The 57,671-nt window shown below is 51.4% G+C and carries 45 protein-coding genes (1 of these 45 only partly in view); 25 read left to right on the top strand and 20 right to left on the bottom strand.

Annotation, left to right across the window (positions count from 1 at the left end):
* Positions 1 to 290: 290 nt before the first annotated feature.
* The 3 genes from cpaB (at position 291) to SH451x_RS06990 (ending at position 4,487) form a co-directional block, all read left to right on the top strand.
* Positions 291 to 1,349: a Flp pilus assembly protein CpaB gene (gene cpaB, locus SH451x_RS07000; protein WP_479361729.1), complete on the top strand. Its 1,059-nt coding sequence runs from the start codon at positions 291 to 293 to the stop codon at positions 1,347 to 1,349.
* Between the two features lie 198 nt (positions 1,350 to 1,547).
* A complete protein-coding gene (locus tag SH451x_RS06995; RefSeq protein WP_479361728.1) occupies positions 1,548 to 3,155 on the top strand; it encodes a type II and III secretion system protein family protein in 1,608 nt (535 codons plus the stop codon).
* A gap of 93 nt (positions 3,156 to 3,248) precedes the next feature.
* Positions 3,249 to 4,487 carry a CpaE/TadZ family protein gene (locus SH451x_RS06990; protein WP_479361727.1) on the top strand — a complete coding sequence of 413 codons (1,239 nt, stop codon included), beginning with the start codon at positions 3,249 to 3,251 and terminating at the stop codon, positions 4,485 to 4,487.
* 79 nt (positions 4,488 to 4,566) lie between these two features.
* On the opposite strand, the gene SH451x_RS06985 is transcribed toward SH451x_RS06990, so the two are convergent.
* Entirely contained in the window at positions 4,567 to 6,021 is a 1,455-nt protein-coding gene (locus SH451x_RS06985) for a hypothetical protein (protein WP_479361726.1), read from the bottom strand.
* A gap of 238 nt (positions 6,022 to 6,259) precedes the next feature.
* Between SH451x_RS06985 and polA the strand changes: the two genes are divergently transcribed.
* Complete coding sequence (gene polA / locus SH451x_RS06980) at positions 6,260 to 9,199, top strand: DNA polymerase I (protein WP_479361725.1); 2,940 nt, start codon at positions 6,260 to 6,262, stop codon at positions 9,197 to 9,199.
* Here polA and SH451x_RS06975 read toward each other — a convergent pair whose 3' ends face one another.
* Positions 9,200 to 10,273, bottom strand: a complete 1,074-nt coding sequence (locus SH451x_RS06975; protein WP_479361724.1) for an acyltransferase — start codon at positions 10,271 to 10,273, stop codon at positions 9,200 to 9,202. It lies immediately after the preceding gene.
* A 214-nt stretch (positions 10,274 to 10,487) separates the two neighbouring features.
* Here SH451x_RS06975 and aroH point away from each other — a divergent pair, with 214 nt between their 5' ends.
* The 4 genes from aroH to SH451x_RS06955 all read left to right on the top strand — a co-directional run bounded on the left by aroH (position 10,488) and on the right by SH451x_RS06955 (position 15,165).
* Positions 10,488 to 10,916 (top strand): chorismate mutase, encoded by a 429-nt coding sequence (gene aroH, locus SH451x_RS06970; protein WP_479361723.1) that lies wholly within the window; start codon positions 10,488 to 10,490, stop codon positions 10,914 to 10,916.
* 463 nt (positions 10,917 to 11,379) lie between these two features.
* Positions 11,380 to 12,114 (top strand): RNA polymerase sigma factor, encoded by a 735-nt coding sequence (locus SH451x_RS06965; RefSeq protein ID WP_479361722.1) that lies wholly within the window; start codon positions 11,380 to 11,382, stop codon positions 12,112 to 12,114.
* A gap of 34 nt (positions 12,115 to 12,148) precedes the next feature.
* Positions 12,149 to 13,477: an anti-sigma factor family protein gene (locus SH451x_RS06960; protein WP_479361721.1), complete on the top strand. Its 1,329-nt coding sequence runs from the start codon at positions 12,149 to 12,151 to the stop codon at positions 13,475 to 13,477.
* Between the two features lie 386 nt (positions 13,478 to 13,863).
* Complete coding sequence (locus tag SH451x_RS06955) at positions 13,864 to 15,165, top strand: glucose-1-phosphate adenylyltransferase (RefSeq protein WP_479361720.1); 1,302 nt, start codon at positions 13,864 to 13,866, stop codon at positions 15,163 to 15,165.
* Positions 15,166 to 15,177: 12 nt separating this feature from the next.
* Here the strand turns inward: SH451x_RS06955 and SH451x_RS06950 are convergent, their stop codons facing one another.
* The 5 genes from SH451x_RS06950 to SH451x_RS06930 form a co-directional block, all read right to left on the bottom strand.
* Positions 15,178 to 16,557: a serine hydrolase domain-containing protein gene (locus SH451x_RS06950; protein ID WP_479361719.1), complete on the bottom strand. Its 1,380-nt coding sequence runs from the start codon at positions 16,555 to 16,557 to the stop codon at positions 15,178 to 15,180.
* 165 nt (positions 16,558 to 16,722) lie between these two features.
* Positions 16,723 to 16,983, bottom strand: coding sequence for an acyl carrier protein (locus SH451x_RS06945; RefSeq protein ID WP_479361718.1), 261 nt, complete (start codon positions 16,981 to 16,983; stop codon positions 16,723 to 16,725).
* A 44-nt stretch (positions 16,984 to 17,027) separates the two neighbouring features.
* Positions 17,028 to 18,287: a beta-ketoacyl-[acyl-carrier-protein] synthase family protein gene (locus SH451x_RS06940; RefSeq protein ID WP_479361717.1), complete on the bottom strand. Its 1,260-nt coding sequence runs from the start codon at positions 18,285 to 18,287 to the stop codon at positions 17,028 to 17,030.
* Between the two features lie 546 nt (positions 18,288 to 18,833).
* Complete coding sequence (locus SH451x_RS06935; protein WP_479361716.1) at positions 18,834 to 19,277, bottom strand: RbsD/FucU family protein; 444 nt, start codon at positions 19,275 to 19,277, stop codon at positions 18,834 to 18,836.
* A gap of 17 nt (positions 19,278 to 19,294) precedes the next feature.
* The gene (locus tag SH451x_RS06930) at positions 19,295 to 20,110 is read right to left on the bottom strand and encodes a TIM barrel protein (RefSeq protein WP_479361715.1); all 816 of its coding nucleotides are present in this window, start codon (positions 20,108 to 20,110) and stop codon (positions 19,295 to 19,297) included.
* Positions 20,111 to 20,644: 534 nt separating this feature from the next.
* Between SH451x_RS06930 and SH451x_RS06925 the strand changes: the two genes are divergently transcribed.
* Positions 20,645 to 20,941, top strand: a complete 297-nt coding sequence (locus SH451x_RS06925; protein ID WP_479361714.1) for a spore germination YkwD domain-containing protein — start codon at positions 20,645 to 20,647, stop codon at positions 20,939 to 20,941.
* 104 nt (positions 20,942 to 21,045) lie between these two features.
* Here SH451x_RS06925 and SH451x_RS06920 read toward each other — a convergent pair whose 3' ends face one another.
* The 5 genes from SH451x_RS06920 to SH451x_RS06900 all read right to left on the bottom strand — a co-directional run bounded on the left by SH451x_RS06920 (position 21,046) and on the right by SH451x_RS06900 (position 29,127).
* Positions 21,046 to 24,129, bottom strand: coding sequence for a valine--tRNA ligase (locus SH451x_RS06920; protein ID WP_479361713.1), 3,084 nt, complete (start codon positions 24,127 to 24,129; stop codon positions 21,046 to 21,048).
* A 2-nt stretch (positions 24,130 to 24,131) separates the two neighbouring features.
* On the bottom strand, positions 24,132 to 25,709 hold the full coding sequence (gene cimA, locus SH451x_RS06915) for a citramalate synthase (RefSeq protein WP_479362894.1): 1,578 nt from the start codon (positions 25,707 to 25,709) through the stop codon (positions 24,132 to 24,134).
* 391 nt (positions 25,710 to 26,100) lie between these two features.
* Complete coding sequence (locus tag SH451x_RS06910) at positions 26,101 to 26,628, bottom strand: adenine phosphoribosyltransferase (protein WP_479361712.1); 528 nt, start codon at positions 26,626 to 26,628, stop codon at positions 26,101 to 26,103.
* On the bottom strand, positions 26,625 to 27,353 hold the full coding sequence (locus tag SH451x_RS06905) for a hypothetical protein (RefSeq protein WP_479361711.1): 729 nt from the start codon (positions 27,351 to 27,353) through the stop codon (positions 26,625 to 26,627). The genes SH451x_RS06910 and SH451x_RS06905 overlap by 4 nt, the downstream gene beginning before the upstream one ends.
* Positions 27,354 to 27,771: 418 nt before the next feature.
* Positions 27,772 to 29,127: a Gfo/Idh/MocA family protein gene (locus SH451x_RS06900; RefSeq protein WP_479361710.1), complete on the bottom strand. Its 1,356-nt coding sequence runs from the start codon at positions 29,125 to 29,127 to the stop codon at positions 27,772 to 27,774.
* 334 nt (positions 29,128 to 29,461) lie between these two features.
* Here SH451x_RS06900 and SH451x_RS06895 point away from each other — a divergent pair, with 334 nt between their 5' ends.
* From SH451x_RS06895 to SH451x_RS06850, 10 genes are all read left to right on the top strand, one after another.
* Complete coding sequence (locus SH451x_RS06895; protein ID WP_479361709.1) at positions 29,462 to 30,136, top strand: helix-turn-helix transcriptional regulator; 675 nt, start codon at positions 29,462 to 29,464, stop codon at positions 30,134 to 30,136.
* A 95-nt stretch (positions 30,137 to 30,231) separates the two neighbouring features.
* On the top strand, positions 30,232 to 31,053 hold the full coding sequence (gene sufC, locus SH451x_RS06890; RefSeq protein ID WP_479361708.1) for a Fe-S cluster assembly ATPase SufC: 822 nt from the start codon (positions 30,232 to 30,234) through the stop codon (positions 31,051 to 31,053).
* A gap of 102 nt (positions 31,054 to 31,155) precedes the next feature.
* Positions 31,156 to 32,562 (top strand): Fe-S cluster assembly protein SufB, encoded by a 1,407-nt coding sequence (sufB, locus tag SH451x_RS06885; protein ID WP_479361707.1) that lies wholly within the window; start codon positions 31,156 to 31,158, stop codon positions 32,560 to 32,562.
* A 102-nt stretch (positions 32,563 to 32,664) separates the two neighbouring features.
* On the top strand, positions 32,665 to 33,975 hold the full coding sequence (sufD, locus tag SH451x_RS06880; RefSeq protein ID WP_479361706.1) for a Fe-S cluster assembly protein SufD: 1,311 nt from the start codon (positions 32,665 to 32,667) through the stop codon (positions 33,973 to 33,975).
* Positions 33,976 to 33,987: 12 nt separating this feature from the next.
* Positions 33,988 to 34,452, top strand: coding sequence for a metal-sulfur cluster assembly factor (locus SH451x_RS06875; RefSeq protein WP_479361705.1), 465 nt, complete (start codon positions 33,988 to 33,990; stop codon positions 34,450 to 34,452).
* A gap of 96 nt (positions 34,453 to 34,548) precedes the next feature.
* Positions 34,549 to 34,932, top strand: coding sequence for a Fe-S cluster assembly sulfur transfer protein SufU (gene sufU / locus SH451x_RS06870; RefSeq protein ID WP_479361704.1), 384 nt, complete (start codon positions 34,549 to 34,551; stop codon positions 34,930 to 34,932).
* A 71-nt stretch (positions 34,933 to 35,003) separates the two neighbouring features.
* Entirely contained in the window at positions 35,004 to 36,248 is a 1,245-nt protein-coding gene (locus SH451x_RS06865; RefSeq protein WP_479361703.1) for an aminotransferase class V-fold PLP-dependent enzyme, read from the top strand.
* Between the two features lie 195 nt (positions 36,249 to 36,443).
* Positions 36,444 to 38,225 carry a C2 family cysteine protease gene (locus tag SH451x_RS06860; RefSeq protein ID WP_479361702.1) on the top strand — a complete coding sequence of 594 codons (1,782 nt, stop codon included), beginning with the start codon at positions 36,444 to 36,446 and terminating at the stop codon, positions 38,223 to 38,225.
* Positions 38,226 to 38,321: 96 nt separating this feature from the next.
* Positions 38,322 to 38,822, top strand: a complete 501-nt coding sequence (locus SH451x_RS06855) for a TrmH family RNA methyltransferase (RefSeq protein WP_479361701.1) — start codon at positions 38,322 to 38,324, stop codon at positions 38,820 to 38,822.
* A gap of 5 nt (positions 38,823 to 38,827) precedes the next feature.
* Positions 38,828 to 40,225 carry a sensor histidine kinase gene (locus SH451x_RS06850; protein ID WP_479361700.1) on the top strand — a complete coding sequence of 466 codons (1,398 nt, stop codon included), beginning with the start codon at positions 38,828 to 38,830 and terminating at the stop codon, positions 40,223 to 40,225.
* A gap of 43 nt (positions 40,226 to 40,268) precedes the next feature.
* On the opposite strand, the gene SH451x_RS06845 is transcribed toward SH451x_RS06850, so the two are convergent.
* Positions 40,269 to 41,078 carry an SDR family NAD(P)-dependent oxidoreductase gene (locus SH451x_RS06845; protein ID WP_479362893.1) on the bottom strand — a complete coding sequence of 270 codons (810 nt, stop codon included), beginning with the start codon at positions 41,076 to 41,078 and terminating at the stop codon, positions 40,269 to 40,271.
* 14 nt (positions 41,079 to 41,092) lie between these two features.
* On the bottom strand, positions 41,093 to 41,584 hold the full coding sequence (gene rpiB, locus SH451x_RS06840; RefSeq protein ID WP_479361699.1) for a ribose 5-phosphate isomerase B: 492 nt from the start codon (positions 41,582 to 41,584) through the stop codon (positions 41,093 to 41,095).
* A 486-nt stretch (positions 41,585 to 42,070) separates the two neighbouring features.
* Between rpiB and SH451x_RS06835 the strand changes: the two genes are divergently transcribed.
* The gene (locus SH451x_RS06835; protein ID WP_479361698.1) at positions 42,071 to 43,870 is read left to right on the top strand and encodes a 30S ribosomal protein S1; all 1,800 of its coding nucleotides are present in this window, start codon (positions 42,071 to 42,073) and stop codon (positions 43,868 to 43,870) included.
* Positions 43,871 to 43,951: 81 nt separating this feature from the next.
* On the opposite strand, the gene SH451x_RS06830 is transcribed toward SH451x_RS06835, so the two are convergent.
* Complete coding sequence (locus tag SH451x_RS06830) at positions 43,952 to 44,302, bottom strand: DUF2200 domain-containing protein (protein ID WP_479361697.1); 351 nt, start codon at positions 44,300 to 44,302, stop codon at positions 43,952 to 43,954.
* A 168-nt stretch (positions 44,303 to 44,470) separates the two neighbouring features.
* On the opposite strand from SH451x_RS06830, the gene SH451x_RS06825 reads away from it, so the two are divergent.
* The 4 genes from SH451x_RS06825 (at position 44,471) to SH451x_RS06810 (ending at position 49,090) form a co-directional block, all read left to right on the top strand.
* On the top strand, positions 44,471 to 45,001 hold the full coding sequence (locus tag SH451x_RS06825; protein WP_479361696.1) for a SixA phosphatase family protein: 531 nt from the start codon (positions 44,471 to 44,473) through the stop codon (positions 44,999 to 45,001).
* A 238-nt stretch (positions 45,002 to 45,239) separates the two neighbouring features.
* Positions 45,240 to 46,283 carry an aldose epimerase family protein gene (locus SH451x_RS06820; RefSeq protein ID WP_479361695.1) on the top strand — a complete coding sequence of 348 codons (1,044 nt, stop codon included), beginning with the start codon at positions 45,240 to 45,242 and terminating at the stop codon, positions 46,281 to 46,283.
* A 93-nt stretch (positions 46,284 to 46,376) separates the two neighbouring features.
* Positions 46,377 to 47,639 carry a putative DNA modification/repair radical SAM protein gene (locus tag SH451x_RS06815; protein ID WP_479361694.1) on the top strand — a complete coding sequence of 421 codons (1,263 nt, stop codon included), beginning with the start codon at positions 46,377 to 46,379 and terminating at the stop codon, positions 47,637 to 47,639.
* Positions 47,640 to 47,656: 17 nt separating this feature from the next.
* Positions 47,657 to 49,090, top strand: coding sequence for a UdgX family uracil-DNA binding protein (locus SH451x_RS06810; protein ID WP_479361693.1), 1,434 nt, complete (start codon positions 47,657 to 47,659; stop codon positions 49,088 to 49,090).
* Between the two features lie 6 nt (positions 49,091 to 49,096).
* On the opposite strand, the gene SH451x_RS06805 is transcribed toward SH451x_RS06810, so the two are convergent.
* The 5 genes from SH451x_RS06805 to SH451x_RS06785 all read right to left on the bottom strand — a co-directional run bounded on the left by SH451x_RS06805 (position 49,097) and on the right by SH451x_RS06785 (position 56,274).
* Entirely contained in the window at positions 49,097 to 50,479 is a 1,383-nt protein-coding gene (locus tag SH451x_RS06805; RefSeq protein ID WP_479361692.1) for an NAD(P)/FAD-dependent oxidoreductase, read from the bottom strand.
* 39 nt (positions 50,480 to 50,518) lie between these two features.
* Positions 50,519 to 52,774: a hypothetical protein gene (locus tag SH451x_RS06800; RefSeq protein WP_479361691.1), complete on the bottom strand. Its 2,256-nt coding sequence runs from the start codon at positions 52,772 to 52,774 to the stop codon at positions 50,519 to 50,521.
* Positions 52,771 to 53,319: an RNA polymerase sigma factor gene (locus SH451x_RS06795; RefSeq protein ID WP_479361690.1), complete on the bottom strand. Its 549-nt coding sequence runs from the start codon at positions 53,317 to 53,319 to the stop codon at positions 52,771 to 52,773. Before SH451x_RS06795 ends, SH451x_RS06800 begins: the two co-directional genes overlap by 4 nt.
* Before the next feature lie 31 nt (positions 53,320 to 53,350).
* A complete protein-coding gene (locus SH451x_RS06790) occupies positions 53,351 to 54,622 on the bottom strand; it encodes a DUF1501 domain-containing protein (protein ID WP_479361689.1) in 1,272 nt (423 codons plus the stop codon).
* A gap of 71 nt (positions 54,623 to 54,693) precedes the next feature.
* Positions 54,694 to 56,274: a DUF1549 domain-containing protein gene (locus tag SH451x_RS06785; RefSeq protein ID WP_479362892.1), complete on the bottom strand. Its 1,581-nt coding sequence runs from the start codon at positions 56,272 to 56,274 to the stop codon at positions 54,694 to 54,696.
* Between the two features lie 504 nt (positions 56,275 to 56,778).
* Here SH451x_RS06785 and SH451x_RS06780 point away from each other — a divergent pair.
* Positions 56,779 to 57,671 carry the 5' portion of a hypothetical protein gene (locus tag SH451x_RS06780; RefSeq protein WP_479361688.1) on the top strand. Its footprint extends 70 nt past the window's final position, so only the first 893 of its 963 coding nucleotides appear in the window; it begins with the start codon at positions 56,779 to 56,781; the stop codon falls past the right edge of the window.

The following is a 57,671-nucleotide window of genomic DNA, read 5'->3' as shown; positions in this document are numbered from 1 at the left end:
CAATTTTGTTTTGCAAGCATTTCACCTCAGTCTGCCGATGAACAACAAGCGACTAGATGTGTTTTTCAATTCTCATAGCTTGGAATTTGCAGTCGGCCCACGGCCCCACTCAGCAATTCGAGCTATGGTTGAACTACTCGCCAACGGCATCAATGTATGCGGTCGGTTCTAGATTGCGTCAGGATTAGAGTTCGCAAGGATGCCAACTGTAGCCGCTTTGTTCGTGAACTTGAACGAGGCGTCATCGCAGTTGTTCAGTTCGTTTCGGAAACGTTTTAGGACACCCTTGCATGAATACTAAAGTAATCTTTCTGCTGATGGTCGCCATCGGCTGTGGAACGGTGGCCGCCGTCGCTGGCAGCCAAATGATCAAGAACCAAAAAGTCGTGATGCCGCAACGCGCAACCACCAAAATCGTGGTCGCTGCGGTCGACGTAGCCGTTTCGGCGCAAATAAATGCCGAGAAATTCAAATTTGAGGAATGGCCTGTTGATCGAGTACCTCAAGGCTGCGTCACTTCTTTGAAGGATGTTGAAGGCAAGTACACCAATCAACGCATGTACGCCGGCGAACCTCTGCTCGAAAAGAAGATCATCAATAGTAAAGACAGCATTGCGAACACCATTCCCGACGGCTACAAAGTTTTCGACATGCCGATCGGCGATAGCGGTTACATCAAACCGGGCGATCGCGTCGATGTGTTCGGTTACTTCGAAAAGAGCAGCAAAATCACTCAGACTCGTTCGATTCGCGTTCTTGAAAACGTGACTGTCCTCATGGTTGACGGGATCGCAGTTCGGGATGTTGAAGAAACCGGAAAACGATCGGCCAAGACGGCTCAGTTGCTGATTCGCGACAGCCAGTATGAAGCGTTAACGACAGCTGCCAACCTTGGCAAACTGCGCCTTGCGTTGTGCGGGTTGACTACTGGCGAAGACGATGCTGCGACCGACAACGGCGAAGAATTTTTGGCTTGGGTGGCTGACAGCGTCAAGGGAGACAGCGGCCCTACTTCAGGAGCGCCTCAGATCCCGGATCCAATGTTGTTTGCAATGACGACTGCCCCTGTGGAAGAAGAAGTCGAAAAGGAAGAAGAATTCTCGATGGTCGTCTATTCCGGCGGACAGGCACAAGAGTTTCGCTGGACAAAAAGTCAGTTCCCCCAGCCAGTGGGAGTATCGAAACAGCCTGCGAAGGAAGAAACACCGAATCGTGCGGCATACTCTACCCCACCCGGAAAGTTTACCGGGGAGAACATGCAATGGGATGCTGTAAACGAAGATTGGACTCAAACCGAGCTCAAGAGCGACCCAGCGCAAGCCGATGCTAAAGATGAGACTGCATGGTAATTAGGCGAGCACTTTAGATGGCTAACAGAAAATCCTTTCCTCTGTTAGACGACTAAGTTTACCAAGCTATGCGGATCGATTGAGTTGGCCATGGAAGGCCAGCAATTGCTATTCGCTGACAGGCCTTTGTCAGCAATTAAGATCGACTGGACAGTGCCATCTCACTGAATGGTCGTGTTTCACAGGGACGTGAAGCTTATGAAAATGACTGCATTCCAGTTTTTGGCTTTCCGCATGCGAAGTGTAAACGTCGCAGTCGTTATAGCGCTGGCATCTACGTCCGGTGTATTCGCTCAAACGAGCGTAAGCAAGAAGGACCTCTCGCAGCCCAATGGCGGAGTGGTCCAGATCCAGGACAAACAATCGCGTCTTGAGTTGATCATCAATTCGAGTCAAGTGCTCAGCTTGGGCAAGGACATTGCTCGTGCGAACGTCCAGAATGACGCCATGCTGGAAGTGCGACCGATGTCCCGCGACCAAATGTTAATAGCGGCCAAGAGCACCGGCTTCACTCAAGTAGATTTCTACGGTACCGATGATACGGTCTACAACGTGCAAGTCACAGTACTAGCAGATGCACGCGAGTTAGAGTCGGTCCTTCACTCGGAGTTCCCATCATCGAACATCCAAGTCCGCCCGATCCAGAACGCTGTGATCTTGAGCGGCCAAGTCACTTCCGACTTGCACGTCGCGCAGGCAGTTAGCATCGCGCAGCAATACTATCCAACTGTCATTAATCGTATCGAAGTGCTGGGCGTCCACACAGTGATGCTCCATGTCCAGATCATGGAAGTCTCGCGAACGAAGCTGCGTGAAGCTGGATTTGATTGGGCTGTCGGCTTCGGCGACGATTTCATCTCGCAATCGGTCAGTGGTCTAATTCAGCCAGGTGGCACGACATCAGCGATCGCCTCGACCGGCAATGACACCATGCGGCTCGGTGTTGTCGACGGCGGGAATCAGTTCTTCGGCTTCCTGCGATTGCTCAAGCAGAACAATTTGGTCAAAGTACTTGCAGACCCAACGTTGGTGGCCATCGACGGACGTCCTGCATCGTTCAATAGCGGCGGTGAGTTTCCTGTTCTGGTTCCCGCTGGCTTGGGGCAAGTCGGCGTCGAGTTCCGCGAGTTCGGTACTCGTCTGGACTTTGTAGCGAAAGTTCGTGGCGACGGTCGCATCTTGTTGGAAGTGCGGCCGATGATTAGCGAAGTGGACGATTCGAGGGCCGTATCGATCAACGGAATTTCGGTTCCAGGTTTAAGGTCTCGCTATGTTGAAACGGCGGTTGAGTTGAATGCTGGCCAGACACTTGCTCTCGCAGGGCTGTTGCAAGTACGGACCGAGGCTAGAACTAGTGGTTTGCCCGGAGTCTCAGATCTTCCTTACGTAGGAGCACTTTTCCGCAACGTCCGTGAAGTTCAGAATGAAGTGGAATTGCTTATCACGGTGACTCCAGATTTTGCTGCGGGACTCGATCCAAGCGAAGTGCCTCCTGGCGGTCCTGGCTACAACACCAACTCGCCATCTGACAAAGAGCTCTATTGGCGTGGGTATATCGAAGTGCCAAACGTCTGTAACGATGGCTGCGTTGAAGGCCCCAATGGCCTCCCCATACAAATCAATGAAGCAGATTCAGGCCAACCGTTGGAGTTCTATCAAAATGGTCCAGGACAGCCAGTCTATATGGGCAACGATCACATAAGCAAGAACTCGTCCTCCAATCTGTATGCAGAGGCGACGCTGCCAACTGGCCAGAAAACCATACCAGCGCAAAGTGCCGGCTACCAACGCATATCGTCACAATAATTTGACTGAGTCTTTGATGAGAGATGACCTCTGATCAGACTCGAGCAATACCTTCCCGAAAACTGTTTTTGTAACAGGTCGAGTGAAAGATTTATGAGTAACGTTTTACGTTTAGCAATTGTCGATCCCAAGGACGACTCACGCGAAAAACTAAAATCGATTCTATTGGGTTTGGATATCGTTTGGCTCGAAGCTGAATGCTCGCGATATGAATTTTTTGCCGATGTCGTCGCAGAAGCAACGCCGGATATTGGAATCGTCAACATTGATTCCGACAGTGACAAAGCATTGCGATTGATCGAAAACCTGCGCGATCGCACGCCAGATTGCGATTTGATTGTGCTTTCGCGGAACATGGAAGGCCCCGTCATCCTTCGCGCCATGCGCTCGGGAGCCAAAGAATTCCTGACTCTCCCAATCAATCTGGAAGAACTAGTTGCCGCGCTTCGACGAATTCAAGATCAAAAATTCGGCGGTTCCCATGGCAAGTCTCGAAACTGTAAAATGATCGCAGTCGCGGGCGCAACCGGTGGCGTTGGCTGTACTTCCGTCGCTATCAACATTGGTTGCAATCTGGCGTCTCATGCGACAAACTCGGTGGTACTCGTCGACTTGGATCTGGCTTTGGGCGACGCCGACGTTTTCCTCGACTCGATTCCCGACTTTAGCCTTCTCGATGTTACGGAAAACGTCAGTCGATTAGACTTTCAGCTTCTACGCAAAAGTCTTACCAAGCATTCATCGGGTCTACATCTGCTGCCAAGACCAGTACAGCTGCAAGACTGTGCAGAGATTACTCCAGAGAGCATCAAACGCGTCTTCGGGCTGCTGCGAGCATCGTTTTCGCACGTCGTACTCGACCTCTCGAAATCGTATACCAGCGTCGACTTGACAGCCCTTGAGCTGGCTGACGAAGTGCTCTTGATGGTGCAGCTCGATCTGCCCTGTTTGCGTAATATGGTTCGCCTGTTAATGAGCTTTCAGGAAATGGAACAGATTCGCGACAAGCTGAAAGTAATCGTAAACCGCATGGGCCTCGATAGCGGTCAGATCAGCTTGAAGAAAGCGCGTGAAACCTTAGGACGCGATGTCTTCCATCAGATCCCCAACGACTATCGAACGATGATCGAAATGCGTAACAACGGCGTGCCGTTGATTACTCAAGCTCCCAAAGCGCCGATTACGCAGTCGGTGCTGGAGTTAACGCGATTGCTGACCGAAGAACCGTTGGAGCTGAACTCCGAAGATCCTGCGGCCCAGAACAAGTCTGTCGCTGGATCGGCTAGCTGGATGTCATTCTTCCAAGGCGGTAAGGCCAAAGCGAAGAAGTAGAAAGCTTGTCCCGTTAAACGAAAACAGGCTACTTGTTAGTATCCTGTTGATCTGTATCGTTGCGTGGTACACGCCCCAATTAAGGAGCTGTTCGGGAGTTCTCAGGTCGAATGTTGTAAAGGTCAGAGACTTTCCCAGCAGATATCGGCATTCGCTCTTGCTCACGCACATCAACCGCTCGGGCTGCACTTCCAAAAGGTATAGTGCGATCATCCGATCGCGATCGAATCCAGTTGATTACCTTGTCTATATTGATCTGGCTCACGCCCAACCCACGTGCACGCTTTTGCATGTCAGCGTATTTGGCACCAAAACCTTCTCGTGCATCATCAGCTCGGTAGGCCTCACCGACCACCAACCAACGCGTATCAATGGTCATTTCACCCATCTTGCGGCCATCCGGCAGAAGCTCTTCGGTAATTTCGCCACCGCTTTGTCGGATCAAATCCTTCAGCAGTTCGCGATCATCAGATCCATCGTTGTTGATGTCCATTTTTCCGAGCAGCGCGAATTGCACTTTGCGACCTGGTTGCCAGGCTGGTGAATAGATCAAGTCACCAGGAACGATTGGGTCGCCGTTCAAGTCTTCTAGCACTCGTGCTCGCGAAGATGTTTGGCTAACTTCAACGACTTCAATCTGTGCTTTCGTGACTGCTTCGGACATTCGCGTCTGATTTGGGTCAATTACGCTAAACCGCACGCCCGGCGCCAAACCGTCCGTCTTTCCTAGGTTGACATAGACAGTGCGATTGCCGAGAGCGACAACCGAAATTTTACCCTGTGGGCTTTGGAACTCTTCACCTTCCAGCTCAGTACGTTTGTCCGCAAGTTCTGCATTTCGGTTTCGCAACTCTTCCGCTTCTTTATCCAGGGAAGCGATTTGGCTAGTAAGCTTTTGTTTCTCTTGAGCATGGGCTGCATTGCTCTGAGTCAAACGTTGGCTAGTCTCGTCGATCGTCTTTTGGCTCGCCTCAAGCTTCGCAGTGAAGTCTTGACGTTCTGCAGCAAGCTGCTTTTCGAGCGAATCGGCTCGTTCACGCTCCTGACGCGCGGCTGCAGTTTCACGATCAAGTACCGCACGGTTTTCAGCTACTAACTCGTCCTGACGCTTGGAAGCATTATCAACTTGCAAGTTTCGCGCTCGCAACTCCTGCATCAGGTAGGTCACGAGACTCTTATAGTTTCGATCTTGCTGCGGCACGTTCGGACCGAACAGCCCCATATCTTTCTGCCACTGTGTTTGCATTTCGGCGACATCAGCGTTTCCTGAAGTCGATTCGAGTAATGCACCAACTTCCACGTCGCTAAGTTGTTTGACGCCCAGCATGCCTTGTACAAGCTGGAGTTCGTTGCTCAAACGACGGAAGTTCCCTTCCGAAGTATCCGCTCGCGTTCGCAGCTCTTCCATTTGCTTGGTTTTAGTCGAGCTAGTGACGCCTGACCAAATCCAACCGACTAGGAAAATCGCACACAGAAACGAGACCAACGCAACGTAGATCCGCATAAGTTGGAGATTCTGATCACGTGCCGCCATGGGCGATCCTCAATTTTTCGTTAAAACAGGGAGATGAGATCCGCAGGACTAATGTGCCACTTGCCACAATAACGAGTCAAATCCAGCAGTTTCCGTAGCTGAAACCGAACGCTTTGACCACTTATTGCTCTTAACCGAGCCACAACGGCGCAAAATAGCACTTATGAATACTAAATAGCCCGCGGCCACTCGTCAATTTTCAAGTTGCAATTTCGCCTACTTCATCGATTTCTTAAGTATGACTCGCAAAAAGTCTTCGCGGCAACAAATGTCACTGGCAGGCTTTGATGAGGAGGTCACTGGTAGTGATACGAACGGTCATAACGGTCGTTCAGATGAAACTGCTGGTCAAATTGTCGATTTCCCTCAAGTTAACCGCAACGAATCTACTGAACAAACCGGCATTGTCGTTAAAGAACGGGCAACCGTAGGACCTGGGGACCTGGTTGTCCTGGTCGACTCGCATTCGTTGATCTACCAAGTTTTTCACGCGATGCCGACGATGACGGCTCCGGACGGCACTGAAGTTGGAGCGATCCACGGATTTTTTCGCGACTTGGCAGAACTCCGCGATCGCTACGACCCGGAATTCTTGATTTGCACGTTCGATGTCAGCGACGTGACTTTCCGCAATGACTTTTTCCCGGCATACAAAGCCAACCGCGAATCGATGCCGGTAGCGCTCGTGGACCAGATCCCCCGTATCCGCGAAGGCCTCGCAGTGCTCGGAATTCCCTGCCTCTTCTTGTCCGGATACGAAGCGGACGACTTGTTGGCGACGCTGAGCGTATCTGCCTACGACGCTGGAGCCGAGGTGCTGCTGGTGACTAGCGACAAAGATTGCCGCCAGTTGCTTAACGACAAAGTCCAAATGCTGAACATTCGCAAAGGGGAAAAGTTCGGCCCCGAGCAGTTACGCGAGACTTGGGGGATCCGTCCCGACCAAGTTGTCGATTTTCAAGCGATGGTTGGGGACAGCGTCGACAACGTTCCAGGAGTTCCGAAGATCGGCCCCAAAGCAGCTAAGGACTTGTTAGACGAATATGACAATTTGGACGGCGTCTATGCAAATTTGGCGAACATCAAAGCTGCCGCACGCCAGAAAACTCTGGCAGAGCACCGCGACCAAGCATACCAAAGCCGAACACTCGTCGAGCTGAAACGGGACGTTCCCATCGAGATTACTTGGGAAGCGTGGCGACGGCCATCGGCTGATCGGCTTGGCATTGAGAAACTTTTTCAGTCGCTGGGCTTTCGACGTTTGGCCGAACGCTTCCTGAACTCAGCATCCGTCGCCGAATCAAAACCTCAGTACGATGAGCCTGTCATCGACCGCTCAAAATATCGCTGCATCGACTCCCCAGAGCGACTCGACAGCCTCGTGATTGAGCTGACGATGGCGTTTTCAAAACTCAAGGGCGACCAAAGGTTGCTTTCCATCGACACGGAAACGACGAGCACTTCACCGACCGCAGCAGAGCTCGTCGGAATCGCCCTGGCGTGGCCTGATGCAGACCCGGTTTACATCCCCGTGCGAGCCCCCGCTTATGAACGCAACCGTGCGATCCCGCTATCCACTGTTCAAGAATCGCTGAATCCACTTTTGAACGATCCGTCGATCGCTAAAGTCGGCCAGAATTTGAAATACGATTTGATTGTTTTTCAACAGCACGGATTCCGGATAGCCAACGTTGCGTTTGACACAATGATGGCCGACTACTTGTGCGCGCCAGGTGACCGTAACCACTCGTTAGACGAACTGTCTAAACGCTACATTGGCCACGAGATGATTCCAATCTCTCAACTGATCGGCAGCGGTAAAGACCAAATCACAATTGACCATGTGCCGCTTGAACAAGTGACCGAATACGCCGCAGAGGACGCCGACGTGGCATTGCGATTGGTTCCAGTGATGCGACAGCGCCTAGCAACGATGCAAATCGAATCGGTCTTTCATGACTTGGAAATGCCGCTGATCGAAGTGCTGACTGAAATGGAACGCAATGGAATTGCCGTCGATCTTCCGCGGATGGAATCGCTGCGATTTGAGTTTGAAGAGCGGATTGTCGGCTTGCGAAGCCAGATCTTTGAAGTTGCGCAAGAACAGTTCAATCCCGACAGCCCTAAACAACTGGCGGCCCTTCTTTTCGACCGCTTGCAGTTACGGGTCGTGAAAAGAACCAAGAGCGGCCCAAGCACGGACGTAGAGGTTTTACAAGAGCTCGCACTCGAGCACCCACTGCCAGCGTTGATCATCGAGTATCGTCAGGCGACGAAGCTCAAATCGACATACATCGACGCGCTACCGCGGCTTGTTAATCCAAAGACGGGGCGCGTGCACACCTCCTTCCGCCAAGACGTTGCGGCAACAGGTCGGCTCAGCAGCAGCGATCCAAACCTTCAGAATATACCGATTCGCACCGAAGATGGTCGTCGCATTCGGTCTGCCTTCCGCGCTGGTCCCAGCGATTGGTTGCTTCTGGCGGCCGACTATTCACAGATCGAACTGCGGATGATGGCACATTTTTGCGGTGACAAGACGCTTACGGATGCTTTTCTGAACAAAGAGGACATTCACGCTGCCGTGGCCGCCGAAGTCTACGGCGTCTCGCTAGAGGATGTTTCCTCTGCACAGCGTCGCAGCGCCAAAGCGATCAATTTCGGAATTTTGTATGGCCAGAGCCCGTTTGGGTTAGCAAAAAGCCTCGGGATCGATAAAGGCCAAGCCGCCGAATTCATCGATGCATATTTCGAACGCTTTTCAGGAGTTCGCGAATTTATGTCGACAACACTTCAGAAGGCTCGAAGCGATGGCTTTGTGTCGACGATGTCTGGTCGCCGTCGATATTTGAACGGCATTCGCGACTTTAGCAAGCTGAATTCCAATCAACAGAAGACATTGCTTGAGCCTGAGCGAATGGCCGTCAACACCGTCATTCAAGGCTCAGCGGCCGACTTGATCAAGATCGCAATGCTGCGCGTGCACAAGAGGTTGGCAAAAAGCGGACTCGCAGCCAAACTTCTGTTACAAATTCATGACGAACTGCTGTTTGAGGTCAGTCCGGCAGATGCCGTTGCCCTCGAGAACTTGGTCACCGAAGAAATGACACAAGCCGCGAGCCTTTCCGTCCCACTCGATGTCGACGTAAAAACTGGAACCAACTGGGCCGATTGCTAGTTATACCCCTACCAGTATCCGCGCGTTGCGCCCTGCCCAACTTCGTATTACCATCAATGCGATCAGCGTGAAAGCGAGTGATAGTACACAGGTTATGAGGATTCTGCCGGGAACTTCAAACGCCTGCTGCATCCTGAAGAATTTATGGATGTAGACAACGAAGAAAATATGGACCAGGTAAATGCCGTACGACGATTCGCTAAGAAACCTTATAGCCCGCGATTGAACTTTGTAACGCAGCGCGATGTAAAGCACCGGAATCATGAGCGCATAGATGTGAACTTGAACTAACAACTCACGGATGCGAATCGAGTAATCAACGAACTGCATTAACTCGCACGCCAGCACATCAACGGCGAAAATCATAATCACAGTTGACGGACGGAAGCTCAGCAATCGACTCCGAAGCGACTGGTAGTTATTCGAAACGACCCAACCCGTTAGGAATGGGAACATATAAATAAATGGAGAACGGATCGCCGCACGCCACGATCCATCGGGCAATATTAGCAGCGGCCATGCTGCGTAAAAAGCGACGAGCAAAAGTCCGCTCAAAATCCAAAGGCCTACTACTGTTTTCGGCGAGCAGCGTCGCAAAAGGGTGCCAGCGAAGTAGAGATAGGTGATAATAAACACGAAGTAGTATGTACCGTTGGCTTCGGCGTAGAACAGCATTTTCAGAATTGTTTCCCACGTCAGGGACTGTCCTTCGTACATTGCTAGACCGATCCATACACTGGAGCAAATCCAGTAGGGTGGAAGGATCCTTGCGGCGGCTTTGCGAAGGACGTCGGAGCTTGGTCGTGTTGCGTCTTTCGTAAAAAGAAAACCGGCAGCGAAGACAAACCAAGGCACTGCGAATCTAGTGAGGTCAGTCAGGACCATAATCGTCGCGGAACGCGGGCCGGTTGGAAAATCTCTCAGGCTGTGAATCAGCACCACTGCTATGATAGCGATTGCTTTGAGCAAATCGATTTCCGAGAAGCGTTCGCGCGCCGTGCGTTGTGTCATACCGGCGGAGGTCGCAGCTTGCGAACCCGTCGACGTTTGGACATCTAAAGTCAGACTCGTCATCCCCAGATCGTATCCTTACAGATCCTGTGCCTCGAATCCTGTTGAGCTAGCCACTTTCGTCTAGCTCGTGACAGGACTTAACTGTCTAGTGCTTACAACGTAAACTTATCGGTCCTAGGCGCGGCAGACTGTAGCGTTTATACCGTTTTTTCAACCACAGTAGTTTCCACAAAGCGATGCGATCGCATCATTTCCACGTCAAAAGTCGAAGATTATGAACTTGGTATGCCGAGGCGTACGCGGAGCGACCACGGTCGCGGAAGACAATCGCGAAGAGATTCTGAACGCCACCCGCCAGCTTTTGGCGCTGATGATTCGCCGAAACGAGATCGATGCGAGCGATATTGCCAGTGCAACTTTTACCGTCACGCGCGACCTAAACGCTGAGTTTCCGGCCCTGGCCGCTCGGCAAATGGGGTGGCTGGATGTACCGATGCTGTGCGGTTACGAAATTTCCGTGCCGGGCTCACTTCCACGTTGCATCCGAATATTGTTGCACTGGAACACGGAACGGACACAAAAAGAGATTGAGCACATTTATATCCGCGAGGCAGTCAAGCTCCGTCCAGACCGCTCCAGTCTACCACCTGTCGATTGGGATGAACTCGAAGCGTGGATTCAAAGCCAGCTACAGGCCCAGTAGCTCGCAAGCTAGAAATTTGAGTTTCACACGGTGGATTCATCACTGCTTAAGACAGTTGCCGCTACGCTACGCTGGCCTATTTTGCAAGCGTTGCGTTCTGTTCAGCTTTCGAGTTTTAATCAGCCTCATATTTATGCCTGAAAGCAGAAACGTGCGTATGAGCCGCGCGAAAATCGAGCGAATTTTGAAAAACGGCCTGATTTCGAAACATTATGTGGAACGGCGTGTTTTTAGCAGTTAAGCGAAGTTGCGCGCGGGGGAATTTTCCGGGGTGGATCGGTAATTTACTGCAAGATAAGCGACTTCGCGGAAATCTAGCGAAACAGAAGGAATGCTTCCGCGAAAGCAAAATTTGGCGGTAGAAAGCGGGCTGAGCTATTCGCAGACTTAGTTCGTATGGTTGGATGTGGTGCGTTCCCACCTAAGTTTTGCGAGCGTTTTTCGTCATCGAAAGTGGATAGTCTTGTCGGAAACGAATTCATCAGCCGATTTTACCACCGACCCGGATGTGGTACTGATGCTACGCGTGCGCGACGATGACGCGAACGCTTTTGAACAACTGATTAAGCGACATCAGGCTTCGATCACGCGACTGATGGTTGGTTGGGTATCGAATCAGCAAGCTGCCGAAGATCTGGCTCAGGACGTTTTTCTACGGGTTTATCGCGCTCGCAAATCGTACGAACCGACCGCTAAATTCACGACTTGGCTCTACAGAATCGCCAACAACGTAGCCAGCAATGCGGTCCGGGACCGTAATCGCCGAAAAGAAGTAAATTTAAATCCCCGGACGGCGAACAATTCGACTGCAGTTGGGTTAGAACAATTGGTGATGGCGGCCAGCGAATCTATGCCAACACGTTCTCTTGATAAAGCGGAACGTGCTACCATGGTACAGCAAGCCGTCATGGCATTGGGTGAGCGGCAACGAATCGCCCTGATGCTTAGCCGCTTCGAAGGAATGTCCTACCAAGAAATTGCCGACACGATGAACTTGAGCGTTAAAGCGATCAAGTCATTGCTCAGTCGAGCTCGAGTGAACTTAAAGGTATTATTGGAGCCTTATTTAGAGGAAGGCACACCACCTCCGCTGGACGGTCAATATGATAGTATCTCTGACAGTCACATTTCATCGAGTTCAATTTTGAGCCAGTCTAGGTCGGCAAAACAAGGTGCGAATTCGAAACGAAGCGAGTAACTAATTGTTAAGCCCTCGCCTTGCGAGCTGAAAAATGTCGAACCGAATGAATGTAGACACCGATACCGAATTGCTCACTGCGTATCTCGACAACGAGTTGACGACTCAGGAACGTTTGGATTTGGAACGACGTTTGGTTGACGACCGTCAACTGCGTGAACAACTTAGGCAGTTGCGACGAGCCTGGGATCTTCTTGAAGAACTTCCCGACACGAATGTAAGTCGCGATTTCACGACCACCACCTTAAAGCTAGTCGCCAAGTCGATTGAGCAAGAGGTGTTACCGCCCAAGCGGTCGTACTTTTCAAAAGTAACTTTCAGCTCTATCACAGGCGCATTGCTCGACCTTCGAGTGCTAGTGCCGTGCGCACTGATCGCCGTAGCCTTTGGCATTTTCTCTGGACTGAGCTCGAGAGCCAGTAGCAAAGATGAACAAATGCGAGTCATAGCAGCAGCGACAATCTTGCCTGCGATGAAGGATTTTGATGACTGGAGTCTCGCAGAACGATTGATGGACTTTCCGCTTCTTAACGAACTCGCTCAAACCGATATCGCTCGCAACACTCTGCCAATACCACCGCAACCTTTGGATGAACTGCCAGAGTGGCTAGAAGGCTTGGATCCACGTGATAAAGAAATTTTGCGCAATCGCGAAGATGATATGTGGCGAATGGATCCGGAAACACGACAAGTTTACCTCGATCGTTACGATGAACTGAGCCGCCGGGATGATGCATTACCGCTGCAGCGTTCGGCTACTGTTTTCGCTTCGTTGCTCGATTCTATCGAAACCAACAAGCGAGCCGGAATTCTGAACGCTCCGGCAGAGGAGCAAGTGAAACGAATTCGTGAAGAAGCTTGTTTCCGCGTTGCGATGTGGTATGCCGATCACTTTACAACGAATGATCATGCTGTAGTGAAGAACTGGACATTGAACGAGCTGCGCCCGAGCATTCCGGGGGCTTCCCCTGGTCGAAGCGGCGCTATTGAACAGATCCGAGACTGGCGTTGGCGCCGCGGAATGAACGACAGTTTCGCACTTTTGAACGAAGTCGAACTCTTTGACTCGCTCACTGCAGAGCTGTCGCCGAAAGCGCAGGACATGCTCTACGGCGTAGCGCCAAAACTGCAAATCGATGTTCTTTCCACGTGGGCGCTCTACTCACTCGATGCCCCTTGGGCCGTTCACCCTACCGATGAAGAGCTCGTCGCACAGTACAAGTTGCTTTCGGACGAGCAGAAAGAAAAAATCGATTTCACTGATGCCAATCGCGCTCAGTGGCAACTGCGGTCGGAACTGAGCAGTCGTTCCCGCGGCCCAGGAAGTGGTAGTCCGCGGAAACGAGGCTCGAATGATCGCTAGCGTGGGTGGCAGATAGATTTTCTAAATTCTCTTGCAGCATTCTTAGGTTGCACGAAACCTCCTGCGGTGACTTATTTGTCGAGCAATCAAGCGATCGATCGGATAAACGAGTGAATTCGATTTATTGCTATATATCGTGTTGATCCTGCGTTCTTCGTCGCAGTTAAAGGGAACCAAGGCGTAGGGTACTTTCCAAGGCGCGGTCGTTCAGTAAGCTACAGAGGATGGATGTCAACTGTTGAAGCAACGGTTGACGTGTCTTTTGAAAGACATCGTATCGCAATGGAAAAAAGTAGCTGCCTGTTCTTTGAAGCTGCGGTACAAACTGCAACAATGTACAGGATTGCTTAGAAAAACGAGACGATAGACCAACCGGGAATGCTCCAATGAACTATGACATGCGGAATGTAATTTCGTTAATTTTGGGTGGCGGACGAGGTACGCGGCTATTCCCGCTTACCAAAATTCGTGCCAAACCAGCCGTGCCATTGGGGGGCAAGTATCGACTGATCGATATTCCGATTTCGAACTGCCTTAACAGTGGCATCAACCGCATCTTCGTGCTCACACAGTTCCTTAGCGTTTCGCTGCATCAGCACATCCGGCAAACGTATCGCTTCGATAGTTTCAGTGGCGGATTCGTCGAACTGCTCGCTGCTCAGCAGACCATGGACTCAACAACGGAGTGGTATCAGGGCACTGCGGACGCCGTTCGCAAAAACCTGACATACTTGGACAGCAAAGATCTGAAGTATGTCTTGATCCTCTCAGGCGACCAGTTGTATCGGATGGACTATGCCAAGATGTTGCAGACGCACATCGACAATCAGGCTGATGTAACCATCGCCGCAATTCCCGTCACCAGATCCGCGGCAACTTCATTGGGCGTAATGCGTTGTGATGAATCTGGGCGTGTGACCGGCTTTTTGGAAAAACCAAAAACGGACGACGAAATCGACATGGTGCGAATGGACCCAGCATGGATCGATGCTCGCGGGATTGCTTCGCAGGGCCGTGACTGCCTCGCGAGCATGGGCTTGTATATTTTCAATCGCGAATTGCTGTTCGACGTTTTATCAAAAACTGACTATGAAGACTTTGGCAAGGAAGTCTTTCCGGCAGCGATTCGTACCCGTAAAGTTCAAGTGCATTTGTTCGATGATTACTGGGAGGATATTGGTACGATTCGAGCATTTTACGAAGCGAACTTGGCACTTGCCAAGCCGAATCCTCCGTTCGACCTTGTTCAGCCTGACAATCCGATTTACTCGCGAGCTCGATTCTTGCCGCCAACAATCATGGAAGGTGCAACCATTAAGAACTCGCTAATTGCCGACGGCTGTCGCATTGGCAAAGGCGCAGTTATCGAAAACAGTGTGATCGGACTTCGCTGTGTAATCAATGACGGCGTAACCATAAAAGACAGCTACGTGATGGGTGCCGATTTTACCGAAACAGCGGACGAACTAAAATCCGACTCGCAAACGGGTGATGTGCCGCTAGGGATCGGTACGGGGTCCTTAATCGAGGGTGCAATTCTTGACAAGAACGTTCGCATCGGTCGCCATGTCAAGATAGTGAATCGGAGCGGCCAAGACGAATCGGATTCGCACGCTCCATGTTATATTCGTGACGGAATTCCGATCGTTGTGAAAGACGCTACGCTGCCCGATGGATGGACACTGTAAGCAAAAGCTTAGCTACTTATTGATACGCGGCGCGGGCATGACTCGGCCGTTTTGATGCAGCGTGACCTTGGTTGCCGCGTCTTTCCCCTCAAGCTCAAATCGCAGTTGAGCTTGGACGTCTCGATAGTTCCAAACCGATTCGCTTTCAGGATAAATTCGCAGAGCTTGCTGGCCGGTTAATTGAGCGAGCACACGTCCGTCGGTACCAGTGATGGTGAGAATCAAACCCGGAGCCAACTGATACTCGCCTTTCAACCGCTCAATAGTTGCGGCGTCGACGTCAAATTCTTTAGCAAAGACGCGTGGTGCGACTTTCATCCCAACAACGGTTTGGAAAATCCCTTCGGCTAGAGCATCCATCTCCTGCGTCGCCGTGTTGCTTAACAAGACGACTGCGGCGTTCAAATCGCGACTGACTAAGAGCATTGAATGGTAGCCGCCTGTTTGACCGTTATGCCAACGTGTAGAACCGTCGCCAGCAATTAACCAGCCAAGCCCCATGGCGGGTTGCTCCTTACTCGCAGGCGATGAAATCTCCCAAGCCAGATTGATCGCGTTTTTAACGTCTGATTGCGGCGGATCAAGTTGAGCATTGGCGAACTTGAGCATATCCGCAATGTTGCTGCGAATCGCACCCGCTCCCGCCAGCGCAGCGAAATCCCAACGATGGTCGGGGAGCAACACCGAATTAAACGGTGGAGCTAGCTTGGCAACCTCTTCTTCGGCAAGCGTCATTCCGGAAGAGTGCATATCGAGCGGCTCAAATATGCGACTCTTAAGCAACTCTTCGTACTCCATATCGGACTTCGTGGCGATCAAATCCCCTAGGAAGCCGACGGCCAAATTCGAATACTCGTGCTTGGATCCAGGCTCGTTTGCTAGTGTCACAGTGCCCAGGAATTCGAGCAAAAGCTTTCGGTCGTAATCGGCAAACGGGTTGTTAGGATCCGACGGCATTATATTGCCAGGCATGCGAGGCAGTCCCGACACATGCTGGGAAAGCTGCTGCAGAGTCACACGATCTGCGAACTTTGGATTCGATTTGCTTAACTCCGGAAAACACTCACCAACATTCTGCTCAAGCTTTAACAAGTTCTTGTTTGCTACAGCATCGGCAAGCAGAATACCGGTAAAGACCTTAGTGATGGATCCAATTTCGTACAAAGTCGCGTCGTTGGGAGCCTCGTTGAGCTCCTCGGAAAGCGTTCCGTAGTGGCGTATCCAGGTTTGCTCGCCCACGATTATGCCGACCGACGCAGCTTGAAAAATGTGGTTCTCTTGGAACGGTTTAACCAGAACGGCAACTTGATCTTCGTATTTGAAGTCGTCTTCTGCAAGAATTGCGGGGCAGGGAAATAAGAACAAACAGATCACTCCGAGTCTATTGAGCATATCGATACCTTGTCATCGAGTCGAAAGATCCAGCTGAAACCGAAAATCGGCGAACAGTTGGGACACTGCGAACTGCAGAGGCCCCAAACAATTATGCTAGTAAATTGTCCGTCTCAGCGTGAGTACCGGACTCAAGAATTTTAAAATGTCGACGTAGCGTAGTTGCTAAGCGCGGACGATGTCTTTCATTTTCGGTTCTAGGTACGTTACGGTCGAATGCATACTTGCCAAGTTGCCGTAATCTTCTTCAGGAATCTGGATCCGATGGCGTTTTCTCAATTCCATCACGATGTCAAGAAAGTCCATGCTGTCCAATTCCATTTGGTCGCGAAAACTTTTTTCATCTTCTAGATTGGAAAGATCCTCATCCGGAGCAATATCGCCCAAGATATCGATAATCTCTTCACGGATCTCAGCAGGACTCATCAAACTCTTCCTATTCGAAATTTAAACGTAACAACAATGACAAACTAAAATCGTCGGACGATCAAGACCGAATTAATTCCCAACATACCGAACGAATTGTTCAGGATATAATCTACGCGATTTAACTCGCGTGGCTGATTAACAACTAACCCTTCCAAGGCACAATCAGGATCCAAGTTATCCACGTTGATTGTCGCATGGCAAATACTATCTTTAAAGGCTGGCAAGTTCCCAGCCAACTCCAAGGCTCCGGCAGCTCCCATAGTGTGCCCGATGAAGCTCTTGGTATTGTTAAAGTGCGTTCGCGTTCCTGGCTGGAAAACGGACCTCAAGGCAATCGATTCTTGTGAGTCACCGCTACTAGTTCCCGTCGCATGCGTGCTGACGATATCGATCTGCTCGTGGCTCAATCCCCCGCGAGCCAAAGCTAACTGCACACATTGTGCCTGTCGCTCGGGATTTGGTAAGACGAAATCGGTCGCGTCGGTATTGATCGCATACGAAACAATCTCCGCAATGATCTCAGCGTTTCTCGCCTTCGCATCCGATAGACGCTCAAGCACGTACATGCAAGCTCCTTCAGAGACGACAATACCGTTCCGATCCACGTCGAACGGTCGGGATGCTTTCGTTGCATCTTCGTGTGTTGCCAACGCCCCTTGGCTCTTGAATGACGCAAAAATACCGAATGTGTGTATGCTTTCCGAGACACCACCCGCGATCGCCAAATCGCATTCGTTCAGTCGCAACATTTGGACCCCCTGAACAATCCCGGCATTTCCAGCGGCACAAGCGGCCCCAATGGTGTAATGCGGGCCAGTGATCCCTAAATTCAGGGCGATTTCGCCTGCTGGATTATTTGCAACAGTCCTAGGGTTATGGTGGTGAGACCAAAACTGAGTGTCATAGTCGTATTGCTTGATATTGTAGATTTCGTTCTCGGTCTCAACGTTCCCGTGCTCAGTCACGCCAACGTAAATACCGACTCTCGATTTATCGACATTTGCCCAGTCGATTCCGCTTGCAGCGATCGCTTCTGCGCTTGCGTAGATGCCGACCGATCCGGCTCGAGTTCCACGCCGGATGTCCTTTTTCGACTGATATTTAGTCGTTTCGAACTCGCAGACACCCGCAAGCGTCTTCCCGACATAGCGGATTTCATAATCGCGAACGCCGCTGACTCCATTGAGCAGATTTTCGCGGTAAGTCTGCAGGTTTGGCCCGTTCGGCGAAGTCAATCCGACTGCGGTGATTACAACGCGCTGTTCGTCCGGAAGGCTTTGCGTTCGATCAGCGACAGTCATTTTGCAGGCGGCGGTTCGGTAGAGAGGAATCGGATTTCGGAACGCTTGAAACTACCCGTAACCCGCCGTTTTGACAAGGCGAAGCCAGCCGTCGAGGCGATTGCGCCCTCTTCCGTAGCTGCGCTGGACCGAGAACGCGGCCGCAGTTTGGTGAGTTTCTTGAAAAAGCGTGCCGATTAGGGAAGAGCGTGCAGCTTCGGAAAAGGGTGTAGCTTCGAAAAAGCGACCGATCCGTGAAAAGGGTGTAGCATCGGAAAAAGGTGTAGCTTCGGAAAGCCATCCGATCCCTGAAAAGGGTGCCACTGCTGGCTTGTCCAGCAGTGCTCGTGGCGTAACGGCAAAGCTCTCCAAAACATCCCCGACTTCTGGCGAAGCCAGCTATGATGCGTTTGGTTGCGCTTGCCTCCGCCTGAAGGCGGTACTACGAACCGATCCCTGAAAAGGGTGCCACTGCTAGCTTGTCCGGCAGTGCTCGTAGCGTAACAGGAAATCTCTCCAACACTTCCCCGGCTTCTAGGCGAAGCGAGCTACGATGCGCTTGCTAAGCTACATGCGGACCCCGATCGTCAGCAAAATATTTGCGTACCGTTGCTGGTCGGCCGTTTGAATCGTCAGTACGTGATCGGGCGTGATGACCTTTTTATAAAAGTCCCACTTTTCCAGCGGCAGGATCGAGAGTTCGCTTTTTGCTTCGGCGAGAGTCTTGCGATAATCATCCCAGACCGGAGGATCACCGCCCAAAGCATATGGACCGGAGGTCTCAGTCGCCATCGTGTGGATTGCCTCGATCGGAACCGCCGACAAGACCGCTCTCAACGCTTGGTCGCACGAAATCAAACCTGGCATCAGATTCATGCTGACCAAACGTGAATTCGGACCTTTTTTCGAAGCGGCTGGGTAATTCCCGTCGGCGATCAAGATCGTCGAATGATGCCCCGCGGCAGCCAGCGTAGCTAAAATCTCGGGGTGTATCAGTTTGTATAAAAGCATAGTCGACAATTTGCTTGTTACGAGTTTGTCAGGGTACGGAAAGATGCAATCGTCTGTTGGCAAGCCGATTTGCTATCGGGCAGAGGTAGCACTTCCGCAGAGAGATAGCCATCGTAGCTGATATTACGCAAGGCAGCGATGATGGGTGCATACTCAATGTGCCCAAACCCAACAGCTCGGCGGTTCGAATCGACGAAGTGAATATGCCCGACTGCATTTGCAGCGAGGCGAAGCGCGTCGTCGATTCGCTCTTCCTCGATGTTCATGTGGAAGATATCGCACAGGAGTTTTAGATTGTCGGAACTACTTTGTTCGATCAGCTCCAAACCGTCGGCAACTGTGTTCACAAGATTGGTTTCATACCGATTCAAAGGCTCAATCAAAAGCGTGCTTCCGTTTGATTTGGCATAGCCAGCCAATTCGCGCAACGATTCAGCTAGGTTTTTACGATGAGCAGGAATTGCGTCCTTAGAGTCAGCTCGTCCTTGCATCGAACCAACAATGACGTGTGACCGCCATGGCGCGACTGCGTCAATAATCGATTTTACAAAGTCGATCGCCTTTTGCCGCTGCTGCGGCACTGGATCGCTCAGCGTCAACTTGGATCGCACCCAACCTGCGCCCGTTCCTGCAGCGGCCAACTCAAGCTGCTGATCGTCCAGGATCGATGGCAACGATTCGTTTTTGAAAACGCTCGCGTCCCCTGCAAAAATCTCGACCGCGTCAAAGCCATACTGTATGGCCATCTTGCATGACTCTACCAGCCCATCCCACAGGACAAACGGTCCACCACGCGCTTCTTCGACCAGACTGATCGTAACGGCAGATTTCATAATTTTGAAACATTCGATAGGAGGTTACGTAAAATGTTCAATCACGTGAGGCCGCCAGGATAATTGATGAGCTGTTGAAGGGAAATGGGCCGCTTACAAAGCGAACGATCTGAGTGCCACTGCGAGTTTTTCCTACAGTGCTCAAGCCCTTTTCCCGTAGCTGCGTTCGCCAAGCACGCGGGTGAATCTGGGAGCGATTTCTTTTGCTTGCCGCTTCCTGAAAAGGGTGCCACTGCTGGCTTGTCCAGCAGTGCTCGTGGCCAAACGGCAAAACTTCAAAACACGTCCCCGGCTTCTTGGCGAAGCCAGCTACGATGCGCTTGCAACTCACAAAAAACAGACCTTCTAAAAATTTTCCAGACACCGAAAATCACTGAAAAAACATAGGCATTTGCGATCTCAAGAATTGCTGTCTAAGCACAAAGTGCTTGACGACGTTTTCGAATTCGAAACACTGTTGCGTACGTTTTAAACGCATGGATGGCGGTTTTGTGGTGAATGGATTTGCATTTAGTTCCTTAACGGAGTGATTTGATGCGAGTTTCTGCATTATTGTTCGGACTGTTTGTTGCAAGCAGTGGTTGGGTTTCCTCAAGTTCCGCTTGTGACAATTGCATCGCAAAGCAAAAGGCTCAAATGCAAGCCAGTCGTGGACAACTGCAACATGTGGGCGGTTCGTTTGGCAGTGGACGCTATGAAGGAGTCGGATTTTCGACTCGATCTGCCGACGAAGCCATTCGTAGCGCGTGCTACTGGGGCCAGAGAACACCAGTTGGAATTGGTGTAGCTCGTGGCAATAATGGCTACTATGCAACCGTGCTTTACAAGTAACGTAAACTCATCTCCAACAATTGGGTAGGCGGCACGTCGGTTGAAACTGGAGTTTCATCCGACGTGTTTTTTCTTCCGCTTTATCAGAACAGCGTCCAAAAAATCTAAGGCTGCAATTGCTTTAACTGCACCAGCGATGACTCAGTCACTTTTCGTTGCCCGATCAAGTCCATCAGCGACGCTCGCTCCTTCTCGACGACATCCGCTGGTGCGCGACCTACAAAGGATTCATTGTTCAGCTTCGATTCCTTGCTCGCGATCTGCTTGATGAGATTTTCCAACAGTTTCTGATTCCGTTCGATCTCAGCCTTCACATCAATTAACGCAGCCAGATCAACGTAAACCGTCATTCCATCCAAAGTCACGGCAGCGTTCACGGCTGGTGGTACAAGCTTCGCCGCCATCTCAGTGACCTCGGCTGAAGCCATCGATTGTACAAACGGTAGCATCGGAGCCAGAATCTGCGCAACGTCTGCATCGGCTTCGATCACACAGGTCACTTTGTCCTTTGGCGGCACATTTTGCCTAGCGCGAATCTCGCGTATGCCACCTACGAGTTTGGTAAAGTACGAAAATTGTTGTTCAATCAACTTGTCCTGGTCAGCTTTGTCCGCCTCAGGCCAATCTGCTTGCATCAAGAAACGCGTCGCCGGAACTTGGTTGGACAAGTCGCGTACCGGAGCGAATTTTGACAATTGCTGCCAGATCTCTTCCGTCACGAACGGCATGATCGGATGCAACAATCGCAGTAAACGATCCAACGTATGAGCGAGTACGCGTTGCACAATTGGCCGCGATTTCGGCTCATGCATTCGCGGTTTGGCAATTTCCAAGTAGTTGCTGCAGAAATCATCCCACGCAAAATCGTAAATCGTTCTAGCCGCATCAGCATAGCGATATTGTTTGATCGCAAGAGTCATCTCTTCAGTTGCCGTCGAAAGCCGAGACAACAACCAGCGATCCTCAAGTGCAAGATCTTGCTTGTCTACTAGTCCCGCTGTAAAGCCTTCCATGTTCATCATGGCAAAGCGTGCAGCGTTCCAAAGCTTGTTGGTAAAATTCCTCGCGGTTTCAAACCGTTCGCTAACTACCGGCGCTCGCAACAATTCCTTGTCCGATTCGGTTTCGGCCCACTGCGTCGCAAAGACCTTGCCACACTTTTCGCAAGTCACGCGCGGTTGCTGGCGATTTTGCTTCGTTTGATTGATCAGTGAATTGCAATGCGGGCACTCGAACTGCACGGGCATGCGAACGTCTTGCGTCTCAGTGCATAACCAAGTCAAGCCGAAACGCAGGGCATCTGGGCCGAACTTCTCGATAACATCCAGCGGATCAACGCCGTTGCCCTTGCTCTTGGACATCGTTTCGCCATAGCCATCCAAAATTTTCGGATGAATAAAGACCTCGCTGAAAGGGATCTTGCCGAGATTGTTCAAACCCATCAGAACCATCCGAGCAACCCAAAGCGTGATGATATCACGTGAAGTGATCAACGTGCTGGTTGGATAAAAATACTCGAGCTCAGCAGTCTGTTCGGGCCAACCTAACGTAGAGTGAGGCCAGAGAGCTGACGAAAACCACGTGTCTAGCACGTCTTCTTGACGAACAAAGCCCAGCGATTCAACCTTGGTTTGCAGTGTTTCGTTTTCTCCGCGAAGCGAAACATGCAAAATCAGGTCGTCTTCGACGCTGGCGGAAATTTCATTCGCATACTCTGCTTCCAAGCCCTTGATCAGCTTGACTGCTGATTCGACTTCTTTTTTCGTATCGAAAGTCTGCGACCAAATCGGGATCTGATGCCCCCACCAAAGTTGGCGACCGACTGGCCAATCCCGTTTTTCGCTTAGCCAATCGACATAGCCCTTTGCGTATCGCGATGGAAATATTTTGACGCGACCATCTTCGACTGCGTCGATAGCTGATTGCGCTAGAGAGTCCATACGAACGAACCATTGGTCGGCCAAGAAAGGTTCAATCGCTGTTTTGCTGCGGTCGGAATGCGCAAGATCAATCTCGCGATCCTCGACCAGCTCTAATAGCTCGAGACTCTCGAGATCGGCGACAACTTTCGTTCGAGCCGCTTGAGTTGAGAAACCTGCATACGCACCGGCGGCATCGTTCAACTTGCCATCAGGCAAAAGAATATTGATCATCGGAAGGTTTTGCCGCAGACCAACTTCATAGTCGTTTGCATCGTGTGCAGGCGTGATCTTCACGCAGCCGGAACCTAACTCCGGTTTTGCCCAAACGTCGGCGACCAATGGAATTGTTCGGCCTGTTAGTGGCAGTTCAAGCTCTCGTCCTGCCGCAGCCATCTTGGCCAAGACTTCCAATTGCGGCAACAGCGTTGTTCGACGATCCTGAATCTGCTCGATCTGCTTTTCAATCGCAGGAGCTTCTTTCTCCGCTGCCGCCGCCAATTTTTCCCGCAGCTGAGCCTCAACACGGTCCAACTCGCCCGCAGGATCAGGATGCACTGCGACAGCCGTATCGCCGAGCAATGTTTCTGGACGTGTCGTGGCGATCGTGACAAACTCAGGTTCACCTGCTTGTGGTTTTACAACAGGATAGCGAATATGCCAGAAATGCCCTTTAACGGTTTCATGAAAAACCTCATCGTCGCTAACCGCAGTTTGCAAGTAAGTGTCCCAGTTTACGAGCCGCTTGCCACGGTAGATCAAGTTCTGCCGGAACAGATCAAAGAATGTCGCTTGGACAGCTCGAGCACAAGTCGCATCAAGCGTAAATCGGGTCCGCCGCCAATCGCATGAAGAACCGATACGTTGCAACTGTCCTAAAATTCGACGCTCGTATTGATCCTTCCAATCCCAGATCCGCTTGACCAAGGCCTCGCGTCCAAGCTCGTGCCGTGAAAGATTCTCTTGCTCTTTTAGTCGCCTTTCGACAACCGCTTGAGTCGCGATACCCGCATGATCGGTCCCAGGCATCCATAGCGCCTCGAATCCCATCATGCGATGCATCCGAACCTGAATGTCCTGCAAGGTATTGTTCAAAGCATGCCCCAAATGCAACGCGCCGGTCACATTAGGAGGCGGAATCACGATCGTGAATGGCTTCTTGTCCTTATTCACTTCTGCATTGAAACAGCCCGCGTCCTTCCAGGTGTTATATATGCGATCGCATTCGGTAGCAAAATCAAAACGATTCGGAATTTCTTCAGCAGCCATACCTATAATTTCCCATGATCCTTATGCAACTTGTATTCAACAGCATCAACCAGAGCCAGCCAGCTAGCTTCAATTATGTTTTCGCTTACACCGATCGTTCGCCACGTGCCGCTCGCATCCGTCGACTCGATATTGACTCGGATCCTAGCCGCGGTACCAGCATCGCTATTCACAACACGAACTTTGTAGTCCAGCAAACTCATCGATTCCAGGCTCGGATAGAATCCGCTTAACGCCTTCCGCAGTGCAGCATCCAGAGCATTGACCGGCCCAGCGCCCATCGCAGCCTCAAAACGACTCTCGCCGTTGACGGTCACTTGCAAGATCGCTTCCGCGTAAGACCCATGCGCTGAAACATTCGCGTCTCCTGCGTCGATCCGATATTTGATCACTTCAAAGTGCGGCGTGAACTGCTTCGAACAACGTTGCACCAACAATTCAAACGAAGCCTCCGCCGCTTCATATTGGTAACCAGCGTTTTCCTGTTGAACTACCGCCTTCAAAATCTCTTCTTGCAGTGCGCGATCCTGGCTGATGTTCTGTTTTGTCAACGCCACGATATTCGAACGGCCCGAAAGCTCACTCACCAAGATGCGGCGTTCGTTACCAATCAACTCCGGATTCATATGTTCATAGGTCGACGCCGCTTTGTTGATCGCGTGCACATGCATTCCACCCTTGTGCGCAAAAGCACTCTGCCCAACAAAAGGTTGTCCATTTCGCAACTGCAGGTTCGCTGTTTCGTAAACGTATCGAGAAAGCTCAGTAAGGTGCTGAAACGAATCGCGGCACGCTAACTGATAGCCCTTTTTCTTGAACGCAAGGTTTGACATTACGGCGATCAAATCAGCATTGCCGCAGCGTTCGCCAATCCCGTTGATCGTACCTTGAACTTGGTCGCAACCTGCATCGATGGCAGCGAGCGAATTCGCCGTCGCCAAGTCACCATCGTTATGGCAGTGAATACCGAGTTGAGCCTGAGTACCGCCAAGCTTCTCGCGTGCGGCTTGCACAATTTCAGCAACTTCTTCTGGCAAGGTTCCACCATTGGTATCGCACAGCACAACCCACTTTGCACCTGAGCTGGCCGCATTGAAGATTGTCTCGAGAGCATATGCGGGATTCGCTTTATAGCCGTCAAAAAAGTGCTCGGCATCGTAAACAACTTCCGCATGATTGGCTAGAAAACCAACGCTTTCGGCGATCATGGCGATGTTCTCGTCCAGCGAAACATTTAGCACGTCGGTGGCATGGAAGTCCCACGATTTGCCAACTACTGTGATGACTTGCGATTTTGCGGCGACAAGTGCCTTCATGCCGGGATCATCAGCCGCCTTCACACCTCGGCGACGCGTCATCCCAAAGGCTGCCACCTTGGAGCGCCCTAAATCCATCTTCTGAATTCGCTCAAAGAACTGCAAATCTTTCTCATTGGACATCGGGTAGCCCCCTTCGATGATGTCCACGCCAAACTCGGCAAGCCGCTGGGCGATATTGAGTTTGTCTTGCAGCGACAACGAAACGCCTTCGCCCTGCGTGCCGTCCCTAAGGGTGGTGTCGTAAATTAGAATGGATCGCATTGTTGGCTGATTTGCTAGTTGAGTGGGCGTTTTGGCGGCCGATGGATCGGTCGCAGACGGTGCTTGAACAGGTGCCATTTTTGGTCTCCAACAATCTAACAAAAAACCCTCGCTGGTCGGATGCCCGGCCGGCGAGGGTCACAAATTTTATTCAGACGAATACGAAACAGTTCACCCAATCGCAGCCGGACTAAGGTCCGTGCGAATAATCACGACGTTGATGACTAGAGTTGTTACTGATTTCATAATTTCGTTTTGATATGCCTGATCTCAGTTGCCTGACAACAAGCTTACCCAAAGTCCAACTGTCTTACAGAAAGCTTTGCCCGATGCTAAGCGGCAGTTACGATTTTGTCAATCTGAAAACTTCGGCACGGCCACGGGCCTCGCTCTAGTATTTCAAGACGCTAAACACCGAGTAATCCTTTAGCCGGTCGCGGCCTTTAAGCGCTTCAAGCTCAATTGCAAACGCACAACCGACGACTTCACAGTCGCTATTGGCTAGCAAGCGGCAGCAAGCTTCCACCGTTCCGCCTGTAGCAAGCAGATCGTCGACGATCAGCACTCGCTGGCCTGCCGAAATCGCGTCTTTATGCATCTCCAACGTGTCTTGACCATATTCCAAGTCGTAAGAAAACGAGTGCTTATGGTGCGGTAGCTTGCCTGGTTTTCGAACTGGGACAAAGCCCGTTCCTAACTCAACCGCCAGTGGCGAAGCGAAAATAAAACCACGCGCTTCTGCCGCAATGATCACGTCGATCTCAAGGTCCCGATACGGCTCCGCAAGCTTGCGGATCGTTTCTCGAAACGCTTCTGGATGCAACAACAGCGGTGTTACATCGCGGAAAAGGATACCGGGTTTTGGAAAATCAGGGATATCTCGCACATAATTGTACAGATCGACAGTCGTTTGGCTCATTTCGTTTTCGTCTGCAATGCCTTTTTCAGGGTCCAACCAGATTTAAGACGGCCACGCAGCGATTGTGGAGTAATGCCAAGCTCGCGAGCCCAATCCGTTATGCACTTGGTCTCGCCGTTAAATTTGATCATGTTTCGCTTGCCACGGTTCAGCTGCGCTTTGTCACGCGGCACCCAGTGTACATTATTTGGCTTCCAACCGTCTGCAGGCTTGATGCGAACCAAGCAATAATCTTCACCTGGCTTGTCACCGACGTCAGCATAGAAAGTCGCGAATTTATCCCAACGTTTGCAGACCTTGCTGTTCCGCTTGACCCGTTCCCAAGTTCGATATTCCGGACTTCGCCACATCGAGTGCACGGTTGAACGCTGGACGTGATGAGCCCGACAACAATGGATACATTGCGTCGACGTGCCACTTCGAAGGTTGGTTCGGTAGTACTGGCTCATGTCGCCGCAATCGCACTTGCAGACCCACATCGGCGATGAACCACGGTAACCGGCAAAGCCAACGACCGTTAGACGCCCAAATCGCTCACCCGCCAAATCGATTCGGATGCTCGAAGGAAGCTTTTGAACAACCGGGACATCACGGTTGTTTTCATTCGCTGCCGAGTTCCGCGCTTCGTTTTCAGCGGCTCCTGCAGGCGACTTTGTACTGGCCGATTTCGCATCAAGCTGTTCGGATCCCGCACGTTTTCCAATGTTGTTGTTCTTCTTGAGCATGTTCGTCCGTCGTGGTACGTATCGAGACAGATTGAGCCGGCATAATCTCACATCAAGCACGACCTATGCCTGAAGGTCAGAATGGTTGCCGAACGCATTCGCGCGAGCACACGCATACGTACAAGGAGAAGCGTGATTTCTTACTACACCGCTTCAAAAGTCTAAGAATAATATAGAATTTCCTGCAAAACCGGCTTGTTACCGGAACGATACAGGAACGATGGCGGCTATCCGACTGCGGGTATCCTCATAGCCAGCAAAAACGAACTGAAGGGACCGGCTCTTCTGCGACAAACCGCAAGCTCGCTAGCGAATTGCTCGAGGGATACATCCATAAAAAAACGCCACGACCAAAACTGGCGCGGCGTTAAAAAGTTCATCTGACAAACGGTAAACCGAGCGGTTATTCGATTTTGCCTTAGAGGACCTGATCGATAGTCTTACCTGGGACCGGTACGAAGTAGTTCCCGTTCGCATCAGGCTTCAACGGAGCTTCATCTGTAAACGCATTCAAGCTGTCAAAATCAGCGAGGGCTAGCTTACTGCTAAAGCAGTCGTCCCAAGTGAGCATCTTGCCTGAGTATGTTGCCATACGCCCCATAATCGCAGTCATGGTGCTCATCGCGCCGTATTCTGCCTCGTTCGGTATTTCGCCATTTCGGATCGATTTGAACAGATCTACGTGTTCATTTTCCCATCCATTTTCGCCGGCTGGTGCTTTCCAAACGACCTTGCCGCTGGTGTCATAAATCTTGCCACCTGAAATGTCAGCCCAGCCCTTCGTACCATGCGCATACTCGCTCACAGCGCCCCAGGTGCCTGGAATATGCCGACACTGCGACAGCATTTTTGTTCCGTTAGGATAGGTGAACTCAACGGTGTGGTGATCATAGATCTGCCCACTGTCTTCACCGGTGCGAACTTGACGGCCACCTGATCCCTGAGCCTCGGATGGATGCGAGTTCATCAGCCAGTTGATTACGTCCAAATTGTGAATGTGCTGCTCTACGATATGATCGCCGCACAACCAATTGAAGTAATACCAGTTGTTCATTTGGTATTCGAGTTCGGTCTGACCCGCTTCCCGGTTTCGTGTCCAGACGCCATCAGCATTCCAGTAAACGCGCGCTAGGATGATGTCTCCGATAGCTCCCTCTTGCAGCTTGGCAATGGTCGCGCGATAGTCGCTCTGGTGATGCCTTTGAAGCCCAACGGCAACAGCCAGCCCTTTCTCCTGCGCAATCTTGTTAGCTTCCAGAACACGCCTTACGCCCGGCGCATCGGTGGCAACAGGCTTCTCCATAAATACGTGCTTGCCAGCTTTGACAGCGGTTTCGAAGTGCAGGGGGCGGAAGCCCGGAGGAGTAGCCAAGATGACCATGTCGCAATCCGAATCGATCACTCGCTTGTATGCATCGACGCCCACAAACTCGCGGTCGCCGAGATCCATTCGTTCGCTGTATCGGCTGTTGATAGCGCGGCGGGCGGAGTTCAATCGGTTCTCGAAAGCATCGCCCATCGCAGTCAGCTTCAAGTTCTCGTCCGCCGCAAGAGCTTGCGTGGCCGCTCCGGAGCCGCGGCCGCCGCAGCCAATCAGGCCGATACGGATTGTGTCGTCACCTGCCGCATGTGCCGAACGAGAGATCGGCAGGACGCCGGCGGCAATCGATCCGCCAGCTAGAATTGCAGAAGAATTTTTCAAAAAATTACGGCGAGAATTGTTCTCGTTGTCCTGGGGGGCAGGACGCTCACCGCTCAAAGAATTGTGGCCCATAGGGTTCTACCTTCATCGTAGTGTGGTCGCATACACCGCTGTAGCCTGACAGCGATCTGTTAAAGCCCACTGTAGCAAGACTAACTTTAGATGCAATCGGTACGCATTTTCAGCCCAGGTGGTGCAATCGTTCTGCGAAACTTTTCCGGCCGAAAAGTTCGCCTCAACAACCTTCGATTAAAAACAACGGGGGTTGTCAAAAAGGCAACACGCGCCTAGAGTGATGAGAAGGCTTCCACGGCTCATCAAGTGCTATAGATGCCCATTGATAGCTAGCTATTCCGACCGCAGTTTCCCAGAACTTGCACAGTTCGTACAGTGGAAAAAACCACCCATGATCGACAACTTCGAAAATGCAAACGAGACAACGGTCGTTGACTCGGCTATTCGACCAGTTGATCAGTTGGTTTTGGACCTGCTTCGCAAAGAGCCTGGTTTAAAGATCCACGACCTGACTTCCCGCCTGGAGGTCACAGCCACAGCAGTCCGACAAAGACTGGATCGGCTGGAGTCGATGGAATTGATCCAACGGACAAAAGTTTTGACTCAGCGTGGTCGCCCGCTTTTCCAGTATTCGCTGACTCCCCTGGGCTGGCGTCATGCCGGTGTCAATTATATGGAGCTCGCGGTGGCGATGTGGGAAGTGATCCAGTCGCTGCCAAATACAGATTCGCGGCGTGAGTTGGTTAATGCGATTTCGCGCCGCATGGGTCAGTCGTACGCAATGCTATTGCCGGCAGGCACGTTCGCTGAACGGATTTCGGCCATGGCTAGAGTGCTAAATGATCGCAAAATTCCTTCGCGCGTTGCGGGAGACGAGTTTTTGCCGGTCTTGGAAGTACAAGCTTGTCCGTTCCCCGATTTGATGGAAGAAGACGAGAAACGGTCGATCTGCGAGTTAGAGCAGCAGATGCTCAGCGAAGCGATCGGCCAACCGCTCGAACTATCGTGCTGTCGATTGGACGGAAGTCATTCCTGTCAGTTTCGTTCAGCGGAATCTCCCGCCTAGAACAGACTGATGGGAGTCACCGCGTTCCGACACCTAACAAAGCGATTTACAGAAACACATTTTAGTTACCTTATTTGCATATTTAGAAAACGTTCATGTCACACACGCTCAAGATTTTTAATTTACACGTTTCTGTAGCTGACAAGCCGATTCTCCGCGGCGTCAACCTCGAAATGAAGTACGGCGAGACGCATGCGTTGATGGGTCCGAACGGTTCTGGCAAGAGCACTCTTGGACTGGCGATCATGGGACATCCAGGCTACGAAGTCACCGACGGTGAAATTTTGTTAGATGGGCAAAACATCAACGAGATGGAAGCCGACGAGCGAGCACGTCTTGGTTTGTTCATGGCCTTTCAGCGTCCTGTGGCGATACCGGGTGTTAAGATGGCTGACTTCTTGCGTCACGCTGCGACCAATGTGCGTCGCCCAGATCGCAAGGAAGGCGAAGAGCTAATTCCGATGCGTGAGTTCCGTAAAGAGCTGCGTGGGAAGATGGAACAACTGAAGATGGATAGCGAGTTCGCTCGTCGCTACGTCAACGACGGTTTTTCGGGCGGCGAAATGAAGCGAGCGGAAATATTGACGATGGCTATGCTCTCACCGAAGTTCGCGATTCTTGACGAAACCGACTCAGGCCTTGACGCAGACGCCGTCCGCTTGGCTTCGACATCGATTGCAGAGATTGGACGCGAGAAGATGGGACTGTTGATCATTACCCACCACGACAAACTGTTGGAACATAACAAGCCTGATTTTACGCACGTAATGCTTGGCGGTCGCATCGTTGAAACGGGCGGCGCAGACCTTGCACGCGAGCTACATGATTCTGGATACGATCGTATCCGTAAAGCTTACCCTGATGCCGACGCGGCGAACCGAGAGATGCTCACGAGCGAAGAAGCAGTGGTTGCTTAATCCCGAGTGCGACGCAAGCCACACACGCTCCTGGCCTGATCGCCGCGGAGCACCAAATACGATTCACGACATTAGTCGTCTTACTAGAAAAAGAACAGAACAATGGCAACCGACACAGCATCCAACGACGCCGTAGGCGAAATCAACAAGTACGATTTTCGCACGGAAAGCACCGCCTTCTTCAAGGCCCGAAAGGGCATCGATGCAGAGATTGTGAACCAAATCTCGGACATGAAGAACGAGCCCGATTGGATGCGCCAATTCCGGCTTAAGTCTCTGAAAATGTTTGAAGCTCGCCCAACACCGACTTGGGGTGGAGACATCGCGCTCGATTTCCAAGACATCTACTACTACCTCAAGCCAACCGACAAGCAAGGCAACACTTGGGACGAAGTGCCTCAGGAAATCAAGGATACCTTTGACAAGCTAGGCATCCCTGAAGCCGAGAAGAAGTATCTTGCTGGTGTAAAAGCACAATTCGAAAGCGAAGTCGTCTATGGATCGCTGAAGTCCGAACTCGCCGACCAAGGTGTTATCTTCACCGATACCGACACGGCGGTGCGCGAGCACTCAGATCTGGTGCGCGAATATTTCGGCACAATCATCCCGCCTGGTGATAACAAATTCGCAGCACTTAATTCTGCGGTCTGGTCCGGTGGTTCATTTATCTATGTACCGCCAGGGGTAAAGATCGAGTTTCCGCTGCAAGCCTACTTCCGCATCAACGCGGAAAACATGGGGCAGTTTGAACGTACGCTGATCATCGTCGACGAAGGCGCTAGCATCCATTACGTTGAAGGCTGTACCGCCCCGATGTACACTTCCGAATCTTTGCACTCGGCGGTTGTTGAAGTCATTTGTAAGGCTGGTAGCCGTTGCCGTTATACGACCATCCAGAACTGGGCGAATAACATTTACAACTTGGTGACCAAGAGAGCCTATGCTTACCGCGATGCGACCATGGAATGGGTCGACGGTAACTTGGGCAGCAAGCTGACGATGAAGTATCCTGCTGTTCATATGATGGAGCCAGGCGCGCGTGGTGAGATCCTTTCGATTGCGTTCGCTTCTCGCGGTCAGCATCAGGATGCCGGAGCAAAGCTTGTCCACTCTGCACCCCATACAACCGGTCAGATTATCAGCAAATCGATTTCCAAAAACGGTGGCCGCAGTAGTTATCGTGGACTGGTTCGCGTCGATGCGAATGCTGAAAAGAGTCGTTGCAATGTCGTCTGTGATGCGTTGATTCTGGACCCCAAGTCTCAGAGCGACACGTTTCCTTACATCGAAATTATGAACCAAGATGTTTCTGTGGGACACGAAGCAAGCGTTTCTCGTATTGGTGAAGAACAATTGTTCTATCTAATGAGTCGCGGGCTGACGGAAGCAGAAGCGAGCACAATGGTAGTGAACGGATTCATTGAGCCCTTGGTCAAAGAACTGCCAATGGAATACGCCGTCGAAATGAATCGCTTGATTCAACTGCAGATGGAAGGTTCCGTGGGTTAGTTTCGACGTTTCGTTTTGGCATCGATTTCGCACTTTAAATATTCACTTACAAGCTCCTATTCCGCCCCCCATCTGCGCGGTGGGCGGCCATTTAAAACAACTATGAGCGTTACGACAGAGAAAATCCGATTCGACCAGACCGGTTTCGACGGCTTCATGGGCCGTCAGAATGAACCAGAATGGTCTAAACAGTTGCGGCGTGAAGCGTTCGAACAGTTTCTGAAGATGAGCTGGCCGGATCGCCGCAGCGAAGATTGGATGCGAAGTGACTTGCGCCCCTTCAAAATCGACAACTACTCACTATCCACTGGTTTGGCAAGCTCTGAAATTGACGCCCCGGTGCGTCTTACCGAGGAAGTTGAACTTGGCGGCCAGTTGTGCAGTGTCGATGGCACCATAACAAAAGAGTGGGTCGATTCGAGTACAACTGGTGCGAAAGCAATTTTCTGCAGCCTGCAAAACGCATTGACCGAGCACACAGAGCTTGTGCGAGAACACTTGTGGACTGTCGCTGATTCGACCGTCGACCGCTTTGCGGCATTGCATGCAGCAACGTGGAGCGGTGGTGCATTCCTTTACGTGCCGCGGAATGGCACACTAGAAAAACCGGTCCACATTCATTCGGCAATGACTGATGGCGGTTACGACAGTGCGCATACCCTGATTGTGATTGACGAAAACGCGGAAGCGACTGTCCTCTACGAGACAGCTAGCCCCAAGGAGACCGATGGCGGCTTCCATTGCGGCGGGCTTGAGATCATCGTCAAACCAGGCGGACGGCTCAGGTTCGTTAATCTCCAGGACTGGGGATTGGCGACTTGGAATTTCGACCAGCAGCACGCAGTCCTTCATCGAAATTCCCACCTGCAATGGACCACCGCTGCGATGGGTTCCAGGTTCTCGCAAGTTGCACAGCAAGTTAAACTCGCTGGCAAAGGTGCGCACAGCCAAGTTAACGGCGTGATGTTTACTCGAGAGCATCAACAGATCACGTACAACACGGTGCAAGAGCATGCAGCACCTGCTTGCACCAGTGACTTTCTTTACAAAGCGGCGTTGCAAGACAAATCGCGCACGGTTTGGCGTGGGATGATTCGCGTCGCACCGGGCGCTGACAAAACCGACGGCTATCAACGCAACGATAACTTGATGCTGAGCAACGAATGTCGTGCCGATTCAATCCCTGGCCTTGAGATTAAGGCGGATGATGTTCGATGCACGCATGGGAGTACTTCAGGACGCGTTGACGAAGAACTGATTTTTTACGCTCAGTCCCGCGGATTCACCCGACAAGAAGCGATTCGTCTAATTGTAACGGGCTTTTTCCAACAGATTTTCGACCGGATCACCATCGAGAGCGTTAGCAAAGCGTTGGGTGAAGCCATCGCTCGACAAGTCCGACAATACCAATAGAAAGTAAAACCGATGGGCGACGACGTAAATAGCACGACGAATGAAAATGATCAAGCAGCTTATGTTTCCTTGGACGGAGACAACCCTGTTCCCGCTGCGAATGACGCCGACAGTGTTGAAACAAACGGGCTCGGCGCAGGCGAACTTCCTGAGCGCAATTCGCCGTTATGCGAAGATCGAATCCGGGATGAACTTAAAAAAGTCATCGACCCGGAACTCTTCGTGAACATCGTGGATCTTGGACTAGTCTATGTTGTTGATCTAGTTCCAAACGACGAAGGCAAGATGGACGTCAACGTCGAAATGACGCTTACAAGTCCAATGTGCCCAGCCGGACCGCAACTTGTCAACCAATCCCAGGTCACCATCGAGGCTCTTGATGGAGTAGGGAGTGTGAGCATTCGAATCGTGATGGATCCGCCTTGGACTCCGGATAGAATGACGGAAGACGCCCGCGATCAGCTAGGTATATTTTAACTAAAGTTCTCCTTGGCACCAATGCGTTAGGGGATGACGACTAGCCACTTAAGCAACAGCGATGGACTGCCACAGCAGATCTAGATGAACACGACGATGAACGACGAAGACATTTATCAAGAACATGTGATGGATCACTATGAAGATCCCTACCATCGCGGTGACTTGAATTCGAAGACTCATACCGGTTCGGGAAAGAACCCATTGTGCGGCGACGTTGTCTCAGTCAACCTCGAAATAGACGATGAGGGACGCGTTAAGCAAGCGTACTTTGATGGACAAGGATGCTGCATCTCGCAAGCTAGCGCGTCGATGTTGATGGAAGCGATCGAAGGCAAGACAGTCGAAGAGATCAAAGAGATGGGCGCAACGGAAATGCTCGAACTTTTCGGTCCTAAGCTCACGCCGAATCGGCAAAAATGCTGCTTGCTACCTTGGCGAGTCGTGCAAACTGCGATTTATTCGCCAGTGGCGGGCTAAATCTTTCGGCTTTTGACTGGTTGCGACCCAACACACTAATGAACCTCAGCCCTGGGCCGATAGCCAAATCTATGTTTGATGTTGAACGCACGCGTGCAGATTTCGCATATCTGCAAGTCGAACATCCGAGCGGACTGCCGATCGCCTATTTGGATAGCGGAGCGAGCACGCAGCACCCGGCTCAGGTGCTCGAAGCGATGCAGGATTGCTACGAGAACGCTTATTCGAACGTACATCGAGGCATCCACTTTTTATCGGAAGCCGCCACGGATCGCTACGAAACTTCGCGTGCGACAATCGCTCGTTTTATCAACTCTTCCAGCGACCAGCAAGTAATCTTAACACCCGGCTGCACCGCAGGGATTAATGCTGTTGCGCAAGGTTGGGGACGAAAGTTTGTCAAAGCAAACGACTTCATTTGTGTTACGCAGATGGAGCATCATGCGAACATTGTGCCTTGGTTTCAATTACGTCAGGCGACGGGCTGCCAGGTCAAATTCGCCCCGATCACGGTCGATGGGCAGATCGACATGCCAGCTCTGGAGGCTTTGCTGAGCCAAAAGCCGAAGCTTCTTGCGATCACGGCCGTGAGCAATGTGTTGGGCACCATTAATCCGATCCAAGCGATCGTTAAGGCCGCTCACAGTTTTGGCGTCCGAGTATTGGTCGACGCTGCACAAGCGGCCCCGCACATGCCAATCGATGTTCAGCAATGGGATTGCGATTTCTTGGTATTTTCTGGTCACAAAATGCTTGGACCTTCGGGAATTGGCGTCCTGTATGGCAAACTTGAAATGCTGGAAGCGATGGATCCGTTCATGGGTGGCGGAGGAATGATCGACATTGTCTCCGAGCAAGGTTTCACGGCGGGCGAGTTGCCTGCCAAGCTGGAAGCGGGCACTCCGCCGATTGTGGAAGCCGTCGGACTTGCCGCCGCCGTCAAATACCTACAAACAGTCGGCCTTGAGACTATTTCCCAGCATGAGCATTCATTGACTCAAGCGGCGTACGACAAGCTTTCTGCCATTGATGGCGTCCATATACTTGGTCCCAGCATCGAACGCCGTAGCGGTATCATCAGTTTTACGGTCCATGGAATTCACGCTCACGACGTCGCGCAGGTTCTCGACCAACACGGTGTTGCTGTACGACCGGGACATCATTGCACGATGCCACTGCACGACCATTTGGGCATCTCGGCTAGCAGTCGCGCCTCTTTCTATCTGTACAATACGCTTGAAGAAGTCGACCGACTCGAGGCCGCAGTCTTGGCCGCCAAGTCACGACTGACCAGCCGAGCTCGTCGCAGAGTCTAGCGGATTCCCTGGAGACGAACCTCTCCGCGAATCGATGCAGCGTCTCCTAAAGAGGCTGCTACGTCTTAGGATTCGCATCTGACGCCGAATACCTCTGGCGATTGTTGGAGCTTTCTCGAATTTTACAAGTAACAATTCCTGCGCGGTGACGCTTTGCAAGTGTCAACCTTTGTCATTAACGCAAGGAATCAAGCCATGTACCGCAAGCTTTTCAATAAATCTCGCACTAACAAACGAGCTCAAAATACAACCCTCGCGGTCGAATGCCTGGAAAATCGCAGGCTGATGGCTGCCGATATCTCTCTTGCCGCCAACGGCTTGCTCAGTATCAAGACCGGAACCGCGGCCGACAATGTCCGAATCTATTCGGCCGAAGGCAAGACTCAAGTATCGATTCAAATGGGCAACGCAGGCCTAGAAAAATACTCATTCACCAAAGTTTACCAGCTAGACATTCGAACGTACGCCGGAAACGATACTATCTCGAATGAAACGCGAATTCCGTCGATCGTCTTAAGCGGAAACGGCAATGACTCTGTTTATGGTGGATCCGGGGCCGACACAATATATGGTGGGAACGGAAACGATTACCTTTATGGCAGTCGTGGTAATGACACAATTTATGGAGATGCCGGTAAAGATCGAATCTTAGGCGGCGGGGGCGAAGACTTGTTAGTCGGAGATAATGTGGCTCTGGCGACGAGCGATGCGGCCATCGCAGCAATGAAGACTGGAGTGTACAACGACTTTATTGATGGTGGAGCGGACGACGATTGGATCGTTGGACTTCTAGGTGACGACCGGCTTGTCGGAGGTGGCGGCGACGACATTGTTTATGGAAACATGGGCAATGACGAAATCCATGGTGACGGGATCGACGGACTCAACTATGTTCGCCGCGACGCTCAATACTCAGGAAATGATTCCTTATACGCCGGCGATGGAAATGATCAAATCTACGGCGGTTACGGAAAAGATCAGATCATGGGCGAAAACGGAGATGATGTTATCGTCGGAGGTGAGGGCGACGATTTCTTGATGGGTGATGCGGGTAACGATCACATGTATGGCGCGGGCGGGAATGATCACCTCTGGGGAGGTGATGGCAACGCGGACTGGCTGTACGGTGAGGAAGGAGATGACTGGCTTGATGCTGGAAGTGGAGCGGAAGGACTAAACACAAGCATCGGTGGAAACGGGAATGATTTTAATGCGTATATCACCAAAGTTGGTGGCACCTCGGCCATAGACATCGCCCAGGGCGGATCGAAAAATTGTTTCATTCTGGCATCGATAGCTGCTGTGAATAACACAGGAGTTGACCTGTCGAGCAGGATTACCTATCGAGGCAACGGTTATTACGATGTAGCACTCTTTCAACAGGTCGGCAGTAGCATAGTAACAGTTCAAGTGCCAGTTCAGTTTGACGGCACATTACGCTCGACTGATCCAGTTGCACACTTTCGCGGACAGGAAGGCGAGAGTTGGGCTATCATTATGAACCGAGCGATCGCAAGCCATCTTGGTGTAGACCTCAACAAAACAAATGGTGGCGATGCAGGACCTGTACTCTTTGCACTCACCGGCAGAAATGTAGCTGGCACTTTTGCATGGTTTACAGGAGACATTGCGGCACCACTGACAACGAACTCTCGGGATTTGCTCATCGCAAACTTCCAAGCCGGACGCGCTATCATCGCTGGCACAAGAAATACTCAGGAGCAGATGACTGGCAACATGTTCGCGGCGGATCACGTTTACACAGTGCTCAACGTCATACCAACTTATATTTTCAATCCATTCGGGCCTCCAACCTTAATAAACTGTGACATCATATTGTACAACCCTTGGGGAATCGACGTGAATGCTGATAGCTTAGCTGCCGGCACAGCCACAGCATCAGGTGCGAACGACGGCGTGATTGCGGTGAATTGGGAGATGTTTCGATTGAATTTTGACGAGATCCGTTTTGCCTAAGGCGGTTCCATCAAGAATGGTGCTTGGCGAAAGTACGTAGTTCGATCAGAATGCGGCGATTAACGCTACGGGACTCGCCAGTAGAAGCTAACTTGAATGAAGCGATTCGAACATATACGTCACAAACCGCCCGTTGAATTGATTCGGCCGCGAGGCATGACGATCGTGCTTTCCCCGATGCGCAGCGGCGTGAACCTGAGTCGCATCGTACGGCTTGCTGGCTGCGTCAATATCTCAACGATCTACAAGATCGGGCCCGGTAAAGTAGATCGAACGATCGCTCGCGACGCCGCTGACACAGTGACCGTAACCGAGCGACAGTCGTTGGTGCCCCTGCTGAAGAAACTGCGTGAAGAAAAAATTCATTTAGTTGGCTTGGAGCAAACGACGAATTCCCAATGCTTGTACGAATACCAGTTTCCTCACACCGTTGGTCTGGTCGTCGGCAGCGAGCGTGAAGGGCTTGATCAGGCGACTCTAGACCTACTTGACGATGTTATTGAAATTCCCGTTTATGGCCAGCCGGCTAGCTACAATGTTGCAACGGCGACTACGATGGCGGTTTATGAATACTGCCGCCAGTTTCCCAAAGGCTAAGGGCAATGTTATTACGTCAATCACGGTCGCCTGCAGACTATGCGGCTGCACTTGATACAGCCGTTTGGATCGTCCAGCTGCGCTGGTTTGCCGTAATAGGTCAGTGCGTTGCAATTGCGTTTGCGGCTGGATTTCTGATGATCAGCTTACCGTTGATGAAACTTGCAATCGCAGTGCTCGTCACTGTCGTTTCCAATCTCGGACTGATGGCTTACCTGTACTTCCAACGGCAAAGCACGCAGCGTCGACCGGGCGCCGAGCGACCAGTGATCCGAACGGAATTTTCTAACTCCGGCCAAATCGTTGGTGATTCTGATCGTTCAGCAATGAAGAAAGTAGGTGCCCTAGAAAATCTCTTAGGCAGTTCTTTGCTACTGGACGTGCTAACTTTGACAGCGTTGTTGTATTACAGCGGTGGCATTTCCAATCCCTTTTCGTGTTTCTATTTCGCCAACATCGCAGTGTGCGGGCTGATCCTAGCGCCGCGTTGGACTTGGGCTGTTTCAGGACTCAGCGTCGTTGGAGTCACGATGCTGTTGATCGACTCGAACCCGCTTTCGCTTGATAACCTAGAAATCGAAAAGGATCTGCCCTTTTTATCGATTCGCAAACAAGGAAGCTTCGTTGCACTCGCGACCTGTTGTATCGTTGTCGCTTATTTCATTAATGTTCTGATGACTGAATTGCGGAATCGCGAGGAACGTCTGGCAAGAGCGGAAGCGGATAGGACGCGGTCGCAGCGACTAGAAGCGATGGCAACGTTGGCCGCTGGGGCAGGACATGAACTCGCATCACCGCTATCGACAATCGCCGTGGTCGCAAAAGAGCTATCGCGAAAGCTAGACAAGCCGGATGTCCCAAAAGGAATCACGCGCGACGTCGAACTTATTCGATCTGAACTTGACCGGTGCAGGGAAGTCTTGCATCGCATGAAGAGCGGCGCTGGCGAAGCATCGGCCGAAGGGTTTCACGAAGTTACCGCAACCGAACTCGTTAACGCGATCATCCATCCAATGCGGGAACCGAAACGCATTAGAATCATCATGCCCGAATGGGGCAAAGACCAATCTGCGAAACTACCGCTTCAAGCACTGTCGCAAGCCATTCGCAACTTACTTCAGAACGCACTGGATGCGTCACCTCCAGAGGCGAATGTCGACATGATTTTTAATTTTAAAAACGACACTTGGCAAGTCCGTGTTTCGGATCAAGGTACCGGTATGGACTCCGAAACAGTCGAACGAATCGGTCAGCCATTCTTTACAACCAAGAGTGTCGGACAAGGAATGGGGTTAGGAGTATTCCTCACGCGTAATGTTGTGCAAGGTTTAGGAGGTCGCTTGAACATAGAAAGCCAACAAGACGTTGGAACAATAATAACCGTCGAAATACCCGTCACCTAACCTGCTACCGCTAACGTTACCACTGGTTTCGCTGATAAAGCGCTCAGTAGTTCGGTCGCCAGCCGCCATTGACGGAGATGATCTGCCCATTAACAAATTCGCTAGCCGAATCAGCTAACCACAAGGCAGCACTCGCTATATCTTGCGGTGTCCCCCAACGTCGCAGTGACGATTCCCCTATTGCGCGATCCTTCCATTCATCTGAAGCTGAGTTGCCCCAGGCGGTTTGAATCCACCCGGGAGCAATAGCATTGACGCGGACCTCGGGACCAACGCTCATCGCGAGTGAGCGCGTAAACGCAGCGACGGCGGCTTTGACAGCGGCAAAGTACTGACCACTATCTCCTGCCATTCCATGTTCCGCCTGGTCCCATGAGAGATTGATGATACAAGGCTTGGCTGGCTCGGGAGCTAACATTGGTACTGACTTCATCGCTTCCGCAACACTGCGGCCGAGAAGCATCGTGGCGCGTACGTCGGTGCGCCAAAGCAGGTCGAGCTTGTCAGCAAAGTTCAGCGACTGGTTCTCGCCGGTCAGCACGTCTGCGCCAGCCGCGTTGATCCAAACGTCGATTTTTTGCTTCCACTTGCGAACGCTTGACAAAAGCTTTTCAAGCCCGCGATCTTCGGACAAATCCGCAAGTACACCGCAACAGCACTCGGACGACAAATCTTGCGATGAGCTTCCGTGATGCAACTCGCGAGCCTCTTGAACCAACTGTTTTGTCTTCAACAAGCCGGCTTCGTTGCGACGGCCATGCACGAATACGTTGTCACCTTGCCCGGCGAAAGCGACCGCAATTGCTTGACCGATACCCGAACTAGAGCCAGTGACGACGACCGTGCGATTCATACTTGGCACGAGTCCTATTTTTTATAACTACCGAGCATACGTTGTTCGATGTCAAGAATCTTTTGCAACCTTCGAGCATGGCGTTCTTGAGGAGCGTAACGTGCATTGACGAATGCTTTCACGATTTCAAAGGCAACTTCCGGTCCGATGACTCTCGCGCCGATGCACAAGACGTTCATGTCGTCATGTTCGACACCTTGTCGTGCGCTGTAGGTATCGTGGCACAAAGATGCTCGGATGCCTGGGAACTTGTTCGCTGCGACGCTGACGCCTACTCCGGATCCGCAGATCAAGATCCCACGTTCGACCTCTTGGGCAAGAATTTTTGTGGCGACCGCTTCGGCAAAGTCAGGGAAGTCGCTCGGTTTCTCGTCAAACGTCCCACAATCCTGGAACGGAATAGACAGTTTCTCCAATAAAGCGGCTACCTCTTTCTTTAATTCAAAACCGGCGTGATCTCCACCGATGGCGTAGCGAAGTGTGTCAGTGGAATGCGGTTTGTTCATGCAAGTTTGCCAGGAAGAGGTTAGCTGGAGGCTGAAGTCGAAAAGCTAGAAAAAGGCCGGAACGCGAGCACAAAATCTAGAGCTTTTCCGTCATCTTGGCAAGAATCCTTCCCCGCTTCAAACTCGTTTCACCAAACAAACCTCTTTAAGAGAGTTCACTGAAATCGGTGTGGGCTGATTTCATCGCCAGAAATCCGTTTGAAGCGAAATTACGCCGTTGCTGCAAACGGCATTCATTGCTAAAACACAGAGCTTCGCAATTTTGGACCTTTCGCATCGGCACGTGACCGTCGCAGTCCAATCGCAAACCCCTAACCCCTCGTCGCCTGATTCCATTCTTGTCCGCGTGCTAAGCCCTTGCTGGGCAGGCACTTACAGCCGCCTTTGGCATTTTCAGGCCCGATGCTTTCGCAAGCTCGCTCGTCTGTCTGCTTGTGACGCTGGACTCAGAATCGGTGACCGAGTTCGCTAAGGTTCTTTAATTTTATGGTAAATCGTAATCTAATTCGCTCTCTTGAAGATGACTCCATAGCAGCACTGCTGGAAGAGATGATGGAGGACGTTGATGGCGAAGAACTGCTACTCAATAGCCTCGAAGATGCAAACAAGCAGTTCGACGTCAATCAAATTGTTGAAGGCAAAATTGTTGAAGTTAACGACGAATTTGTAGTCGTCGACGTCGGTTTCAAGAGCGAAGGTTCGATTCATCGTAACGAATGGAGTGAAGACGAAGAGCCGCCGGTAGCTGGCCAAATTGTGAAGGTCTTGATCGAAGAAGTCGAAGACCAACACGGCATGCCGGAAGATCATCGAAATATGATCAGCCTCAGCAAGCGCAAGGCTGAGAAGATCCTGCAATGGGAAAAGATGATGACTCAGGTCCAAGAGGGCCAAGTCGTCACAGGTACCGTTGTCCGCAAAATCAAAGGTGGTTTGCTGGTCGACATTGGCGTCAATGTTTTCTTGCCAGCTAGCCAAGTCGACATTCGCCGTCCGAACGATATCGGTGACTTCATCGGTCGATTCGTACAATGCGAAGTCCTCAAGATCGACGACATTCGCCGTAACATCGTGGTTAGCCGCCGCAGCTTGATCGAACGTCAACGCGAGGAAGATCGCGAACACTTGATGGCCGAACTGGAAGTTGGTCAAGTTCGCAAGGGCGTGGTCAAGAACATCGCCGACTTCGGTGCGTTCGTCGACCTTGGCGGTATCGATGGTCTGTTGCACATCACCGACATGTCTTGGGAACGAATTGGTCACCCGAGCGAAATGGTCAGCATCGATCAAGAAATCGAAGTCAAGATTCTGCAGATCGATCGCGAGAAGCAAAAGATCGCTTTGGGCCTCAAGCAAAAGCTCAAGAATCCTTGGGAAAACATCGAAGCCAAATACCCAGTTGGAACTGTGGTTCAGGGCGAAGTTGTCAACGTAATGAGCTACGGTGCGTTTATCAAACTGGAGCCAGGCATCGAAGGCCTTGTTCACATCAGCGAAATGTCTTGGACTCGCCGCATCAACCATCCAACCGATATGGTGAACATTGGCGACAAGATCGAAGTCAAGATCTTGGGCGTCGACGCTCAAGGCCAACAACTGTCACTGGGCATCAAGCAAACCTTGGCAAATCCTTGGGACAACGTCCTCGAGAAGTATCCAGAAGAAAGCTTGATCAGCGGCAAGGTTCGCAACTTGACGAACTACGGTGCGTTCATCGAGCTTGAAGAAGGCATCGATGGCTTGCTACACGTTTCTGATATGTCGTGGACCCGCAAGGTCAGCCATCCTAGCGAAGTGTTGGAGAAGGGCCAAACGATCCAATGCCGTATCTTGAGTGTCGACCAAAGCCGACGCCGAATCGCGCTTGGATTGAAGCAGTTGGACGATGATCCATGGCATACCTCAATTCCAGCCAAGTACGCTGAAGGTCAAGTTGTAACTGGTAAAGTTACGAAGATCACGAACTTCGGTGTCTTTGTTGGATTGGAAGATGGATTGGAAGGCTTGCTGCACATCAGCGAACTCTCCGATGACAAGATCGAAAACCCAGAAGAGATCGTGAAGGTCGGTGACGAAATCGAAGTCAAAGTACTGCGTGTCGACAGTGAAGAACGCAAGATCGGACTTTCGCGTCGCCGAGTTGACTGGTCTGCCGAGCACGAAGAAGCTGCAGCTAAGGCTGAAGCCGCCAAGAACGAGAAGTCGAACACCACAAGCAGCGGTGGCGAACTCAAGGGCGGTTTGGGCAGCGATGGTCCACTGATCGGGCCAGCATCATCCGAGTGATCGTAACGGTCTGAACTAGACTTACTGAAAGGCCATCGCTTTCCCGCGATGGCCTTTTTTTATTTCCTGCAAAGCGTAAATCTACTTTCGCAGTATTTTTTCCATCGCTTTGCCTTTCGCCAGCTCGTCGATCAACTTGTCGAGGTAGCGAATCTTTTGCATCAGAGGATCTTCTACTTCCTCAACGCGGACACCGCAGACGACTCCCTTGATCAACGAACAATTTGGATTGATGACGGGAGCTTGAGCAAAGAAGGATTCGAAATCTTTCTCGAGTTCAATCTGCTTATTCAGGGAAGCTTGGTCATAGCCCGTCATCCAACAAATGATCTGATCCACTTCTTCCTTTGTACGCCCTTTTCGTTCCGCTTTCTGTACGTATAGCGGGTAGACCTTTGCAAATTTCATTGCGAATATTCGATGCGCTGACATGCTTACTCCTCCTGCACAGTTGAAGTGAAGACCAAATTACAGTACCGATGGTTTTTGCATCTGATTGTGCCATGTTGACGACTACGACATAATTGCAGAACCTACGTCACGGCAAACCCAAGTAGAGTGTTTGCCCGCCTCTCAAGTAAGCATCGCAGTTCACTGACCATGAAACCTATTGTAATTCTGATGCGTCACGCGAAAAGCTCTTGGGCAGATTCATCGATGACCGATTTTGAACGCCCGCTGAATAACCGAGGACAATCGGCAGCACCGCTGATGGCGAGATTCCTGCGTCAGAAAGCTTGGATCCCTAACCAAATTGTAAGCTCGAGTTCTGTTCGCACGCGTGAGACACTCGACCGGATGCTGCCGGAATGGAACTCAAAGCCGAAAGTGCACTTCGCTGACGAACTTTATCTTGCTCCACCAAATTTGATTCAAGAGGCCGTCTTCACGGCTTGGCAAAATGATGTCGATTCGGTGGACGAAAAACGCACCCCACTGCTGATGCTTGGGCATAACCCCGGCATGGAACTTTTTGCCTCAAGCCTTGCCGGGCAAAGCTTACCGATGCCCACCGCCGCCATCGCAGTTTTTCAATGGAAGAAATCATCGGCCCCCAAGCACGGCAGCGAAATAGCGTGCGAAAATTTCGAACTCCTTCAATTTGTAGTCCCTAAGGAATTGGTGGAATAGCCTCGTCGGCGGTTCCGCATTATTCGCCCAGGGTCGCTCGCGCACTGTTCGAATCCGTTACAATAATGGCGATTTCGGCAATGTTTTTGTTGCCGACGCGGGCACAAACATTCACATACTATGGATCATCGCTATGATCACGCTAAAACATCAAACTTGTTCGAGCAAAGCGACCGGCCTCTGGCTAGTCGCACTTTGCCTTTGGATTTTTACAGTAGACCAGAAAAAGATAAACGCCATGACGATTGATCGCGAAGATTTTGGAACGACGTCGAAGAACGAACCAGTTTCGCTTTACACACTCACGAATAAATCAGGCGCTAGTTTGCAACTCACAGACTACGGCGCGATTATCGTTGCCATCAACGTTCCAGACAAAGATGGCAAGCTGTCCAACGTGAACGCTGGTTTTAAGGACTTCAAATACTACCAACAAGGCCACCCATTTTTTGGAGCAACCGTCGGACGTTTTGCCAATCGAATCGGCAAAGGCAAGTTCACTATCGACGATGAACAATACACCCTCGCAGTCAACAACGGACCGAATCATCTGCACGGCGGCAAAGTAGGCTTCGACAAAAAACTGTGGAAAGCGGAAGAGATCGAACAAGGAAACGCCTCGGGTATCAAGTTCTCACTATTTAGTCCCGATGGCGACGAAGGCTATCCCGGAAACTTGCATGTTTACGCAACGTATCTGTGGGATGACGAAAATCGACTGACGATCAATTTTCAGGCGACGACCGACAAGGCAACGCACGTGAACCTTACCAACCATGCCTACTTTAACCTGGCAGGCATTGGCAGCGGTTCCATTAAGGAGCACCGCCTGCAACTCATGTGCGACAATATGTTGGACGTTGACAGCACCTTGATTCCTACTGGCAAGATCTTGCCAGTCAATGGGACTGCGTGGGACTTTCGTGATGTGCACACCATCGGTGAACGAATCGATGGTTTGAAGGCAACAAGTGGTTACGATCATTGCTTTGTCGTGAATGGGCAACCGGGAACTCTGCGGGCATGCGCGGTTGTTACAGACCCGGCGACTGGTCGAGCCATGGAAGTCCAAACGACACAACCGGGAGTTCAGCTGTATACCGGCAACCATCTGCCAGGCAACGATTCGTCAGCGGGAGTCGGCCGACACGAAGCATTCTGCCTTGAAACGCAGCACTATCCCGATAGCCCGAATCGCCCCGAGTTCCCGACTTCCTTGCTGCGTCCCGGCGAAACGCTCGAAGAAACAACCACCTATCGGTTCTTTCTCGCTAGCGAATAAATGCTGCCCTAGCTCGTTCGTGCAGTTAAAATGCCGCTGCAGTTGCGGTTAGCAAGAGCTTTGTAGTTGCTAACCGTTCCAACGTAGTGGCTTATGATCCAAGAAGACCTCTTTAAGAAGCTTGCCGTTCTAGCAGATGCGGCGAAGTACGACGCTTCGTGCGCGTCCAGCGGCAGCACCGTCAAGCGGCCTGAAGCTACCCTTGGCAACACAACGGGAATTGGTATTTGCCACAGCTACGCTCCCGATGGACGATGCATATCGTTGTTGAAATTGCTGCTGACAAACTATTGCATCTACGACTGCCAGTATTGTATCAACCGCATAACAAGCAATACCGCACGCGCGCGATTCACCGTCGACGAAGTTGTTTACCTCACGATTGAGTTCTACAAACGGAATTATATCGAGGGGCTTTTCCTTAGCTCCGGCATCATTCAGTCCCCCGACTATACGATGGAGCAGTTGGTTGAAGTAGCTAGGAAACTTCGCGAAGAAGAACTTTTCGGCGGCTACATTCATCTCAAGACCATTCCGAATGCTTCGCAAGATCTCATTGATCGAGCGGGGTTGTACGCAGATCGGCTGAGCGTCAATGTCGAACTTCCTACCATTGCTGACTTGCAAGCTTTAGCACCGGAGAAGAAGCGGCCAGAGATCGAACTTGCCATGCATCACATCAAGGATCGAGTCGAAGAACATCGGGATGATCGGGCCAATGGCATGAAAGCTCCGCGATTTTCTCCCGGCGGCCAGTCTACTCAAATGATTGTTGGTGCCACTCCGTCAACCGATGCAGATATTCTGCGTACAGCGAGCGAGCTATACGTGCAACACAATCTGAAACGCGTCTACTATTCTGCTTACAGCCCGATTCCACATGCCGACTCGCGCCTGCCTGGTCAGAATCCGCCTTTGATTCGCGAGCATCGTCTTTATCAAGCCGACTGGTTGCTGCGTTTTTATGGGTTCAGCATTGATGAAATCGTCACTGGCGACGCCAACAACTTAGATCTCGCAATCGACCCGAAAACCGCATGGGCATTGCAGAATCGCGGCTTCTTTCCGATAGATATCAATAAGGCGACGCGAGAACAATTGCTTCGGGTTCCTGGTTTGGGCGTACGTAGCGTCGAAAGAATACTGAAAATTAGGCGATATCATGCTTTGTCTAGCGACGATCTCAAGCGGCTTCGCGTCTCATGGAAGAAGGTTTCGCCATTCGTTTTAACAAGCGATCGCACAGGTACAACTAGCGCGCTTGATCGACTCGATCTATCCCAAAAACTGGCCTCGAAACCACAGCAGTTACTGCTGTTTGACGCCCATTCTTCTGCCGTTTCCGGTGAAGTTTAAACGGGGGAAATTTCGCCATGCAAAAAGAAGGGGCGCTTCGTGTCTTTCAGATCGATAGCTTTGTAGACTGGCGGACGATAGCGAGAGATTTATTACAGGCCCAGACCGCTCCAAACTCGGTACATTTCACGACCGATCGCTCCGATCAGCTGTCGCTTTTTCCAAGTGAGTCGAACGGCGGGACGCTGTCACCGAATTCAAAACTCGTTGGTTCCACCATCCGCGTGCCGCGCGAACTGCCTGAGCTTTTGTCTGCCGTCTCAGCTCACCGCGAGTCGTTGCGTTGGAACCTGATGTACCGTGTTCTCTGGCGAGTTACGTACGAGAACCCGCATCTGCTGCAGATAGAATCGGACGAGGATATCCTTCGCTTGAAACGAATGCAAAAATCGGTAACACGCGACGAACACAAAATGAAGGCGTTCGTCCGCTTTCGTAAAACGGTGTTGGACGAAACGGAACACTTCATTGCATTTCACCGTCCGGATCATTTGATCGTACGCAAAGTCGCCCCCTTTTTTGCAGAACGTTTCAGTTCCATGAACTGGACGATTCTAACGCCCGACGAATCGGTAACGTGGAATCGACAGGAGTTGCTTTTCGGTCCCGGAGTTGCATCGCCAGAAACCTCGCTAAAAGATGACTTGGAATCCGCATGGCTGACATATTATCGTTCGATTTTCAATCCTGCTCGGATCAAATTGCGGGCAATGGTAAAGGAAATGCCGACGCGACATTGGCCAACTCTACCTGAGACGGCCATCATTCAAGACATGCTGGATGAGGCACCGCAGCGAGTTGAAACGATGATCAAGAATAGCGAAGGTTTTAATAGCTCGGCGAGAAACTTCATTCCGCCAGACGCAAAGTCCATCGAACAATTGAGAGAGGCTGCGCTAACTTGCCAAGGATGCCCGTTGCATGCTCCTGCGACTCAAACCGTTTTCGGAGTAGGTAACGCGAGAGCCAAACTTATGCTGGTCGGTGAACAACCGGGCGATAGTGAAGACTTAGAGGGAATGCCATTTGTTGGACCGGCAGGAAAAATCTTAACTCAAGCTTTTGAAATGGCCGGCATTGATCGAAATGAAGTGTACCTGACGAATGTTGTTAAGCATTTCAAGTTTCAGCAGCGCGGAAAGATGCGATTGCATGCCAAACCGGGCGCTCGCGAAGTCTCGGCATGCAAGCCCTGGTTATTGGAAGAGCTTCGACTGGTCAAGCCGGAGCGACTAGTATGCTTGGGTGCAACTGCGGCTCAGGCAATTATCGGCCGCGATTTTTCGATAACACGCCAGCGTGGACAGCAGATGGCCACTGAGTATTGCGAGTTTACTTTGGCAACGTATCATCCGTCTGCCATCCTTCGAGTTCCTGATAAAGAACAGTCGAAACAGATGTTCGATCATTTGGTCAAGGATCTTCGAACAGCAATCGACAAAGAGCTCTAGGCTCGCTTAAACTGCAGAAGTTTCAGCGGACGGCTGTTTCAGAATTGACAAATGATCGTTCCAAATTTCGTTATCTAATTCGGCTTTCAACAATTCGAGCGTTTCGTTGACGTTCAGAGTTCCCTGAACGATTCGAGCCGAATTGAGCAGATATAAGCCTGGAACGCTGGAGACTAACGGGGGACGATTCACAGAGTAATTCAACGTGGGAATCGCCATAACATGCTTGGCTCTTGCCGTTTGGATCGCCACGACTTGACTCCTGTCAAAGCCTTTGTACATTTTTTCGAGCGTTGCGAGACACCTTTCGTGTATTTGATCGTCCGTTTCCTGAAATCGAGGATCGTCGCTACTCATGTATTGCGGAAGATAAACCAGATAATGGCCATTCAATTTTTCGGGAGGCAAGATGGACCCCATCTCGATGATCCCGGTCAACGGTACCCAATCATCTGTTATGTTCGTGACATAGTATCCGCCCAGCTCTTTCTTTAGCAACAATGAAGTGCAGATTACGCCAAGGTATTCGACACGATTTAGCTTCTGAACTTCCGCCTCGTTGAGGCCTTCGCAGGTTTTCGAAATTACGGGAGTAGGCGCCGTCGTGATAACGCGGTCAAAGTCTTCAAACCGTGGTTCTTGACCTTCGCTCGATTCAACGACTAACTTTCCGAGCTGCTCATCGTACCGAACTGCCTTCACTGGTGCATTTGTTTGTATTAGCACACCGATCTGACGAAGTTTCGCTTGTAGCGCTTCTAAAATGCGGTGATAACCACCGGGTACATAGCCAAACATCTCTCGTTTCATTCCGCTGCGACGCGCCTTGTACATGCGGTCAATATATGCCCAGATAAATGCAGCAGAAGTACGCTTGTAAGCCTCACCTAACTTGGCTCGTAACAACGGTAACCAGATTTTTTGAAACGTCGAATCGCCGCTCCATTTCCGCAACCATTGCTCGACCGGGATCTGCTCCATCGCACGCCAATTGCGAATTTTTGAGCCGAGAAAGATCGTACCGCCCAATCGAAACTTCTGATACAGATTCAGAATTGGAAACTGAAGGAACTCCAATGAACTAGACAGCGAATAAAGCTTGCCACCTGAATAAAATCCGGTGCGTGTCTGCACCCATTCAATCTCGTGCTCCAAACCCAGCTCTTCCAGTAGTCCACGGGCAGCGGTGTCCGACAGCAAGGTTACGTGATAGTAGCGATCCCAAACTACATCACCGATTGTCCAAGCGCTTGTAAGGCCACCAACGGTGTCACCAGCTTCGAAAACGACGACCTCTTCGCCTCGCTTCCGCAATTCCAACGCGGCGGCTAGCCCCAGGATACCTCCGCCAACGATCGCCCAACGACTCGACTGTCTATTCTCTACCAAAATGTTGCCTAGTTCCCAGGATGATACGACAAGTGCCGATTATTTGGACACCGAGAGACTAGCAAGAATCCGAGCAATCGCAAGGTTCCGCGAAGCCGACAGATCAAGCAACTCGCCGCTCGAGTGCAATTCGCCGCTAGTTGGTGGCCGTCCAACCGAGGACAAATAGACATGCATTACGACACTTTTCCAATCCATCTGAGAATTGGAAAGCTTATTGATCCATGTTTCAAGTGCAGCGTTCGGGTGGCGAGATTCTAGCAACCAAGCTAACTGATCACTAGACATTCGATTTTCTTGCGGGCCAGCACCGGAGCTAAGCGGTTCCGTTTTCGGAGGCGTAACGAATGTCGGATTGGCCAAAACAGTGCGTGGGCTGCTCGTCTGCCCTGTCTGACGCAACCAAGCAACCATGCGATCGATGTTACCGAGATCCACTTCATTCGTGGGTGCATACCGAGCGAACGAGGCTGACTTCAGCATTTCCGTTCGAATCTGATCGTCGTTGGCAGTCAAATACCAGTCTGTTGAAAGCACTATATCGCCTGTTTGGAAAGGAGCCGACATTGCCAGAGTTGCCAGGATCGACCGCAGCGAACCGTCTTCAGAGTCCAACTGCTTTCCAAGAAACTCTCGAAGCTCACTCAATTCAGCCAAAGTTTGAGGCGGCATTGCGGATTTTGCTTGAAGCGGTTTGCGAAACATGCCAGTCCAAATGGCGTCGACGAATTCTTGCTTTGCAGCATCGGTTCCAACAGCCCATTCAGTCCAATCGACAACGGCGACACTCAGCTGATCAGAATCGGCAAACGCGTCCTCCGCCAAAGTCCTCAAAGAACCATCGGCTTGCGGCACCGCAGGCTCAGCCACTACCACAGACAAACTTTGATCGTAGAAAAGTTCGCGGTCAGCCTGGACTCGCATCTCCAAGCGATTGTTATCTTGCATCAAATCGAACTTGTGCAGCAGTCCAGCAAAGGCCCAGTATCTCGCACGCTGGTTTGAGTCAATCTCAACCACGTTCTCTTCCGCAGCATGACACTGTGCACACGAGGCCTGAGTCCCCTGCCACCGCGAAAGCAACTGCGTACTAGTTGAATGTGCATCCCGCTTGGGATTCGAGAACCACCATGCTCCAACTCCGCCGGCGATATTTGCCTCGTCCGGTACAGACAGCCAGTCACGCCACAGAGGTAAAATCGGCTGATCATCGCGGATTGCGGTCGCGATTTTTCCAACTGCACTCTTCCACGACTGCGCGGCGGCGGATAAAGAGTTTTGATCGGCTGGCGCATTTAATTCAAAATAGTCGGTCGCAAGTTTCTTAGCCCAATACTCTGCAAATTCATCGGAGCTGAGCAGTCGGTCAAGCCACGCCGATCTGGCATTCTGCAATTGCGTCTCAGACTGCAAGTACGATTGCAATGCGGTACGCTCAGTTTCCGATATTTTCCTTCCGATCAATTGTTCTGAAACTCGATCGGCCCATGCAACCGAGTCAAGCATTACTCCTGAGTCAATCTCAAGTCGATCCCACAACTGCGCAAATTGTGAATCGATTGTGACAAGCATTTGCTCACGATTGGCGTTCCACTTTGCAACTTCGCGTTTATTCAGTTCCTCTACCAGCGTCTCGGCGGCCAATCGGTCCCGTTGGAACGGAAGTTCGCCTAGCGGTCGCACTCCAACAACGGATTCTTCAATCGGGGCAACATCGGTACCACCAGCGGTTGTCGAATTGCTGTTCGCGATTTGCTCGGCTGGCACACTTCCTGTTTCCAAACCAGCCTCTGCGATCGACTTCGCCATGCCACCATCGGCTGGCGCCGTGTCCTTTACAGCAAGGTCTGCAGGTGAAAGCGCGTTATTGACCTTTGAGGCGTCATTCCCGAAGAAAGTACCCGCTATCATTAGCAGGCTCGCCGCGAGACCGGCCAGCACCCCATAGACAAGCCGCATTCGAATACCTTGAGGGATACTGCTGTCGATCTCGGAGTTCGCCGGATCCTTAATTGAGCGTACGACTGGTGCCGAGTTACTCGTGCCGCTCGGCATCAATTCCGGGTTGAGTCCGAATTGACGCTGAACATCTAACGCCGCAAGGGCCGCTGCAGCGTCCAAGTGCACCAGCTCCGTGCCGTCGGTAAATGTCGCGCGTGCGATCGAGGCCGCTACTTGGTCGGCATCCAAGTCACGGGGTTTCCTTTTGTTCAGGTATTCGTCCAACAACGAATCGATGAAGGCGTCAGAGTCGCCGTCGTCCTCGACGTAGTAATCCGAATTTTGGTCGTTCATGGGTGTTCTTGACCAGCGTTCATCTGGCTCTCAATACATTCTTTTAGTTGCGTTTTAGCGCGTTGCATCAGATTTTTTGCACCATTAGGACTGATGCCGAGCGCCTCGGCGATTTTTTCTCGACTAGCGCCTTCAGCAAATCGCATTCTCAACGACAGTTTTGCTCTATCAGTTAAGCGATCGAAGCAAGCTTTTAGGTACTCAAAAATTTCATTTTCACTCTCACCACCCGCCCAGCGAAACCAAAGCTGGTCGTAAAGATCCAGCTCTTGGGTCAACACAGTCCGTTTACTGCGACGGCGATGATCGATCAACAAGTGGTAAGCAACACGCCGCAAGTACGCCGACGTCGCTGTATCGCTAAGATATTCAATCGGTCTCCGCAGTACAGCGACAAATGTATCCTGCGTCAAATCGTCTGCCAAAGTTTCATCGCATCCAAGAACGCGAAGATACCGCCAAATGCTCAATTGAAACCGATCGATAAGTGACTGGATGTCAACCTGATTTTCTATATCAGTGTTATCAGATTGCGATCCTGGCATGCGAGCTTCCTACGACGCTTGGCCTATTCTCCTATGCGAACAGACCATCAATTAACTTACCACCACCTGCGATTTTCATCGGTCGACCATTCTTTGCAGTAAACGTCGTTTCTAGTGAAATACCTAACGCATGGCAAACGGAACTCATCAAGTCCTCGCTGCTGTAGGTCTCTCCCAAGATCTCCGTCCCGTCTTCGTTGGTCGCGCCGACGATCTTTCCACCTTGAATATTACCACCTCCGACGACAACACTCCACGCTCTGGCCCAGTGATCGCGGCCAGTATCTCCATTTATTCTTGGCGTACGCCCAAATTCTCCCATCCAAATTACTACTGTATCTTTGAGCATCCCGCGTTGTTCCAGGTCTTCCATCAATGCACTCATGCCCTTATCCATTTCAGGCAGCCGTGTATCTTGCAGCGATGTGAAAATATCTTGATGCATATCCCAGCCGCCCAAGTCAACCTCGACAAACGGAACGCCAGCTTCGACCAGACGCCTCGCCAGCAAGCAACCTTCACCGAATCCGCGGCCATAGCGATCGCGAACCGCTTGCGATTCTTTTTCGATTTTGAAGGCGTCCATTTGCTTGCTCGTCAGCAAATCAACCGTCTTCCCAAGAACCTTACGATGATCCTCAGCCGCCGACCCGCGACGTTGATTGTTGAAGTTCGTCTCGATCAAATCCAGCGCTTGCATCCGCTGCATCAGCCGTTGCTCGTCTAGCTTCATATCCAGGTTTCGAATCTGACCATTGCGCGACACATTGAACGGAGCCCAAGCCATGCCCAAGAACCCTGGCCCTTCACTCGCCCCGCCGACACTTACAAATGGCGGAATCTCCAGCCCAGAGCGCGTTTGCGAAAGCTCGTGCGCAATCACTGCACCGTAACTGGGATGTTCCACGTTGGGGTTGGGAACGAAGCCCGTGTGCATGTAATACCGCCCGCGATCGTGGTCGGCTTCGCGCGTGCTCATCGAACGGACTATCGCCAAGTTATGCATTTGCTGCGCAATCAATGGCAAGTGCTCACAGATTTGCCCTTCGCCGGAAGTCGAGATCGGTTGGAAAGGTCCACCTGTCGCTGAACCTGGCTTCAAATCCCATAAGTCAATCGTCGATGGCCCGCCGCCCATCCATAACAAGATAGCGCTCTTATTGTTCTTCTTGAGTTCCTCCGCATGCACCTGGAGCGTGTGTCCAAGCGACAGGGATGCGCCGTAAAGCGCTGATGCACCTGCCATATGCGACATAAAATGACGTCGGCTCATACCACTTGGGGTTGCGAATCGGTTCCACATGGGAGTGTTCCTTGGGCTGACTGAAGAGTTTGCGAACTCGGAAAGGATGAATACGAGGTTTGAGTGCGAGGCTAGTGAATGATGATAAATTCGTTGCTGTTGAGAATGGCCCACCACAGGTCCTGCAGCATTTCTGCCTCATTGCCTTTGCGTGCCACCAGCAATTGCTTGGCTGCAGTTAGCTCGTTAGGTCTCGGCTTGCGTGCCAATCCGGCGATGAACAAGTAGTTCACTTTTTGCGCTGTGGGCATCGTAGTATCGGCAACTTGTCGTAACCACGATCCCGCCTCTACGCTCACCGCCTGTCGCATCAGATCACCATTAAACATCATCAACGCTTGAGGAATCGAGCCGTTGAAAGTGGTCGTCTCGTCCCCTTCGTCGGTTCCAAACGCTACCACGAATTGGCGTAACCATTCGTTCCTGAGAGATTGCTGTCGCTCGAGCGAATCATTGCGATTTACCTGCGTTGCGACAACTAGCGACTGGTAAAGCTGTTCCGCTGACATCTGCCGAGTATAAAAGTGCGTAAACCGCGGCGGCTCGCCAACATTCGGATCGTCCGACTCATTCTCGCTGATAATGGACGAGCTCAACTGATACGGCTTCGACAGTGTGATCCACTCAATTAAAGCCTTCATATCGTAATCAGCTTTACGAAAATCTTGAGCCAGCTCTTCTAGTAGCACTGGATGCGTCGGAGGATTGTGCGGCCCCAGATCATCGATGGGACGCGTGAACCCATAGCCCAAAAAGTGAGCGAACATGCGGTTCACAATCGTCTTGTCCAAATACGGACTGTCCATCACCAATTTGCCAAGTTCAGTGCGTCGATTCGTTTGCGAAAGGTAACCACTCTTTCCAATTTCAGTGCCATCAACGAAAACTGGGAAAGCGGTGCGAACAACACTGTTTCGAAGTTCGTAGAAAATTTCGGCCTCTTCAGGCTGGCCACCTTCGCCAGCGAAATCTTCGTTGGCCAGTTCGACAAAGTCGATGTCGTTCGTACCTGAGGTGAATCGACGTAGCGATCTCGTCTGACGGAAAAACGCATTCAACTCCCAGAACTTCTGCTGCTTCCACTCGTTAAACGGGTGATCGTGGCACTGCGTGCATTGAACTTGCAAGCCCAAGAACGTCCTGCTCACCGACGCAGTCGCTTGCACAGCATCGTCTTCGTTAACTTTCATCGCCAGGTAATTTGTTGCCCCGTTGAAGTTTTCGGACCCTGGTTTATTCGTTCCAATCGCTGTAATCAGCTCATACACCATCTGATTGTAAGGCTTGTTACGCGCGAACGAATCTCGCAGGTATTTTTCCATCCCTTCACGATTCGTCAGCGATCGATTTTCCATGCCGCCATTTCGACCGATCAAAATATTCGTCCAGATCGTCGCCCAGTTATTTGCGTATTCTTCGATGTGCTGATCGTCATACAAAAGGCTGTGCACGAGCTTGGCGCGGCGATCTTTGTCTCGGCTTTTTGCGAAACTCTCCAACTCCTTGTAACTTGGAATTCGACCCAAGATGTCGAGATATACGCGACGACACCATTTCCAGTCATCTTCGACCGGGCTTGGCTTCAGCTCGTAATCGCTCCAACCAGTCGAAATCAAATGGTCGATTTTTTCGGTCGGACGCGCTGCGGCCATCTCGAATCCGCCTGAAGCCGCCTTCGACGCATTCGCACCAGGTGAAGCATCCTGTGCCTGCATCGGTGCCACCGGGGCTAAAATTCCAAGCGTCAGACAAACGACAAAGACCACTGGGCAGTAGGCTAGCGTTGCGGACTTCTTAGCGATTTCAAAAGTGGCTTTCATAGCGTTTGATTGCTCAAGTTTTGCAAATGCGTCTCTAAGGTGCAGCATCTGTGAGGAATTCATCGTGCGAACAGACAGCGTGCACTGGAACAAGCCGCGCGATCGTAAGAAAAGCGGTCCTCACGATGCAATTGTACTCTGAAAAGTAGCTCATTTTGCCCAGGCGAGTGGCTCAAATCTGTACCGAACCATCCTTATTTGAACTGTTTTTCGGACATAGCGATTCGGTTAAGACTGTGAAAAAACAGGGGAACCGACTAATCTGTTAGCCCATTACGACTTCAATCGCCGCTCTCATTTCCCCCGCTTTCGCGTTTCTTGTAACTCAGCACACCCATGAAAATCGAATGGAGACCTAGCGTCCGCGCCAGCGCCTTAAATGCAGCTCGCCATGTTGCCCAAGGCCGGTCGCTGGCCAGTAAGGAATGGGAAGCGAGCGTTGCTAGCCCAGCTCAGGCACTGCAGGTACACGTCGGCTCGCGATCTCCTGGAAGTAAGAACTTGGCCTGGTCAGACTTGGTAGGCATCTGCGAAGATTTCCAAAACGAACGAGATCTCGCCGAAAGCTGGCTGCTCGCGGAAGAAAGCCTTCTGAAATCTGCGAGCGACGGCACGATTGAACAAGTAGCTGGACTCATAAGCTCGATTGTAGATGCCACTCGGCTCGCGCACCCTCAATTAGAGCAACAACTGAAGTTGCGGATTGGACCACTTTTGCAGCAATGGGACGGCTACGGTGCTGCACTGATGGCCCATCTGGGAAGGATGACTCAAGTCGATTTTCGAAGTGGTGCCGTCGAATTGCTCGCGATACATCCGGTCGTTGGGGGCGATGGATTCGCCTCACCAACAAATAACACAGCCGTCATTGAAGCCATGCTTACGAACCCGTTGCCCGAACTTCCCGAAGTCGTCCGGCTTGCATGGCTCGTATCGCAGGTCCGATTTGCCAAACATCACAAGCTGCAGCTCGAAAAACTAACGCAAACGCAGTCGACGTCAGCGAGCGATTCCTGGATCCACTTCGCCGATGCTCCGTCCGTTCCTGGACAGCGTCGATTTCGTGACATCACGGCGCTCGCGTTACTGCCGGCAACACTTGCAGCCGCTGAAGTTGTCGAGCTGGCTCGGTGCGACGAACCTACGTTACAACTTGCGTTAGATCAATTTGCTCCGCGACGCCCCGACGTTCCGGATGTAAGCGTCAAGCTTTTGCAATGGTGGGAAAC

It is taken from the genome of Njordella aestuarii, assembly GCF_056494165.1.
This window is presented reverse-complemented; position numbering and strand designations above follow the sequence as displayed.

What these genes read in the sequence shown, in the direction of transcription:
- cpaB (WP_479361729.1), top strand. Translation starts at nt 291, where the DNA reads ATGAATACTAAAGTAATCTTTCTGCTGATGGTCGCCATCGGCTGTGGA.
- SH451x_RS06995 (WP_479361728.1), top strand. Translation starts at nt 1,548, where the DNA reads ATGAAAATGACTGCATTCCAGTTTTTGGCTTTCCGCATGCGAAGTGTA.
- SH451x_RS06990 (WP_479361727.1), top strand. Translation starts at nt 3,249, where the DNA reads ATGAGTAACGTTTTACGTTTAGCAATTGTCGATCCCAAGGACGACTCA.
- SH451x_RS06985 (WP_479361726.1), bottom strand. Translation starts at nt 6,021, where the DNA reads ATGGCGGCACGTGATCAGAATCTCCAACTTATGCGGATCTACGTTGCG.
- polA (WP_479361725.1), top strand. Translation starts at nt 6,260, where the DNA reads ATGACTCGCAAAAAGTCTTCGCGGCAACAAATGTCACTGGCAGGCTTT.
- SH451x_RS06975 (WP_479361724.1), bottom strand. Translation starts at nt 10,273, where the DNA reads ATGACGAGTCTGACTTTAGATGTCCAAACGTCGACGGGTTCGCAAGCT.
- aroH (WP_479361723.1), top strand. Translation starts at nt 10,488, where the DNA reads ATGAACTTGGTATGCCGAGGCGTACGCGGAGCGACCACGGTCGCGGAA.
- SH451x_RS06960 (WP_479361721.1), top strand. Translation starts at nt 12,149, where the DNA reads ATGTCGAACCGAATGAATGTAGACACCGATACCGAATTGCTCACTGCG.
- SH451x_RS06955 (WP_479361720.1), top strand. Translation starts at nt 13,864, where the DNA reads ATGAACTATGACATGCGGAATGTAATTTCGTTAATTTTGGGTGGCGGA.
- SH451x_RS06950 (WP_479361719.1), bottom strand. Translation starts at nt 16,557, where the DNA reads ATGCTCAATAGACTCGGAGTGATCTGTTTGTTCTTATTTCCCTGCCCC.
- SH451x_RS06945 (WP_479361718.1), bottom strand. Translation starts at nt 16,983, where the DNA reads ATGAGTCCTGCTGAGATCCGTGAAGAGATTATCGATATCTTGGGCGAT.
- SH451x_RS06940 (WP_479361717.1), bottom strand. Translation starts at nt 18,287, where the DNA reads ATGACTGTCGCTGATCGAACGCAAAGCCTTCCGGACGAACAGCGCGTT.
- SH451x_RS06935 (WP_479361716.1), bottom strand. Translation starts at nt 19,277, where the DNA reads ATGCTTTTATACAAACTGATACACCCCGAGATTTTAGCTACGCTGGCT.
- SH451x_RS06930 (WP_479361715.1), bottom strand. Translation starts at nt 20,110, where the DNA reads ATGAAATCTGCCGTTACGATCAGTCTGGTCGAAGAAGCGCGTGGTGGA.
- SH451x_RS06925 (WP_479361714.1), top strand. Translation starts at nt 20,645, where the DNA reads ATGCGAGTTTCTGCATTATTGTTCGGACTGTTTGTTGCAAGCAGTGGT.
- SH451x_RS06920 (WP_479361713.1), bottom strand. Translation starts at nt 24,129, where the DNA reads ATGGCTGCTGAAGAAATTCCGAATCGTTTTGATTTTGCTACCGAATGC.
- cimA (WP_479362894.1), bottom strand. Translation starts at nt 25,709, where the DNA reads ATGCGATCCATTCTAATTTACGACACCACCCTTAGGGACGGCACGCAG.
- SH451x_RS06910 (WP_479361712.1), bottom strand. Translation starts at nt 26,628, where the DNA reads ATGAGCCAAACGACTGTCGATCTGTACAATTATGTGCGAGATATCCCT.
- SH451x_RS06905 (WP_479361711.1), bottom strand. Translation starts at nt 27,353, where the DNA reads ATGCTCAAGAAGAACAACAACATTGGAAAACGTGCGGGATCCGAACAG.
- SH451x_RS06900 (WP_479361710.1), bottom strand. Translation starts at nt 29,127, where the DNA reads ATGGGCCACAATTCTTTGAGCGGTGAGCGTCCTGCCCCCCAGGACAAC.
- SH451x_RS06895 (WP_479361709.1), top strand. Translation starts at nt 29,462, where the DNA reads ATGATCGACAACTTCGAAAATGCAAACGAGACAACGGTCGTTGACTCG.
- sufC (WP_479361708.1), top strand. Translation starts at nt 30,232, where the DNA reads ATGTCACACACGCTCAAGATTTTTAATTTACACGTTTCTGTAGCTGAC.
- sufB (WP_479361707.1), top strand. Translation starts at nt 31,156, where the DNA reads ATGGCAACCGACACAGCATCCAACGACGCCGTAGGCGAAATCAACAAG.
- sufD (WP_479361706.1), top strand. Translation starts at nt 32,665, where the DNA reads ATGAGCGTTACGACAGAGAAAATCCGATTCGACCAGACCGGTTTCGAC.
- SH451x_RS06875 (WP_479361705.1), top strand. Translation starts at nt 33,988, where the DNA reads ATGGGCGACGACGTAAATAGCACGACGAATGAAAATGATCAAGCAGCT.
- sufU (WP_479361704.1), top strand. Translation starts at nt 34,549, where the DNA reads ATGAACGACGAAGACATTTATCAAGAACATGTGATGGATCACTATGAA.
- SH451x_RS06865 (WP_479361703.1), top strand. Translation starts at nt 35,004, where the DNA reads ATGTTTGATGTTGAACGCACGCGTGCAGATTTCGCATATCTGCAAGTC.
- SH451x_RS06860 (WP_479361702.1), top strand. Translation starts at nt 36,444, where the DNA reads ATGTACCGCAAGCTTTTCAATAAATCTCGCACTAACAAACGAGCTCAA.
- SH451x_RS06855 (WP_479361701.1), top strand. Translation starts at nt 38,322, where the DNA reads ATGAAGCGATTCGAACATATACGTCACAAACCGCCCGTTGAATTGATT.
- SH451x_RS06850 (WP_479361700.1), top strand. Translation starts at nt 38,828, where the DNA reads ATGTTATTACGTCAATCACGGTCGCCTGCAGACTATGCGGCTGCACTT.
- SH451x_RS06845 (WP_479362893.1), bottom strand. Translation starts at nt 41,078, where the DNA reads ATGAATCGCACGGTCGTCGTCACTGGCTCTAGTTCGGGTATCGGTCAA.
- rpiB (WP_479361699.1), bottom strand. Translation starts at nt 41,584, where the DNA reads ATGAACAAACCGCATTCCACTGACACACTTCGCTACGCCATCGGTGGA.
- SH451x_RS06835 (WP_479361698.1), top strand. Translation starts at nt 42,071, where the DNA reads ATGGTAAATCGTAATCTAATTCGCTCTCTTGAAGATGACTCCATAGCA.
- SH451x_RS06830 (WP_479361697.1), bottom strand. Translation starts at nt 44,302, where the DNA reads ATGTCAGCGCATCGAATATTCGCAATGAAATTTGCAAAGGTCTACCCG.
- SH451x_RS06825 (WP_479361696.1), top strand. Translation starts at nt 44,471, where the DNA reads ATGAAACCTATTGTAATTCTGATGCGTCACGCGAAAAGCTCTTGGGCA.
- SH451x_RS06820 (WP_479361695.1), top strand. Translation starts at nt 45,240, where the DNA reads ATGACGATTGATCGCGAAGATTTTGGAACGACGTCGAAGAACGAACCA.
- SH451x_RS06815 (WP_479361694.1), top strand. Translation starts at nt 46,377, where the DNA reads ATGATCCAAGAAGACCTCTTTAAGAAGCTTGCCGTTCTAGCAGATGCG.
- SH451x_RS06810 (WP_479361693.1), top strand. Translation starts at nt 47,657, where the DNA reads ATGCAAAAAGAAGGGGCGCTTCGTGTCTTTCAGATCGATAGCTTTGTA.
- SH451x_RS06800 (WP_479361691.1), bottom strand. Translation starts at nt 52,774, where the DNA reads ATGAACGACCAAAATTCGGATTACTACGTCGAGGACGACGGCGACTCT.
- SH451x_RS06795 (WP_479361690.1), bottom strand. Translation starts at nt 53,319, where the DNA reads ATGCCAGGATCGCAATCTGATAACACTGATATAGAAAATCAGGTTGAC.
- SH451x_RS06790 (WP_479361689.1), bottom strand. Translation starts at nt 54,622, where the DNA reads ATGTGGAACCGATTCGCAACCCCAAGTGGTATGAGCCGACGTCATTTT.
- SH451x_RS06785 (WP_479362892.1), bottom strand. Translation starts at nt 56,274, where the DNA reads ATGGCCGCAGCGCGTCCGACCGAAAAAATCGACCATTTGATTTCGACT.